Below are 57,671 nucleotides of genomic sequence, written 5' to 3'. Positions count from 1 at the left end.
GCACAATCCTCCCGTGAGAAGATACAATACCCCCATTCCTACATCATTCAAATAAAATCGGTGTATCCCCAAAGAACCTAAAAAAATAGCAAAAAGAGTTGCTGTACTTTTTTCTTTCATAGTTTGATCTGTTTATTTTTCTAACCTGTTTTTTCCGACTAAATGCCCTCTTCCAATAGGGATAGCACTATTTTTTCTCGAACAAGGGTGCCACAGCAGCCTCTATAGTCTCTTGACCAAGATCACGTGCCACTATAGTGCCATCGGGGGCTACCAACATTATTTGAGGGATACCTGCTATACCATAAAGCTCGGTAGCTATATCCTGACTATCTATAAGCTGAGGCCAAGAAATTCCCAGTTCTTCGACCGCTTTTAGATGGTCTTCCAGCTTTTTCTCCCAAACGCTTACACCCAAAACAGCAAGCCCTTTGTTGCGATACTTATCATACACTTTCTTCAGGAAAGGAATCTCTCGTCTACAAGGGCGACACCAAGAAGCCCAAAAATCTACTAATACATATTGTCCCTGTGCCAAGTACTCTCCTATCGATATTTTATTGCCCTCCTTATCGGTGCCTTCAAAATCGATAAACTTCTTTCCTGGTTGAGTCTTTTCCAAATTGTCCAGTGTTTTTTTGATGCGCGCCATACGGGGAAGTGCTAAGATAACAGGTGAAGCCTGTTGTAATAATTCATGGAATGGGGTTACCTCCTCCGTAAAAGAGAGCGCAAACTCCAAGCCTATCCCCCCCACCTGGGTATCTTTATGAGCTAAGAAAAACTCTTTCGACTGTGCAAACAACTCCTTATGCTCTGCTCCCCCTTTGAGCGAAGAAAGAATACCCTGTATGAATGCAGTTATACTTTCGTTAAGCGGAGTGCCTGTAACAACCCCCAACTCATGGTTGTAAAGCAATACGCCTTTCTCGGGAACGAAGTAAGTTCTCTGATTGCCCACAAGAATCTGTAACAGACGCACCTCCTTTTCGGGAGTAAAAGGCATCTCAAAAGAGGTTTCTTCTACAATTAGACTATCTATCTTACTATCATTTTGAACGTCGTAAATATAAACAATCGAACCGATAAGTTCTTGCGGAAATGTCGCTTTTATAACATTCTTATTACGACATGAGATAATAAAAAGGGCTACCGATAAAAGTAGCAAAGAGAAAATGGATATCTTTTTCATGTTTACACTATGTATAATTGGTACTATTCTATCTTTTGGGGGCTGTTGCCTTGATGTATATCGGATGGTAGGTCAGCGCAAGTCTTCCATCGGGATGCCCATAACGCTCCCTATAAAGAGACTCTAAACGCAGTAAACCCTCACGTGTTTTCAGAACGGAAGGTGTAGAGTTATCTAAAAGTTGGGTTACTCCTGTTGCTTTCAAATGGCGGAAGAGAGTTAGCAAATCTGGAAACGAGAGGACAATACGCTCCTCAAAGAGTGTAACATCTTGGAAGTGTCTATTTAGAAACTCCCCGATTTCATCCATAGAGAGATATTTCAAGCCCCGTCCTGTCAACATTCTCAATTCGTAGAGATTATCTGCCCCAAAGGTAGAAAAAAGTAAAGTCCCAACATCTTTTAACGTAGGTATAGTTTTAGAAAGGTACTCCAAAGGATTTGAAAACCACTGTAAAGTAGAGGCAGAAGCTATAAGATCAAATGTTTTTACTCTATGATAAGGAGTAACTTCCAAGGCATCGCCGACCAAAAGCTGGGGAGACTTATCTCTCAATGGAGGTAAGCTATCTATCATAGCCTGGCTTAAATCATTGATACTCCAATGCTCTACTTGACAACGCTCTTCCAAAGCTCGCGTCAATAGCCCCGTACCACAGCCAAATTCGTACACCTCTTGCAGGCAAACATTCTCAGGAAGTAGAGAAGCCAGGCGTTTGGCTACCTCTTTCTGCACAATAGCAGACTGTTCGTAACTCGATGCCGCAGCACTAAAAGCTCTATTAATACGCTTTTTTGTTTCCATCGCAACGCAAGGTTAAACCAGTTCTACCCAAGATTTAATCTTATGAAATAAATAGTGGTCGTCGGTTGGATGAGTTTCTACCGCCACCCCCACCCTATTCCAATAGGCTAATTGATTTTTAGGAGGTACAATCCTATCCTTGAGGGGCACGTGTGCTTTCGTCCAGAGTGTTGCCTTTTCTCCCTCAGTAGGCAAAGTAATTTGAGACGCCCCCTGCACTCGAGCCAACTCTTCCCTTATCTCCTCGGTAGAGCGTTGAGCAAGAGCCTCGAAAAGATGCACAAGCCTTTTCCCTCCACACATTCTACGATTAAAACGCGCTCTATTCTCTTCGTTCAAACTTTCCAAAGTGGCATCGAATGTGGCATTGGGTATCCCATACTCATCATTTCTCTGTAAAGGAGTGCCAGCTATAGCTACCGCCTTCGCTACGATAGGTAATTTTTGCAGAGAAGAGAGTCGCTGTGTAGCCCATACTCCCATAGACCAGGCTACAAGTAGCACCTCTTGATAGGGAGAAAAATCGAAAGAAAAATCATCATTTCTATAATCTTCGACAGAGAGAAGGTCGTAACCCTCGGGAATGGCGATATGCTCTACCGAAGCGGGGGTCATAGCCCAACCATTAAAGAAAAGGATAAGTCGAGATGCCGATATTTCAGAGGAAGATGTAAACAATGTAGTACGCATAAAAACAGTATTTATCTATTGCGCAGTAGATCTATTAAAGGGAGTAAATCTTTTTCTGTCATACTTGCCGTTAGAGATAAACGAATGCGTGCCTCTCCCTTAGGTACTGTCGGATAACGAATAGGACGTACTTCAAAACCTGCACTTTGCATCCGCAGAGCCATCTGATAACAAGCCTCATTACTCCCTAAGAGTAAGGGAACGATATAACTGTCTCCGCACGTTCGATACTCCGAAGAGGCTATGCCGCTGTGCACCCAAGAGGAGAGAGCTCTAAGTTGTGCTCGCTCTACTGTAAACGAGGGCAATAAATTAAAGAGGAAACGACTCCATGCAATAGTAGCCTCGGGCAACATAGTAGAGAATATAAGAGGACGAGCCTTATTGATCAAAAAACGTTTGAGGAGCGTACTCGTAGCCACATAAGCCCCCATACTATTCAAGGCTTTACCAAAAGTACCTACCAATATATCTATCTCCTGTAAAACGCCCTGCTCCTCTGCCACGCCATAGCCATTACTCCCGATGGCTCCTATAGCATGCGCCTCATCTACATACAAAATAAGCTCTGGGAATCTCTTTTTTAAGGCAACTAAAGCCTTAAGATTGGTTATATCCCCATCCATACTGTAAAGGCTCTCTACCACCACAATAGGTATTTTAGCACTCTCCAAGCGCGAGAGCAATCTTTCTAAATGGTTGAAATCGTTGTGCCGAAAACGCTCAAAAGAGGCCTGCGAAAGCCTTATCCCATCTATTATACTTGCATGAACCAGTTTGTCGGCCAATATATGTACTCCTTCCAAAGAGGAAAGAGCTGGTAAAATGGCGGTATTGGCATGATAACCACTATTAAAAAGCAACGCAGCCTCTTGCTTCAGGGCTTGAGCTATTTCCCCCTCAAAGGCAGAGGCTAAAGAGTAATTGCCCAACAGTAATCGAGAGGAGGTACTCCCATGAGGTACAGCATAGTCGGGGTAGAGAGACAAAAAAGCTCTTCGCAAATCTTCTCTCTCTGAAAGTCCCAAATAATCATTGCCCGAGAGATTGAGCAGTGTGCTCGATCCCACCCAACAATACTTACCATAGCGACCGTAGCTTCGCTCCAAAGAACGGGCACTTTGGGTACTATCCAAAAGCTCCAATTCTCGGGAAATACGTAACTGTAAGGAGTTGTTATGCTCTTTCATAAGTAGCGCAAAAGTACACTCTTTCTGTAAAATTCCTGCCAAAAGAGAATGAAAAACAAAAGAAGTCGCGGAGCTTTTGCATAAGAAAAATAGTCTTTACAACGAACAAAACTCCCCCCTGTATCTGTTCTTTCGATAGACTACACAGAACAAATTACAAACAACATGAACAATATAAGCTATAACACAACCGAAGAAACCGCCCTTAAACTTGTAGAACGGATAACAAAAGAGGTACAGAAATCCGAAATATATCACTTAGCTTTTTCGGGAGGCATCGATGCCGTTCCCATCTACAAGGCTCTTACGATAGCTCCTATACAATGGGAAAAGGTGCATATCTACCTTACTTACGAATTTGTTCAAGGACCGAAAAAAGGCTTCAACCACACACTCTTAGAAGGACACTTACTGAACCATATCAATATCCCCAAAGAAAATGTCCACCGAATTGATACGACGGCAGAACCAAGTCAAGAAGCCACTCGATATGTAAAAGAAGAATTATCTCATTTGCCTCGGATTGATGGCAAGCCTCGTTTTGACTTTGCCCTTATTGAAATGGGCGAAAAAGGACACACAGTGGGTATATACCCAGGACAGGAAGAGCTTTTCTGGACAGAAGAGTTTTATGTACACAACCAAATTCCCAACAGTGAAGATGTCGTTGTAACGACCACTTTTGCTACCCTTGAGTCCTCAAAAACAGTTGCCTTCTATGCATTTGGTGGTAAAAGTCGCTTTATTATCGGCAATATCGTAAATCTCATGCCCGAAGCTAAAGAATATCCTGCCAACTACTTATCGGCCCTTTGTCCTTGGATGTATCTTTATGCAGATGCCGAGTCTATGAGCGAAAAGAGCTATTCCATCTACTAATCAAGCTTTATGTAAGCGTTTACAATCGACGCTCCTCCAATAATTTGACAAAAAAAAGAGGTTCTTTCTTTCAAGAACCTCTTTTTTCTTTGTAATGTAAATCACTCTCCTAAATTACTTCTCTGCAGTCGCAGCAGGAGCTAACTCAAGAATATAGCAATTTTCCATCTCGAAACGCTTTCCCTCTTCGTTCAGCAAATATAACTTACCATCAGCGTATTCAAAAACGAATTCTTCTACGAAGATTTTCCCATTTTCAAAAGTGTAAGGAACATCTTTACGATCTTCTTTTAGACCCAAAAGATCGCACTTATTTTCTTCCTTTAGAGTAAGAGAGAACTCTTGCTCCGTTTCTCCCTTTTCATTAGAACTTGCCAAAGGAGTTACACCTTTCCATACTCCCAAAGCAGGAGCTGGCTGTACAGTTTCCTCTGCTTGCAATTCTACGGGCAAAGTTTCAGTCGCTGTTTCTTCGTTAGAAGATGAAGTACAAGCAGCAAAAGAAAAGGCTAATAGCAATATTCCAAAATACTTCTTCATAATAATCTAATCACACTAAAATTAACAGTTAACCTCAAATAAACGAACAAAGAAAGAGAAAAAATCTTTCGATATTTTCCCCTTCTTTGTTGATTTGTAGTGTGTTTTTCCGCTAAGGAAAAAACTTTATTAGTTTGCAGGAGTAGCCTCTTCAGCAGGAGCAGCTTCTTCAGCAGGAGCGGTCTCTTCAGCAGGAGCAACTTCTTCAGCAGGAGCAGCTTCTTCAGCAGGAGCTACAACTTCAACAGCAGGTACTTCTTCTGTAGTCTCGTTAGACTTTTCTGAATTACAAGCGAAAAGCGCCACAGAAAGAAGGGCGATTCCAAAAATTTTCTTCATCATAATTTAAAAACTTTATAGTTAATATCTTGTTCTTACAATATAATTTAGCATTGCTTACGAACCTGAGAGAACCTCACACCCTCTCAAAACGTTGCAAAGGTAGTATAATTTTCTTGATTTGAAAGTGTCCTACGATTTTTTTCTATACTTTTTGTTGTGATTAAGGCACAATCATCTATTTATCAAATGATTAAATCAAGAGAAGGGCCTAACAAAAAATTGCGCTATTTAGTTTTTCCCACCAATCCTCTCCATTTGTCACGTGGATACTTTCTATCCCTACCTTTCTTGCCGCCTCTACATTGGCAATCCCATCATCTAAGAACAATGTCTTATCGGGGTCCATATCTCCGCGCCTCATCATCTCTTTATAAAACTCAAGATCGGGCTTTAGCAAGTTCATCTCGCACGAAGCATAAATGTGATCCACCCAAGAAGAAAGAGAAGTATTTTTGTGAAACGAAGGGCTATCCACTATCTCCAAAATATAGGGATTGGTATTACTAAGAACGCTAATCCTAAACTCTCCTCTAAGTTTCTTGATGTACTCAAACTTATAGGAGGGCACACCTTTTATAAAACCTCCTATAGCCCACAATAGCTCTTCGTGCGTGAAATCTTTTTGGTAAGTTTTTCTAAGCTCCTGCTCAAATTCGTCGACCGTTAAGGTTCCATCTTCTAAAAGCTTGAATATACCACGCTGCAAATAGGGGTCCAACAGCGTGTCTGCATCATGCACTCCTAATGTAACTAAGCGACGAATCGCCTCCTCGGGAGCAAGGTCTACAAGTACCCCGCCAAAATCAAATACTATATCTCTTATCATTGTACCACACTCTGTATTAAAAAGGTGAGAAGTTGAGAGAGCTATTCCATAAGATTATACAGAAATCGCTCTCAAAGCCATCTATCACCACGAGACAAAGTTAGCTCTTTATTCCGATGCAAGTTTGAAAATCGGTTAATTGCAATCGCCCTACTCGCTCTACAATGATGTCGAAAGCCTTGCTTATCCCCCTTCTTAGAAGCTTTCAAAAGGAGTCAGTTGCACAACCTCAAGTGAAACTTTTATTCTTCTCTTTCTAAAAAAACAAAAGATAGTCACTAATACTGTTTTTCACTCGAACAAATCTCTATATTCAATCTGAATATATATATACTTAGATTGAATATACATATTTATAGATTGAATATATATATATTCAGATTGCAAATAGAGTTTCACTCTCTACCGAATAAATTATAGGAAGGAACTAACTGAAAAAGAGGATAGAAGTATTCTATTTATCTCATATTACAAACTTCATGGGCATAAAACACTAGGGAAAGGACTAAGCCCAATAAAAAGCCTCTTGAGAGGCTTATGGCACCCTCAAGAGGAAAAGCAAAATAGGCTTACATTTCCTTGTTAACTACGAAACAAAAACTTAGAGCCACAAAAAAAACGATGTTGGTAAAATCGGATCTCCTCTTTCGAGAGCCCCTCTTACCAACATCGGAGGATTGTCAGAGGGTTGGGTAAAAACGCCCTCTCCTTGCTTTATAAAGATTATTCTTCAGAGCGGAACATTGGATCCCAAGGTGGCAACAACGTAGCCTTTTGATCCAAAAGACCTTTGGCTGTATCATTAAGATACTTCTTTTCCACAACGATACGGAAAGTATAGGCATCGAACCACTCATCGGTTATGATCAAGTGTCCTTGATGGCCAGAGGTGCTGCCCCAACTATTCTCTACCAACCATTTTACGGGTTTTCCCTGAGCATCCAAATCAACCGCAACAAGTGTCATAGCATGCGTAGAACCACTATCCCCAGACTGGATACGCTCCTTTTTATTCATTGTCAAAGGGACTCCCAGCAAAGACTCATAGTCATTATACTTCAAACTCAAGATACCATTTTTGCTATCCAACTCTTTGCCTACATCACAAGAATAATACATCATGGTGTTATCCTTAATCGAGGCGATAGCCATAGCCTTCAAATCTTCTATAGGGAGGTTGATGTACGTCCAGTTTTTCCCGTCGTACATATGGCGATCGTACTCTATTTGGTAGGTTTGATAGAAAGGACGAGAAGGGTCGTTCATAAGCATCACATACTCCTCTCTAAGATCTCTACCCACAAACTCCTTGTAGAAACTTTGAGGGGTGTACTCTTTTGTACTAATCGCATTACCCTCGGCATCTCGCAATGTATAAGAGAATTGCGTAGGAGGTTCTCCCAAATTCAAAACCAAAAGACGGTAAATAGACTGTAAAGCCTCTATCTTTTGTTTCTCTAACTGCTTTTCAGAAGCCCCTTTTGCAGCAGCCTCTCTAATACGAATACCCGTCTGACGCAACAGCGTAGCGATTGCACCTGAGAGTTTGTTCGTATTGTTGCTATTGATAGTTTCGGGCATAATCTCGGCAGGGACAACTCCATACTTCACGAGATTATCTGAAACTCCCGTAAACTGACCACCGTCACTTATAGGGTGTGCAAAAAGCCATGCTACAGTACGGTCGTCAATAGGTTTACGACGGGTATCGATAATCCCCTGCAAAAAGAGATTTGATTTCTCTAACTGATCCCAAAAGAATGAATAGTTGTGAGAAAAGAAAAATTCGCCCGTTTTATGTTGGTTGATAAGATCTGCACGAAGCACATTCAATCCCGTAAAAAGCCAGCAACGACCACTTTTCTGCTGGTCGGTTACACCCTTACTCTTTACTCGATGTGAAAAACGTCCGTCGGGTTTAACCGTATTACTTCCATCTGTAAAAGTCATACCATTGGCCAAGATTGCATTACGCAAAGCTCTTTCCGCAGGAGTGTTTTGAAATCCTTGACGGATTGTTTTCAGGGCTTCTGTATCTAAGCCCCCCTTGCCCACTTGTGCCCACAAAGAAGTTGTTGCCATTGAAGAGAAAAAAGCCAAGGCAATAGCTATCGTTTGTTTCTTCATAAAAAAATAGTTTATAATAAAAAGTTCGTGTTGTTACTCTATCACTGCGAAGCGTACCAGTTCGCTGTTTTGGGATTTCGGGTCATAAACCATTACCACATACACTCCCGAGGAAAATCGCTCTCCTGAGGCACGGCGTGCGGCAAAAGAGACCTCTGTACCTGTAGCGGTAGATGTATATAGCAAGTTCCCATAAGTATCTGTCACCTTTATTTCCATTCCCACGGCAAGCCCTGTTATGGTAACCTTATCGGTGTCTTCGGGGCGAACAGGGTTGGGATATACATGGATTTCAGTCATGCTCTCTTTGGTAGACTCTTGATTTCCCGTCTGGTAGGTCATGAGCCCCACAGGGGTTGTAATATAAAGTAGTCCCGAGTTAGGGTCCAAACTAAGGGTGCGTATCTGATCTGATAGAAGGGGGCTATTGCTGGTAGTAAAGTGCTGCAATATCTCGGTTCCATCGGCACTTAAGAGATAAAGACCATCTCCATCTGTTCCCACCCATTTATTATTGATATTATCCACCTCGATAGCAACAATAGGTATATTGTCCAAAACATAGAAGAGGTTAGGTTCTTTCCCTCCCACGGGACGAGAAGCTATGGGAGCATTATTCAGATTGCGCAATACTCCCAAAGGATTGGCTACCACCAGTGGCCCCTTATCGGTACCCAACCACAACTGCCCGTTTTTGTCCTGCACGAGTGTAAAAATAGACTGAGTAGCAATGCTTTTCCCTGCCCTATCAATGAACTGAGGGATATAGAGCATTTTATCATCTGCTGTATTGTCCAACGTACCTCCATTGTTAAGCACCAATACTCCTTTCTGAGCATCTCCACGTCGCGCAATGGTAATCCAAACATCGCCATTACTCATTGGGAGCGTTATTCCGAAAGAGTTTACATCAATAAGTGTTGGGTGGTAATACTTATACCAGTCTCCCTCCTTGGTGCGATAGAGGATATTCTCGCGTACAGAGCCTTGTGCCATCCAAAGCCCGCCTTTCTTATCAAAAGCCAAACTACTCACACGTACGTAATGGTCTGCATAGTCTTCATCGGGTAAGGCAGAGAGAAGAGGAGTGTTATGAGAAGAGTAATGCGCGACATAGGCATCGTTTCTAAACTCAAACATACCCTCCCCCCATGAAGAGACGATATAATGATTCTTATCGGTAGGGTCAATTGCAATAGAAACAATATCGTTGAAATAGGAGTTGCTGGCAGGAGTAACTTCTTCGGGTGTGATATTGGTCCAGCGGTTGTTCTCAAAGATTTTAATCGTACCAGGCAACCAACGTCTGTCAGAGCCACGCCCTCCCCCCACGGCGTAGAAACGGCCATTGGTAAAAAGCGAGTAGTAGTAATTATTATCCCATGGGGCATTCTTATCTAAATGGAAGCTTTGAATAACACTTGTCTCTTCATCGACTGAAGAGAGAGCACTAACACTGTAGGATGTGTTGTACCACAAGTGCTCTCTTACCGTATTATTGGAGACACTCCATATCGTGGATGGAGCCACCGTTAAGAGGCGTTCTTTTTGCTCTTTGTTTCTTAGTGCAAGCTCTTTGTCTGCGACTATTAAGATGCCATCTTGTGAAGTCCTAAGAGCTGTCACCTGCTCTTTTATAAGTCTAAGCGAAAGAGTTTCCCCCTCTAAATCTGCAACAGGAGTTGTGTAAAGACGCCCTTTGTTATCGAGTATAAGGAACTCTTCTCCATTCAAAGCGAGAGAAGTTGCCTCTGCTCCTGCGATGGGTAAACTGATTAACTTCCAGTTAGACGGGTCTTGCAGATTATTCTTTTCACTCCCAAGATAAAGTTTGTTTTGAGGCAAAAGAGCATAGAGTAGCTCTTCTTTGTAAGAGAGACTTAGTACCTTCTTTCCGATAAAATAGGTTGCATTGATTACCCCTCGCTTTAAGTCCATTGTAGATATCCCAAAGCCCCCCACCATATAGGCTTTATCGCCATTGGGGATAATACGGGCTATCGTTTTATCGGTCAGACGGAGATTTTCATAAATAGCAGGCACGTTCAAAACCTCTCCCTCCATAGTAAGAATATCAATATTACCCGATTGATAATAGATAATAAGGGAGCTTGTTGCACTACTATAACGAATAGCAACTATCTGACTGTCTGAAAGCCCCATCTTTCTATCTAACAGCAGAGAGGAGACCTCAGCGATCTCTGCTCCCTTATTAGGGAAGTCTTTCTTATTTACAAAAAATAAAGAGCCATCACTTACGATAAAAACACCTTCATGCGCATCTTCAACTTGTGTATAGCTACCCTTAGAAAGAATGGAGTGCCACAAATAATTCTGCCCGTTGATAGAGCAAACGGCCAAGAGGGAAAGCAGAAACAGTACTAAAAAACTTTTTTTCATACCGTGGGTACAGCGTTTGAATCTAAAAACTCTTTGAGAGCAAGAACAGCCCTGTAGCGGTGACTTATGCAATTCTTTTCCTCTTCGTTCATCTCTGCAAACGTGCGGGTTTCCCCCTCTGGAATAAAAATAGAGTCGTAACCAAACCCCATAGTTCCTCTCTCTTCTTCGATAATCTCACCTTTTACAACACCCTCGAATAGGTGCTCTCTACCCATAGAATCTATATAAGCAATCACTGTACGGAAACGAGCCTTATGAGGCATCGGATAGGCAGAGAGCTCTCTTAGAAGAAGGCTTCTATTCGCCTTATCATCATGTTCTGGAGAGGCGTATCGAGCCGAACGTACCCCAGGAGCTCCGTTTAGCAACTCTACCTCAAGTCCCGTATCGTCTGCAAAGCAAGGAGCCTTTACAATCTGATAGAGTGCACGCACCTTTATAAGCGCGTTGCCCTCCAGTGTGTCTGCACTCTCTTCTGGATCACTGACTACACCTATTTCTTTGGGTGATAAAATAACGTATGGAGTAGAAAGAATATTTTTTACTTCCTCTATTTTATGACTATTATTGGAAGCCAAGATGAGTTTTTTCATTACTTTTGCTATAATTGGATAGTGAGACGCTCCTGCAAATTTAGCAAGATGACAGATATAATCCAAGTTCGAGAGTTTTGTCTCTCCCTACCAGAGACTACCGAGAGTTTTCCCTTTGACGACAAAACTCTTGTATTCAAGGTAATGGATAAAATATTTGCTATTATACCCCTGGACGAAGAAGAAGAGCAAATAGGATTAAAAAGTACGGAAGAAATAACACAGCAACTTCGAAGTCTGTATGGCAGTGTAGGACCCATGCCCTATATGAGTAAAAAGTACTGGAATAGAATCTTTTTACAAAAAGAACTACCCTCGCTCCTCATAGAGCGACTGATCAGACACTCTTACTACTGTGTAGTGAGGAAGTTACCTAAATACCTCCTTAAAAAACACCCTCAACTATTATCCATAGATGATGAAACCGTTGATTTTTAGACCCATCGCTCCCCCCTCCAATTCTATAGAGAGTACATACACGTACCTATTCTCTTTGGCAGAAAGGGAGCCCACTACCCCCTCGGGTAGCATTATAGAAACAGACTATCAAACCCAAGGCAGAGGACAGCGAGGTAATACATGGTATTCCTCTAAGGGGTTAAATCTAATTCCCTCTATCTTGATGCGTTATCCCTATCTCAAACCAGGTAACGAGTTCCGTATTTCTGTACTCACAACCTTAGCGATTGTGGATACAATCCGCAAGTTCATCCCCGATACGACCTCTATTCTGGTCAAATGGCCTAACGATATTTATTGCGACGACAAGAAGGTGGCAGGCATTCTCATTGGACACTCCGTTGAAGGAGGATATATCCTCTTCTCTGTTATTGGTATAGGGCTTAATGTTAACGAGTACATGTTTCCCTTGGATATACCCAATCCGACCTCTCTAAAACTTATTAATGGAGCGGAAATCAACCTGTCGGAAGTAAGAGAAGAACTACTGAAAAATCTCTCTCTAAGGCTACCTTATGCGGCAGATACCTATTGGAAGCCCGAACTACACGACGAATATTGTGCCCTCTTATACAGAAAAGATACTTGGCACCCCTATAAAAATCTGCGAACAGGAGAAGATTTTGTAGGTAAAATAGAAACCGTATCAGAGTCTGGATTGTTAGAAATAAGAACCGAACAAGGAGAATTATTATCCTTTGGATTCAAAGAAATAGCCTACACTATTTAACCTCTTCCCCTCTATAGATTTACCCCGATTGCGTTCTCGTTGCACTTTTTTCTCCTCAAAAAAGCTATTTTCTTTCTAGAAGAGCGGTAAAAACTCCGAAAAACACAGAACTCTCTATTTTTCTTTAGAGAAAAAATCGTACCTTTGCAAGCGGATTTGGAAATCTTGGTCAGGTAGCTCAGCTGGATAGAGCAACTGCCTTCTAAGCAGTCGGTCTCGGGTTCGAATCCCGACCTGATCACTTCTTTTGAAATACAATGCCTCTATTTACTTCTTTTCAAAGCTTTAGACTCTCTTAAAATTGTTTTTTTGGGGATTCTTTTTTGCATCCTTTCCCTTACTATTTCGCTCCAAAGACAGAGGCTGTATAGGTCTAAGAGGTATAAGAGTCGAGATTCAAAAGGGACGCAACAGACGAGTCGTATAGGAAGCTCTATATCTATTCCTCTCTCCCAAAGTCTCCCAAAATAAAGCTCCACTGCAAAAGACCAACCTTTGCAATGGAGCTTTCAAAGTCTTATAAGAGTCACAGAGATTGTACTCTTCTACTTCTTTTAGGCCAAGCAATCAACGTTTGAAAGCTCTATCCATAGATCGCTTATCTTCTCGTTCCTTGATAGAAGCTCGTTTGTCATACAATTTCTTTCCCTTAGCCACACCAATCTCCAGCTTGGCATACCCTCTATCATTGATAAAGAGTTTGATGGGAATAATTGTTATTCCTGGAGTTTTCACGGCACTTTGCAACTTCGAAAGTTCTTTTTTAGAGAGTAATAGCTTGCGGTCTCTGCGCTCCTTATGGTTATTATACGTTGCGTAGAAATACTCTGCAATATACATCCCCTTAATCCAAAGCTCTCCATTTATAAAGAAGCAATAGCTATCTGCTAACCCCGCTTTACCCAAACGAACGGACTTTATCTCGGAGCCAACCAAAACCAAACCTGCCGTATAGCGATCGATTATTTCATAATCAAAAGTCGCTCTACGGTTCTTTATCGAAACGTTGCGCTCTAACTTTTGCTTCTTGCTTGCCATACTTTCAACGGATTATGTCAAAGCCAGTATAGGGATGCAAAACCTCTGGTACGACAATACCCTCTGGCGTCTGATAATTTTCTAAAATCGTTGCTACAATACGGGGCAATGCTAAGGCACTACCATTCAGAGTATGACACAACTGCGTGCCTTTGTCCTTACGATAACGACACTTGAGGCGGTTAGCTTGGAAACTTTCAAAGTTTGAAACAGAGCTAACCTCCAACCATCGCTCCTGTGCAGCAGAAAAGACTTCAAAGTCAAATGTCAAGGCAGAAGTAAAGCTAATATCCCCACCACACAAACGCAATATACGCCAAGGCAATCCCAAAGCCGTAACAAGACCCTCAACATAGTCGACCATCGTCTGCAGAGTTTGATAGGAATGCTCTGGTGTATCGATACAAACAATTTCTACTTTATTAAACTGGTGTAGACGATTTAAGCCTCGTACATCCTTGCCATAAGAGCCTGCCTCACGACGGAAACAAGCCGAGTAAGCAACATTCTTGATGGGAAGTTCAGACTCTTCCAAAATTACCCCCCGATACATATTAGTTACTGGCACTTCTGCGGTAGGAATAAGATACAAGTTGTCGGCAGGCGCAAAATACATCTGTCCCTCTTTATCGGGCAACTGTCCCGTACCATAGCCAGAGTCCTCATTGACCACATAGGGAGGTTCTACCTCCACAAAACCAGCTTCAATAGCTTTGTCTAAAAAGAAGTTGATTAAAGCTCTCTGCAATCGAGCCCCTTTTCCCTTATAAACGGGAAACCCTGCACCTGTAATTTTTACCCCCAACTCAAAATCTATAAGATTATACTTTTGAGCCAAGTCCCAATGAGGGAGCTTGTTTTCACCCTCGAGATTGGGGAGCATTCCTCCCGTTTTTATACATACATTATCCTCTGCCCCATTACCTTCGGGGACAGATTCATGAGGGGTGTTGGGGATTGTCAGGAGTAATTCTCGCAAAGAGAGCTCTACCTCTCTCTCTTTTTCCTCCTCCTTTTTACTCTGCTCCTTTAGCTCTGCCACCTCGAGACGTAAGGTCTCTGCCTGCTCTTTAGCCCCCATTTTCATCAGGTCTCCTATTTGCTTTGCTCGGATTTTTTGCTCACTGAGCAAAGTATCTTTTGCCTGTTGTGCACGTTTACGTTCAGAGTCCAAAGCAATTACTTGTGCAACAACTTCTCGAGCGTTGAAATGCTTTATGGCTAACCTTTTTATGATCTCTTCTGGAGACTCTACTATATTCTTTATGGTGAGCATACCTTTCTAATTCAATCTAAAATACGTTTTTATGGGAGGAAATATACCTTTATCTATATAAAAACAAAGAGATACAATTTCTACTATGAGGTAGCCCCCAAGGCAAGAAACCGTATCTCTTGATTATTATCCTATATCCTTTCTATAAATCTTATAGAGATAAGGATTGTAAATCTTATGCCCGCTCCACCCCCAAGAGAGAGCGGACAAATGTAGTTTTATTATGCTTCAGCTTCAACAGAAACAAAAGAGCGATTCTCTCCTTTGCGTGTGAAAACCACCTTGCCATCTACCAAAGCGTAGAGTGTATGATCTTTACCCATACCCACGTTTACGCCGGGATGATGCTGAGTACCGCGCTGACGCACTAATATATTACCTGCCTTTGCAAATTCACCTCCATAGATTTTCACTCCGAGGCGTTTGCTTTCTGATTCGCGTCCGTTCTTCGAACTACCTACACCTTTTTTATGTGCCATTTTCTTTCCTTTCTATGTTAGTGTTATGCTACAACTTCTTTTACAAGCACTTCAGAGAATTGCTGACGGTGACCGTTCAGTTTTCTGTATCCCTTTCTGCGCTTTTTGTGGAAAATAAGAATCTTATCTCCCTTCACAAGAGGAGAAACCACTTCACAAACTACCTTAGCTCCCTCTACAAAAGGAGTTCCTACCTTAACAGCTCCATCGTTGTCTACGAGCATCACTCGGTCAAAAGCCACTTCTGCCCCAAGTTCTGCATCTTTGATGTGGTGAACGAACAATTTACGTCCTTTTTCAACCTTAAACTGCTGTCCTTGAATTTCTACGATTACGTACATTTTCTACGTTCTTAATTACTAAAAATTTAGTCCCATAAGGTGCCTCCCAGCTATGTTGATTGGGAGTTCTTACCCGACCTTATATAGGAAAATCTCCGCAAAGATACTACATTCCCCGAAAACTGCAAAAAACAGCACAATAAAAAAGACTAACTTCTTTTCCTATTAAGAGACAATCGCAAAAAATAAACTATTCCTGGGAAAAGAAAAAGCACAAAAGACAGAGACTCCCCCCTAAAATTCGCTTCTATGCCTCCTTTTCTCCTATTGTAATAAGGAATTCTTCTTCCGAAACAAGAGGTATTCCCAAAGAGCGTGCTTTCTCTTTTTTGCTCGGTCCCATCTCTGCACCAGCCAATATAAAAGAGGTTTTAGAAGATATTGAAGAAAGTTTTTTACCCCCCAAACGCTCTATGATAATGGCATACTCCTCTCGAGAATGATGCTGAAAAGTACCACTAATAACGATAGATTGCCCAGCAAGAGGCAAAGAGTCAATAGAGGGGGCTTCCTGCACCTCTTCAGCAAAAGGTATGCCTGCCGCTTTCAGAGCATTGATGGTATCCCTATTACGCTGATCGGCAAAAAAAGAGACCACGCTTTGAGCAATTTTGGGACCAATATCATCGATGGTCGTTAGCTCCTCTTCAGACGCTGCACTCAATAAATCTATCGAAGGAAAATGCCTAACCAATGTTTTGGCAACTGTCTCTCCCACCCAACGAATCCCCAAGGCAAAAAGCAGAGCCGAGTAGGGTCGTTGCTTGGAATGTTCTATACTAAGAAGAAGGTTATTCGTAGCTCTCTCCTTGAAACCCTCTAATTGCATCAACTGGAGGTAATTCAGCGTATAAAAATCTTCTATTTTATGCAACCAGCCTCTATCGTAGAGAGCAGCTATAGTCTCGGAACCTATGTTTATATCTGCTGCCTTACGCGTACAATAATGCTCCAAACGCCCTTTAATCTGCATAGGACACTCAAGCGAATTAGGACAGTAATAGGCAACCTCTCCCTCTTTCTTTTCTAAAACGGCACCACAATCAGGACAACGTTTAGGGAAAACAATATTGGCTTCTATAGAGCGACGCACCTCCTTATCCACAGATATTATCTTAGGAATAATCTCCCCACCTTTCTCGACAAAGACATAGTCATTCTCTCTCAAATCAAGAGAGGCTACAAAGTCGGCATTGTGTAGCGTGGCTCTACGTACTACAGTACCCGATAGAAGTACAGGCTCCAACTCTGCTACAGGTACTACCACTCCTGTACGCCCAACTTGATACGTGACGCCTTTCAACAGAGTCCGCGCTCGCTCGGGTTGGTATTTATAGGCAATAGCCCAACGAGGGCTTTTATTAGTTGCCCCTAAAATACTCTGCTCTCTGTAAGAATTTAGCTTTAACACTACCCCATCTGTTGCACAGGGTAGCTCTTTTCGAGCTACATCCCAATACTCCAAATAACGGTAGACCTCGCTCAAAGAAGTTACCAAAGAGCTATGCATCGATATCTTTATGCCCCAAGAGTGACAAAGAGCCAAGCGTTCGTTTTGCCCGTCGGGTAGAGGGCTATCGCTGTATAAATGGTAGAAGTAGCAATCTAACTTTCTTTGGGATACGATGCCCGTATCTAAAAGTTTCAGGGTACCCGAAGCAGCATTACGAGGATTGGCAAAAGGCTCCTCCCCAGCTTCCACTCTTTCCTTATTAAGTCTTTCAAACTCCACAAAAGGCAAGATCACCTCTCCTCTCAACTCTATTCTGGAGGGGATATTACTGCCCTTCAAACGGAGAGGGATAGAACGTATGGTGCGTATATTTTGTGTCACATCATCTCCTATAAGCCCATCGCCCCTTGTTATAGCTTGATGCAAAACTCCATCTACGTATATAACAGATATAGATAATCCATCAAACTTCAACTCACAATGCACCGAGGGAGATTCTGTGCGGAATGTCTCCGTAAGGCGTGTCCAAAAAGCACGCACCTCATCATAATTGTAACTATTGCTCAAAGACAACATAGGGTGCGAGTGCTCTACTGGAGCGAAACGTTCGGAGCGATCACTCCCCACCCTCTGAGTGGGCGAATTGGGGTCGTAATACTCGGGATGCTCGCGCTCCAAAAGCTCCAATTTCTGCATCAAAGCATCGAAAGCGATATCGTCGATACTGGGCTCTGAAAGGACATAGTAACGATAATTATGCTCCTCAATCTCCTTTCGAAGCTCTTTTATGGTTTGTTCTACACCAGACATAGTTGGTAGATGATTAAATCTTGATAATCCCCCTGGTCCCAATACCAATGAGGAAGTGTGGCCACAGGAATAAACGGAGTGGCATCAAAAAAGGATTTCCCCAGAAGGTTATTCGCTACCACCTCGGCATACAATATATTAAGTCGAAGGTCTTTGGCATGGGCTACCATCAAATCAAGCATACGACGGGCGTATCCCTTGCCTCGATAAGCAGGCAGTAACATAACCCCTACGGCCACTCTACGGTGATAAAAATCGTAGTTGTAAAGCTCTATATAGCCTATCGGGACAAGCTCATCTCCCCGCCTTACAGAAGCAATGAAAAGCACAAAGCCATTGGAAGCCAAATGAGAATGCCCCAAATCGACCCATTGCTGAGCTTGGTAGCGTGCCATTGGTTCTACCAACGTATTACTTGTAGCGATAGCAGGATCGCTTTCCCAAGATTGAAGAAGAGAAGCATCGGAGGGCTCTACTGGCCTAAGCAGCAACTCTCCATCTTGAAAATGGCTCAAACGCATAGAAAGGCTCCCTTAAGATTGAAAACTCTGTGAAAAGTCACTGCGATCCCTAATAGCACGAGCCAGTGTTACATCGTCTGTGTACTCGAGTTCATCCCCCATCGCAACACCGCGGGATAGAAGGGATATCTTTATATTGAAAGGGGACAAGCGACGGTAGATATAAAAGTTGGTCGTATCTCCCTCCATGGTTGGACTTATGGCAAGAATAACCTCTTGTATATTTTCTGCGGGTATTCGCTCCACAAGAGAGTCTATCTCTAAATCATTAGGACTGATACCATCTATCGGAGAAATTATTCCCCCCAATACATGGTACAGTCCTTTATATTGTGCCGTCCGTTCTATAGCCATGACATCCCTGATAGACTCCACCACACAAACGACCGAGGAATCTCTTTGAGGACTGCTACATATCGGACAGAGCTCCGTATCACTTATATTATGACACCTGCGACAATAGATGATATTGTCTTTCAGTTCTTTTATAGAGGTACCCAATAGATGGGCAAAAGAATCGGGCTTACGTAAAATGTATAGTGCAAGGCGAAGTGCTGTCTTCCTCCCTATGCCTGGCAAAAGAGATAGCTGATCTACCGCTTTTTCAAGCCATTTTGAAGAATACTTCGACTCCATTATCAGAAACGGGTAAGATCCAACTCTTCGTTGTCTTCGTCAAAAAACTTGTATTCCAAGAAAGCCATGCTCTGATCTTCTTGCAACTTAAGCCCTTTGGAATATGTTTTTTTCCACTTTGCAAAAATGGAAGAGGTAAAAAGTGTCCTCCTCTGCAAATAAGAAGCTACATAAGGGTGTACCCTTAGGATACACTTCTTTATGTTATGATTGTCCACTACATCTGCCACACTGCGCTCAATCTGTTCCGAAAAGAGTATAGAAGGCTGCATCTTACCCTTACCTCTGCAAGTAGGGCAAACCTCTTCTGTTTTTTCAGAGATCGCCTGACGAACACGCTGGCGCGTTATCTGCATCAAACCAAACTTACTCAGCGGGAGTATATTGTGCCTTGCTCGGTCGTTACGCATCACCTTTCTCATGTGTTCATACAACTGCTGGCGATGCTCCGTATCGTTCATGTCGATGAAGTCCACCACGATAATGCCCCCTAAGTCTCTGAGGCGCATCTGACGAGCAATTTCCTCCGCAGCCGAAAGATTGACATCCAAAGCAGTCTCTTCCTGTGCATTGGAGCGTCGAGATCGGTTTCCGCTGTTCACATCGATAACGTGCATAGCCTCTGTTTGCTCTATGACCAAATAGGCACCACCCTTGTAGGTAACAGTCTTTCCAAAAAGAGACTTGAGTTGCCGAGTAATATCAAAATGGTCGAATATAGGTTTGTCTTTGTCGTAAAACTGTACTATATCGAGACACTCAGGGGCTATCACAGAGATATAACGATGGATATCTTCGTACATCTCCCTATCGTTTACCGTTATTGCAGAGAAAGAGGCATTAAAAGAGTCTCTAAGAAGGCTCAATGTTCTATTGCTCTCTGCATACAAAAGGGCAGGAACTCGAGGGGCATCGGCTATTTTTATAAGGCTGTCATTCCACCTCTTTTGCAGGTCTACCAGCTCTTCATCAAGCTCAATGGCTCCCTTACCCAAAGCAGATGTACGGATTACCACTCCGAAACCCGCAGGTACCATCGGAGCTACAATCTCTTTGAGACGTTTTCTTTCTTCCTTGGAACTGATTTTTTGCGATACAGAAACCCCTTTTCCGAAGGGAACTAAAACCATCGAGCGACCTGCTACAGAAAGCTCTGCCGAGAGGCGAGGTCCCTTGGTAGAAATGGGTTCCTTGACTACCTGGACAAGTATTTTCTGCCCTGCTTTCAGAACGTCCTCGATCTTTCCATCTCGCAGGAGTTTCTCCCCAGAGGGTAACTCCGTCAAAGGAGGGATCATTCTGTTGGCAGCAATTCTTTCCAACAACGTTTGAGTTGCTCCAAAAACTTTTCCCAAATCATGATAATGCAAGAAAGCATCTTTCTTGGAGCCGACATCTACAAAGGCAGCGTTCAAACCTGGCATAACCTTCTTTATTTTCCCTAAGTAAATGTCTCCTACAAGGAAAGATAGAGTCTGCTTTTCCCTCTGAAATTCAACAAGTTTACGATCCTCTAACAGGCACATTGCGACCTCCTCGGGACGCACATCTATAACCAGTTGGCTTTCCATTATCAATCCAATCTTAAAAGAAGATTTTTAGTAATTCTATTAAACACAAGGAGGAGCGCTTCTGTCTTAAAGACGAACATCTCCTCCCAATGGTAAATTATCGGAGAAAAAGAAGATTTTAACAAGAGGCCTTGCCCTAAGAAAATATCCTTTGCTATATCTCCGACCCAAAAAACGTATCGTCTTACTTATTTCTTCTTATGACGATTTTTCTTTAGACGTTTCTTACGTTTGTGGGTAGCCATCTTGTGTCTCTTTCTTTTTTTACCGCTTGGCATATTCTATCAAATTAAAGGGTTAAACTTAAGTCTAAACTATATCTGTTACTCCCCCGATAAAAGGGGGATATATCCATCAAAAGATTATTTCTCTTCAAACATGCCCACAAAAGCTTTCGAGGGCTTGAAGCTGGGCACTCTGCGCTTGGGGATTATAATCGACTCTTTCTTTGAAATGTTTCGAGCGACCTTTTGAGCTCGCTCACGCACAACAAAACTGCCAAAACCTCTGAGGTATATATTGCTGCCCTCTCCCTTTGCCATTTCATCTTTAACCGTTTCCATAAAAGATTCTATCACACGGAGAACCTCGTCTCTATCAAGGCCTGTTTTTTTTGCAATCTCGACTACTAAATCCGCCTTTGTCATTATGCTTCTATTGTTTAATTAGTTGATTTTCTTTGTTTTCGGATTGCAAATATACACATTTATTTAATACGCTAACCGATAAATCCGACATCAATCGCCAAAGTTCCTCAAAAAAACCTCTCAGCAACCCCCGCAAGAAGCGTGTAAAGGGTATATCAAGAAGCCTACTGCAAGGGAAGAATGGGCTATCGAAAAAAGGAAGAAACAAACGCCCTTTTCCCTCTTTTTCAACGAAATAAAAGCTCTTTTTCGCCACACATCGCTTTTGGGAAGGATAGAAAGAGTTTTTACTGTGCAGAATGGGGCAAAAATATCAAGTCTAAAAAAACACCTCAACAAAGCACCTAATCTCCAACATCAATAAAAACCTAAGGGGGGGGCGGTGTGCCTGCGTCTTATAGCAGGCACTTCTTTCTCTACTCTCTCTTTCTTTGAAGAGTTTCCTTTCTTTTTATTTCTTTTATTTTATATAGGGGATAATTCAGCACATAATTCCGAACGAATTATCTCGAATTATTTCATAATTATGGTGGAATTATCTCCTCGAATTATCGCGAATTATCGATTTTACTGGGCTCTCTCCACTTTTGACCTGCCAAGAAAAATGTGGGGCATCTTGCATCCACAAAAAGCACCTTGCCACCTTCCCTTCGTGGGAACTTATTTCACCAACTTTCCTTCCCAATTTACACCCTATGAAAACCTAAAAAGCACTCGTATCAACTTCTAAAACCTCTCGTGTAAACGTTCAAAACCACCCGTGTAAACGCCCCCTCTTCTTTGCGGAACAAATCCCCCTCGCGACAACGCTTTCACCCCTCCCCTCAAAAGTCTACCAAAACCGAGTTTATATCTCCCCTGCTCCGCTCACATTCTTCTTAGTTTAATTACCTTTGCACTAATTAGTCTCGACATAGACAGTGCTCAAATGAAACAGTATTTACATCTTTTACAACGCATCTTGGACGAAGGTATAGAGCGTTCGGACCGCACGGGTACAGGTACGCTCAGCGTTTTTGGGCACCAAATGCGTTTCAACATGGAGGATGGATTTCCCTTGCTCACCACGAAAAAGCTCCATTTACGTAGTATTATCTACGAGTTACTCTGGTTCCTAAAGGGCTCTACCAACATCAAATACCTCCAAGACAATGGGGTTTCTATTTGGGACGAATGGGCAGACGAAAATGGAGATTTAGGTCCTGTGTATGGAGCGCAGTGGCGTTCTTGGCCCGACTATACTGGAGGGCATATCGACCAGATAAAAAATGTTGTGGAGGAGATAAAACAAAATCCTACAAGCCGCAGGCTCATGGTTAGTGCTTGGAATGTGGCTCAGGTCGATAGTATGAAGCTCCCTCCCTGTCACTGTCTGATGCAGTTTTACGTGGCCAACGACCGCCTGAGCCTGCAACTCTACCAGAGATCGGGCGATGTGTTCTTAGGAGTACCCTTCAACATAGCCTCTTACGCCCTCTTACTGCAGATGGTGGCTCAGGTTACTGGCCTAAAAGCGGGAGACTTTGTACACACGTTGGGAGATGCGCACCTGTACAAAAATCATTTAGAGCAGGCACGACTACAACTAACTCGCGCCCCCAAATCGCTGCCCCGTATGATACTTAACGAACAGGTCAGGGATATATTTGCATTTGATTATCCCGATTTCCAACTCGAGGGGTATGAGGCGCACCCCCACATAGCTGCGGCAGTCTCTGTATAATTCTTACTTTGCACTATGAAACTATCCATAATAGTAGCCGTTGCGGCAGACAATGCCATCGGCAAGGAGAATGACCTGCTCTGGCATCTTCCTGCAGATCTGAAACGCTTTAAGGAGACCACAACGGGGCATACAATCATCATGGGGCGAAATACATTTTATTCCCTCCCTAAAGGGGCTCTTCCCAACCGTCGCAATATCATCATATCGACCACTCTCAAAGAGGTTCCCAATGCGGAGTGCTATGCCTCTATTGAGCAGGCACTCTATGCCCTCACAGAGGAAGAGGAGGTCTTTGTTATCGGGGGAGCCCAGCTCTACCGCACCACGCTCCCATGGGCAGACCGTCTCTACTTCACACGTGTTTCCGCCTCTTTCGACGAGGCAGACACTTTCTTTCCCGAGGTAGATTTTACCGAGTGGAAACCTGTTTTCACCCAGCACTTCGAGGCAGACGAACGCAACGCCTACGCAACGACCCTAACGATATACGACAGAATACCCTACTTCAAAAAGCTTCTTACAAAATGAGTAAACCGTCCATTCCCAAAGGAACACGAGATTTTGGAGCTGTAGAGATGCAGCGCCGCAACTATATATTCGACACTATCCGCTCTGTATACCGACTACATGGGTATAGGCAGATAGAAACACCCTCCATGGAACTCCTTAGCACCCTTATGGGAAAATATGGCGAGGAGGGAGATCGTCTCCTTTTCAAAATACTCGACTCAGGAGATTTCCTCTCCGATATAACGCAGGAGGATCTCAGCGAGCGCAATTTGCCCCGTATTGCAAGTAAATTGTGTGAGAAGGGTTTGCGCTACGATCTCACGGTGCCATTTGCTCGCTACGTGGTACAGCATCGCAACGACTTGACCTTTCCCTTCAAAAGATTTCAGATACAACCCGTATGGCGTGCCGACCGTCCTCAAAAGGGGCGTTATAGAGAGTTTTACCAGTGCGATGCCGATGTGGTGGGTACCGACTCGCTCCTTTGCGAGGTAGAGCTTATCGAGATTATTGACGAAGTTTTCAGACGCCTCAATATAGGCTGCTGCCTCCATATCAACAACAGAAAAATATTGGCAGGTATTGCCGAGGTGGTAGGCCTTTCAGATCAATTGACCGACTTAACAGTTGCCATGGACAAGTTGGACAAAGTGGGGCTGGAGGGAGTACTCAAAGAGTTACGAGAAAAGGGTATCTCCGAGTCCTCTATCGAGAGGATACAACCCTTCATCCTCTTAGAAGGCAGTAATGAAGAGCGTCTTGCATCCCTTGAGGCTCTTTTGGTCAGCTCAACCATTGGCACCAAGGGGGTGGAAGAGCTTCGCTATATTTTGCATCATGTAGATACCCAAGCTCTTACTTGCCAACTTCTATTTGACCCCTCCTTAGCTCGTGGCTTAGGTTACTATACGGGGGCCATTATGGAAGTTAAGGCAACAGAGGTAGAGATTGGGAGCATCACAGGCGGTGGGCGTTATGATAACCTCACAGGTATTTTCGGGTTACAAGGTATCTCGGGCGTCGGTATATCTTTCGGAGCCGATCGTATATACGACGTACTCCAGCAGTTGGAGCGTTTCCCCGAAGAGACTACAGCCTCTACCCAAATACTCTTTATCAATTTTGGAGAAAAGGAAGCCTCGCTACTACAACCCGTCATCCGCCAAATGCGCAAAAATAATGTGGCGGTGGAGCTATACCCCGACAATGCAAAGCTGAAAAAGCAGATGGGATATGCAGATAGTCTCTCTATCCCCTACGTTGTTTTGGCAGGGAGCGATGAGATTAAAAACGGCTCATACACGCTCAAGAATATGCTCTCTGGAGAGCAAAAGGTACTCTCAAAAGAGGAACTTCTCGAGCATTTTATCTAAGTTTACACTTGCACTAATTTAGCCTGATTGACAATGGCAACACCCTATCCTCTACTCAATAGCATCAATCAACCCAGTGATCTAAGGGCACTCTCGAAAGAACAGCTACTCGAAGTGTGTAGAGAGTTACGCTCCTACGAATTGGACGTACTCTCTCAGATCCCAGGGCACTTGGGCTCAAGTTTAGGAGCGGTAGAGCTATCAGTAGCCCTGCACTATGTTTACTGCACCCCCTACGATCGCATCGTGTGGGATGTAGGACACCAAGCCTATGCACATAAAATACTGACGGGCAGAAGAGATGCTTTCGAGACCTTGAGGCAATGGGGCGGTATTGCAGGTTTTCCTTCGCCCGACGAAAGCGAGTATGATACCTTTCCCGCAGGTCACGCCTCCAACTCTATCTCTGCCGCTTTGGGTATATCGGTTGCCGCTGGGCTCAACAAGGAGCCCAGACACGTGGTAGCAGTTATTGGTGACGGTTCGATGACGGGGGGGTTGGCTTTCGAGGGGTTAAACAACGCCTCTTCTTTCCCCAACAACATGCTCGTGATACTCAATGACAACAATATGTCTATCGATGCTAACGTCGGGGGATTGAATAAATACTTTGTCGATGTATCCACGAGTCCCTCTTACAACTCTGTGCGCTACAACGTTTACAAAGGTTTGAAGAAGATACACCTCATAGACGAGGCCAACAGACGCAACATACTGCGTATAAACAACAGTATCAAAAGTCTGATATCAAACAGTCATAGTAGTTTTTTTGATGGTCTTAGCATTCGCTCTTTTGGACCTATCGACGGCAACAACGTATTGCGCCTGATAGAGGTGCTCCAGAAGATCAAAAGTTTACAAGGTCCTAAGTTGCTCCACATACGTACCGTTAAGGGCAAGGGCTATCCTTGGGCAGAAAAAAATCCTACTATATGGCACGCTCCAGGACGCTTTAACATCGTCACAGGGGAGCGTTTGGACAAAAAGAAAGAAAACGCCCCCCCCAAATATCAAGACGTTTTTGGGAAAACATTGGTAGAGTTTGCCGATGAAGATGAGCGCATCGTGGGAATTACCCCCGCCATGCCATCGGGGTGTTCCTTGACACACTTGATGCAGGCATACCCCAAGCGTAGTTTTGATGTAGGCATCGCCGAGGGGCATGCCGTTACTTTTGCGGCAGGTTTGGCAAGAGAGGGGCTCATCCCCTTCTGTAATATATACTCTTCGTTTGCCCAAAGGTCGTATGACCAAATCATTCACGACGTCTGTCTGCCTCGCTATCATGTTATATTCTGCTTCGACCGTGCAGGCTTGGTCGGCGAAGATGGGGCGACGCATCAGGGAGCTTTTGACTTGGCTTATCTCAACTGCATCCCCAACATGATCATAGCTTCCCCTCGCAATGAGCATCAGTTACGCAACCTTATGTTAACGGCTTACAAGGGGCAAGAGGGACCCATGACTATACGTTACCCGAGAGGCAAAGGAGTACTCTCTGAATGGCGCAATAAGCCCGAAATACTCCCCATAGGAAAGGGGGAACTACTGCACAAAGGCTCACGGGTTGCCATTATCAGCATCGGCCCGATAGCCAAAGAGGTAGAGACGGTTATCCAACGATTGGAAAAAGAGGGAAAACCCACTCCATCTCACTACGATATGATATTTCTGAAACCTTTAGATACAGAGCTTCTCAAAAAAATCGGACAGGAGTACGAAGCTATTATTACCGTTGAAGATGGCACTATTCACGGGGGCTTGGGTTCTGCGGCACTGGAGTTTTTGTCCGAAGAAGGTCTTACAGTCAAGACCAAGCGTATCGGTATTCCCGATCGATTCATACCTCACGGCTCTCTCGATGAGCAGTACAGGTATTGCCAAATGGACGCAGAAAGCATTTACGAAGTCTTTTCTCAAATAGTTGGATAAAGATGAAAATTGTTATAGCAGGAGCTGGAGAAGTAGGTACCCATCTTGCCCTAAAACTCTCACGGGAGGATATGCAGGATATAACGTTAATAGACCCAGATGCCAAACTTCTGGAGCGTTTCGCTCATGCCGAATTACTCACAATAGCGGGCGATCCGTTAGATGCACAGACACTGAAGTCTCTGTCTATCGCAGAAACAGACCTTTTCATAAGTGTGATGCCCGACGAACTTGCCAATATATTTTCATGTACATTGGCCTCCTCGCTGGGTGCAAAAGAAACCATTGCTCGCATAAACAACCATCGCTATTTTAGCAGCGAGTATGCCCGGTTTCTCGAAACACTTGGGGTAAAGTCTATTATCTACCCCGAAGAACTTGCGGCAGAAGAAATAAACACCACCATCAACAACCCCTGGGCGAGACTTTATATTGAGCTTTTCAATGGCAACATCGTTCTCGTCGGTGTAAAGGTGCGCAATGGGGCTCCGATTTTAGGGAAAAAACTGGTCGATTTACCTCAAAAAAAGGATAAACGCTTTCACATCGTAGCCATAAAAAGAGGTGACGAAACCCTTATCCCTACGGGGCAAACAACTATCGAACATGGAGATATCGTATTTTTCACCGCCCTGGGAAATGATGTTGAAGAGATACGTCAACTCGCAGGAAAAGAGAATGTCGAGGTAAAGCACGTTGTCATCATGGGGGCAAGCAGTATAGCTATGCGTACGGTGGAAAAATCCTCTCCTCATATCAAATTTACCATTGTCGAACGGGAGAAAAAACGTATTGCAGAAATTAGCGACCGCCTCCCCTCCAATGTCAAACTCTTTCATGGAGACGGTAGAGACCCCTCGCTACTACTCGAGGCGGGGTTGGACAATGCGCAAGTATTCATCGCTCTCACCGAAAACTCCGAGACAAACGTCCTCGCCTGTTTGGCTGCCAAGAGGTATAATGTATTCAAAACGATTGCCAAAGAGGAAAATATCGACTACATTCCCTTGGCAGAGCGGTTAGATATCGGCACTATCATAAACAAAAAACTGATTGCTGCAGGGCACATCTACCGAGCTCTCCTTGGCAAAGATACAAGTACACTCAAATGTCTAACGATAGCCAATGCCGATGTGGCAGAAATTGTAGCTCGTAGTGGCTCCCCCATCATAGGGAAAGCGGTAAAGGATCTCAACCTCCCGAAAGGAATTACTCTCGGGGGTATGGTGCGTAATGGAGTTCCCCAGATGATTGATGGAAATACGGTCATCGAAGCGTACGATTTGGTCGTTGTTTTCTGTAACAACATTGCCATGAGCCGCATAAAAGCCCTTTTTGAAGAATAAAGACACCTCAAGGTATGGCACTTAGTCACCTACAAAATATACAAAAACGCCCCCTAATCAACTATCCTTTTGTAGCACTTGTCGTTGGGAACATGTGCTTGTTGGAGGCCTTTTTTCTTGCCGTTTGCAGCATTGTCTCTCTCTCTTTTCAAGAAAACGATACACTCCCTTTCGTTTACACCACTCTGATTATGCTCGCTTGTGGAGCAGGACTTGTCGTTTATGGAAAACAACAACGGTCAAAACAGGGAGGCAATTTGAGAGAAGGGATGCTGGCTGTTACGGCTACTTGGGTGGTTCTCTCTCTCATAGGAATGCTTCCTTTCATATTCGGGGGATACACAAAAACCGTTGTCGACGCTTTTTTCGAGACTGTTTCTGGATACACTACCACAGGTGCTACCATCTTTTCTTCGGTAGAGCAATTACCACATGCTATTTTACTCTGGCGCAGTCTTATTCAGTGGCAAGGCGGCATCGGAATTGTTGTATTTAGCTTGGCTTTACTACCTATTATGGGAAAAGGAGGAGGGCTACTCTACAATGCGGAGACAACTGGCATTAAACATGAGCGATTTCTGCCTCGCATAACGCAGGTAGCCAAACGTCTATTCCTCGTCTACATTACCCTAACGCTTTCCCTTGCGGGGCTTCTCGTTCTCGGCGACATGAACTTTTTCGAGGCCTTGTGCCACTCTTTCACGTGTGTATCTACAGGGGGGTATTCTACACGCGATGCTGGTATTTTGGCCTATAACTCCCCTTACATAGAGTATGTTATTACTTTCTTTATGTTTGTGGGCAGTCTCAACATGTCTCTACTTTACTTTGCCTTTTCGGGATTTCCCAAAAAACTTTTTAAGGACGAAGAGTTTAAATGGTTTGCCATCTTTGTTTCCGTTTTTATCCTTGTAACCTTTGTTTGGATCTATAGCCAAGGGTTATACGATAACATCGAGGGCAATTTCAGACACGCTATTTTCCAAGTCGTATCGCTAATAAGTACAACAGGGTACATTACGGCAGATATGAACGAATGGCACCCCTTCTTCTTCTGCATCGGGATTATGATGATGACCGTATGTGGATGCGCGGGGTCTACCACTGGAGGACTTAAGATGAGCCGATTCATGGTATTGATAAAGAACCTCAACAATGAGTTCAAGAAGAGAGTACACCCCAATATGGTAGCTCTTGTACGCATCAATGGGCATTCATTAGCCAGCGATTTAGTAGTACAAGTGATGGCTTTCATATCTCTGTACACAGTTGTTATTCTCATCGGGATTATAGCCTTAACTTTAGCCGAAAATAGTTTTATCACGGCGGCCTCTGCGACATTTACCTGCATTAGTAACGTGGGTCCCTCTTTTGGAAAGTATTCCATGACCTTTGCCGAGGCTACGGGCTTTGAAAAGGGGATATTAAGCATGATTATGCTCGCGGGACGTTTGGAAGTATTCACTGTGATAAGTCTATTACACCCTGTTTTCTGGAAGCGATAAGAGCTATTCTATTTGTCGAAAAAATGTATTTTCACTCTTCTTCGAAATCAATCTTTGCCTTAAAATAGTCTTGCATTCAATATAGTATTATCTTTGTCTTCTGTTATACAGAGATAGACTACGGTCAAATAATATTCAATAACCAATAGAATTACAATGAAAAAAGTTTTTTTAATCAGCAGTGCACTCGTTCTATTATTCGGGGTGCTTCTATCTTCTTGTGGTGAAAAAGAGAAACAACCTAAGCAAGAAGCCATAGAGCTATCGGTAACTCCTACGGAGATCACTATGTCTGTTCAAGAGACTCTAAAATTTGCTCTTGAGAATAACGAGTCTGCCGATATAAAAGTGAAATTGAAGCCCACAACCCAAAGCTACTCTCTCTCTTCCTCCGACGAAAGAATCGTAAAAGTAGAGGGTAAAAGCATCACAGCTGTAGCAAAAGGGAAAGCAGTGATTACTGTTACAGCAGGTGAAAAAAAAGCAGAAGTAAAAGTCAACGTAAACCAAGAAATAAAATACGATACATCTCTTTTCAAAGGAGATATATATGTGCCCAAGGATTTTGCCAACATGAAAAAAGCTAAGGCAGAAATCACCGCTGCCATGCTTTCTCAAAAATGGAAGTACATACCTTTCTACGAAGAAGGTCTAAATGAAAGCATCTCCTATCAGTTCTCTGAAAAAGAAGGAGAAACTGCATTCACGGGAGGAGTAGCCTATCACCACAGCCAAAGTAACAAAACAAACTTCGTAAGAGCTTTAGGTACCTTTAAACCTGGTACCTTTGACGACATCAATAAAAAAGACTTCTTCAATGACTATGGTTTCCCTATGGTAGATGCAGAAGAATACAAAGTTGGTGGAAAAGAGGCGTACCGTGCTACGGATCCTGCTCGTAATCTTGAAGCATATTTTATCCTCTTTGGTGTAATCAAGCCAGAAAATCTGGAGATATTGGAGCTTCGTATTCTTGAAATGAAAAAGTAGTAAGAAACCTCTCTACAAAAAATTATTTTTAAGTCAGTAGAGGTCTCTTCAAAGGTACATATCCCGCTTTCATGGGTATGTACCTTTCTTTTTGCCCCCCCTTTCTCATCTGCGTTCTCCCTTTTTGCCTATAATAAAAAGGGTATTACAGAACTAATCTCTCGACAAAGTCGTTTTTCAGTAAAGAGTTATATGGGGACTATTCCATTTTGGCTATCTTTGCATTGATTTTATTTTGCGCACCACCTATTTAGATTGGTACATTTTTTGTATTTCATGTAATAGATTTTTTCTACAAACACAGAAATATAAGGAGATATAACAGTATCAGATTCGATGAAAACGGATAAAAACAGTAACAACAAAGAGAAAACTTCGCAAGAAGAGACTACGGTAGAGCACGAACGTACAACTACCCATACAGAAAACGGCAACGAGATGCCTGCAGAAGACTCTTCCGAAGAGCAAGACACTCCTCCAGCCAATACTCCAGAGCAAGATTTAGCCCTACTGCAAGATAAACACCTTCGTTTGGTAGCAGAGTATGACAACTATCGTAAACGTACGATGAAAGAAAAAGCAGATTTGCTGCTTAACGGAGGGGAAAGAGTACTTGGAGACCTTCTGCCCGTGATCGACGATATAGAACTTGCCCTCAAAAACATTCAAACAGCAAGCGATGTAACCTCTTTACGAGAGGGAGTAGAGCTTATATACAGCAAATTTATCGACTACCTACAAAAACATGGAGTAAAACCGATAGAAGCAATAGGAGCACCTTTCAACGGAGAGGAACAACAAGCTATAGCGGTAGTTCCTGCACCTACACCCGAGCAGAAGGGACAGGTCATAGATTGTGTAAAAACAGGTTATACACTCAATGGTAAAGTACTTCGCTTTGCCGATGTTGTTGTTGGTGAATAACATATGGCGACAAAGAGAGATTACTACGAAGTATTAGGAGTTTCCAAGGGAGCTACCGAAGAGGATTTGAAAAAGGCCTATCGTAAGATGGCCATTAAATACCACCCCGATAAAAATCCAGGAGATAAAGAAGCCGAAGAAAAATTTAAAGAGGTCGCTGAGGCCTACGATGTTCTCAGCGATGCCGACAAGCGTGCTCGTTATGACCGCTTCGGACACGCTGGAATAGATGGTATGGGAGGCGGTGGTTACGCTGCTGGAGGCATGAGTATGGAAGATATATTCAGCCGCTTTGGAGATATATTCGGGGGCTCTGGATTCGGAGGTTTTGGTGGATTCGGCAACTTTGCTGGTGAAGATACCGTACCCCGTGGAGCCGATATGCGAGTAACTATAAAGCTTTCTCTAAAGGAGATTGCCAAGGGGACTGAGAAAAAAATCAAGGTCAAGAAGATGGTGCATTGTTCCGTTTGTCATGGCGAAGGTACCACGGCTCCTGACGGTAAATCTACCTGCTCCGTTTGCCATGGTAGCGGCGTGGTTACGCAAGTAATGAGAACTCCGTTTGGTCAAATGCGTTCCCAAACTACTTGCCATAATTGCAACGGGCTGGGCACAGTTATTACCAAACCCTGTAATCATTGCCATGGAAAGGGCATCGAACATGGAGAAGAAGTGGTCTCCTTCAATATCCCAGCAGGTGTTGGAGAGGGTGTACAAATCCCCCTAAGAGGTAAAGGCAACGCAGCCCCTCATGGAGGAGAAAACGGAGATCTCTACGTTCAGTTTACAGAAATCGAAGACCCCAACTTGATACGCAACGGGAATGACCTGATCTATAACCTACTCATACCGATAAAAACGGCTATTGAAGGGGGGAAGGTAGAAATTCCAACAGTTGAGGGGGTAGCTCGAGTAACAATCGAACCAGGAACTCAACCAGGGAAAATACTCCGTTTAAAGGATAAAGGTCTTCCCAGTGTACGAGGATTTGGCAATGGAGATTTATTGATTAACGTAAATGTATTTATCCCGACACACCTCTCTAAAGAAGAGCTTGCCATAGTTTCCGAAATGGGCGACAAGCCTGGGTTTATACCCCGAGAAGAGGATCGTCAGGCTGTTGATAAGAAATACAGGGAAATGTTATCAAGATAGTTTTTCCTCCTATACAGAGATGAGAATCGATATTCTATTGAAAAAGGAAGGAATACTCCATTTACTATCATTTGGAGTATTTCTTTCTTTGTTATTTCCTTTTAGAGTTGCTGCTCAAAAGATAGTACCAGATAGCTCCTCTAAAAGCTCTTTGGAAAGAGATGCTCCTCTCATCAGCTTCATATTCAACACTCCCGTAGAAAGAGAGGTTTATTCTATCTACGGGCACTTGGGCGTACGTGTGCAGGGTAAAGATGGAGCTGACTTTACTTATAACTATGGAGTATTTGATTTTGATGCCCCCAATTTCACTATAAACTTTATTACGGGGTGTATGGATGATTTTCGCCTCGATAAAGTTCCTTCTCACCTCTACATGAGAGGCTATATCTACGACGCCGATCTATACGAATTGGAGTTGAACCTCTTACCCGAGGAAGCCAAAAAGATGGAGGCTTATCTCGAGGATAACCTCCAACCCGAAAAAGCCTTTTACAGATACAATTTCCTTTTTGACAACTGCTCTACGCGTCCTTATGACGTGGTAAAAGAGATTCTTTCTGGGAGGATAGAGTTGGATGCCAATGCTCCTATGCTCTCGCGCCGAGAGATGTTAGACCATTGCAATACCAAAAGAGCTTGGTATAAACTGGGTACCGACCTCTCTTTGGGTAGTCAAACCGACAAAACAGTCTCACCCGAAGAGCAGGTTTTCCTTCCAGTCTACTTGATTGATATAATGCGGGGGGCACAGATTGTTTCTGCTGAAGGGGAGAAGAGACCTTTGGTAAAAGAGGAGCACTTTTATCCTCAACAGCCCTTTCCTTATGCCGATCCCTATTTCAATGCAGCTCCTGTCGCTCCTACTCCCATGTGGCTTTCTCCCACCTTTGTATTTGCATTTATAGCGAGTCTTATCTTACTATTTTTGCTACTAATACGTAAAAGAAATAACCTCTATTGGCACAGTAGTCGTACCCTATTGATTATACTCTTTTTGATACAAGGGATAGCGGGTTCAGTTATCTTCTTCCTAACATTTTTCTCATTACATCCATTGGTGTCTCCCAATTGGAACCTACTATTCCTAAACCCATTACATCTTCTTGTAGGCGTTCCATCTCTTCTATTTTTATCTAAGACAAAACTTTTGGAATATGTAATGGGACTCAATATAGTGGGGCAAATAAGCTATATACTTCTATTGGGGATTATAGGCATACAAACTTCTCACCCTGCGCTAATAATTCTTGCGGCAACTTCTCTGTTGCTCTCCTTTACTATAATTCAGTGTAAGACCCAACGAACATATGAACAAAAAAAATAGGCTTACACAGTTACTCTCATCGTTAATCGTCTTATCGGCACTCTCATCGCAACCGACAAAGGCACAAGAAGTACCTAAATTACTCTTGTATATCCATCTTACAGGTGTCGATGTAGATATTCTGGAGAGTTATCAGCACTATTTTGGCGATCAGGGCATCAATCGTCTTATAAAAGAGGGTACTCTTTTTCGTAATGCCGACTACGAATATCCTATAACCCACCCGACCCAAGCACTGGCAACGCTTATGACAGGGGCTTACCCCACTCATCATCTAATAGGGCTGGGTACAGATTACAAAACTCTTTTACAGAGTAAAAAACATCGAGGGATCAATACTTCCGAAAAAATATCTCCCGAGCATCTGACCTACGAAACAGTAGGCAACGTACTCTTAGATCTTACCCAAAACAAGAGCAGAGTATATTCTATTGCCGCCAATGCTCAAGAAGCCCTCATTACGAGCGGTTCGAGTGCCTCTGGAGCATTTTGGATTGACGATATTAGTGGACTTTGGGCCTCCTCCTCATGGTATACCTTTTTTCCAAAAAGTTTTTCAAACATCAACAACGGCAAGGAGGCTCTTCGAGAACGTATCCATGCCCTAAAATGGTCTGGCGAAGCTCCTACTCGTTTCTATCTGCCCTATTCTCGAGAGGACAAAGAGACATCTTTTAGTTATTCCTTTACAGGAGGACATCTCTATAAGTCTTTCAAAAAAACGCCCTTAGTCAATGAGGAGATCACCCGATTTACAAAGAAAATTTTATCTGACTTATCTCAATCGGAAAAAGATTTTCCATCGGTTGTAAATGTCATTTACAATCTTAGTTCTTTCAAGGGAAGTTCTCCCCTCTCTGTCTACAGTATCGAAGCGATTGATAGCTATTTTAGAACAGATAAAACCATTGGCGAGCTACTACGCTCTGCAGAAACTTTTTTTGGTCAAGAAAACTGCATCGTCTTCCTTTCTACAGTTCCCAACACCTCCCCCCGTACAGAAGGGAGTAGTGCTCCAAAAACAATTTACAGCTTCTCCACACAACGCTGTCAGGCTCTAACGAATCTCTACCTTTCTGCCCTCTATGGTAAAGCAGATTGGGTACTCCGAGTTACTCCCGATGCTCTCTATTTAGACAGAGCCTTAATCGAGCGCAAAGGTTTATCTCTAAGAGAAGTACAGAGAAAAGCAGCCTCTTTTGTAAAAGATTTCGAGGGAGTAGATTATACCTATGCGACTCGTACAACAGAAGAGGAGACACAAGAAGTTATAGCCCGACGTCTGCATCATCTTTTACCACGTTCTACTAATATAGATGTATTAATAGGTCTTCACTACGCAACGAAGCTTATAGATCAGGGCGAGCAACGCGTGTCTACCTACCCTGTTACAATTCCTCCCGCCTATTCATGGCTCATAGCAACACGGTTGGGAGGAAAAGGAAGAGAGATTCGCACTCCCGTTCGCATGGTTTCGATTGCCTCTACACTCTCTTATATACTCAGGATAAGACCTCCCACTCAAGCAATAGGTGCTCCCATACAGGAGATACTGCAAATGAGCAAATAAAAAGAGACGAATAACAGAACTATCAAGCAAAAATAAACAATCGATCATATGGGATTGAACGACATATTATCAAAATTATTTGGGAATAAATCTCAGCGAGATTTGAAAGAGGTAGAGCCTTATATTGCAAAAATAAAGGAAATCTATCCGAGCATCGAGGCACTATCAAACGACGAACTAAGACTTCGCACCCAAAAGTTAAGAGAGAAGATACAAGAGTCTACCCAAGAAGAGCGGGGAGAAATAGAGTCTTTGAAAAGCTCTATTGAGAATTTAGACTTAGACCAGCGAGAAGAACTTTGGGCAAAAGTAGACAAGTTGGAAAAAGTAATCCTTGAAAAAATAGAGGGTGTACTTGACGAAATACTACCAGAAGCCTTCTCCATCATAAAGGATACAGCACGCCGTTTTCGTGAAAACAGCGAAGTCGTGGTTACCGCCACAGAGATGGATAAGACCTTGGCAACAAAATCGGACTTTGTTCGCATCGAAGGCGATAAAGCAATTTATCAAAATCATTGGGTAGCAGGAGGGAATGAAATCACTTGGGACATGGTACACTACGATGTACAGCTTATCGGAGGTGTCGTGCTTCACAAAGGAAAGATTGCCGAAATGGCGACAGGAGAAGGTAAGACACTCGTGGCTACTCTACCCGTTTTCTTAAACGCCCTTACAGGTAACGGGGTACACGTCGTGACGGTCAACGATTACCTCTCCAAACGAGACTCTGAGTGGATGGGGCCAATGTACCAATTCCACGGATTAACGGTAGACTGTATCGACAAGCATAAACCCAACTCCGTAGGACGTAGAGAGGCCTACAACGCCGACATTACATTCGGAACAAACAACGAGTTTGGCTTTGACTACTTGAGAGATAATATGGCCACCTCTCCCTCTGACCTCGTACAACGCAAGCATAACTATGCGATAGTCGATGAGGTAGACTCCGTACTTATTGACGACGCTCGTACCCCCCTTATCATTTCGGGTCCAACACCTAAGGGAGAAGACCAACTTTTCGAAGAGTACCTCCCCAACGTACAGAAGGTAGTAGAGGCGCAACGCAAGCTCTGTAACCAACTCCTATTGGATGCTAAGCAAAAAATTAAAAGCGAAGACAAGAAAGAGCAGGAAGAGGGATACGTTATACTATTCCGCACTTTCAAGGGACTTCCCAAATCAAAGGCCTTAATCAAGTTCCTCAGTGAGCCTGGTGTTAAGGCTTCTATGCTAAAAACCGAGGAGACCTACATGCAAGAGAATATGCGTCAGATGCATATCATTACCGACCCGCTCTACTTCGTCATCGACGAAAAGATGCATAGTATAGAGCTTACCGATAAGGGTATCGACCTCCTCACACAAGGCACTGGAGACCCAACGTTCTTCGTACTACCCGATATTGCGAGCGAGTTAGCACAATTAGACACCATGGCTCTATCTCCCGAGGAAAGAGTCTCTAAGCGAGACGATTTGGTAACCAATTACTCCATCAAGAGCGAAAGAGTACATACCGTAAACCAGCTCCTAAAAGCCTATACTCTGTTTGAGAAAGATGATCAATACGTTGTAATGGACAACAAGGTCATGATTGTAGACGAGCAAACAGGACGTATCATGGACGGCCGTCGCTACTCAGACGGTTTGCACCAAGCTATCGAAGCCAAGGAGCGCGTTAAAGTAGAAGCTGCCACGCAAACATTCGCCACTATTACCCTGCAGAACTACTTCCGTATGTACCACAAGCTCTCAGGTATGACAGGTACAGCAGAGACCGAAGCAGGCGAGTTGTGGGACATCTACAAATTGGACGTAGTCGTTATCCCCACGAACAAACCTATCCAACGCAAAGACCTCAACGACCGTATCTATAAAACAGCTCGAGAGAAATACAATGCCGTAATCGAAGAAATCGAATCTTTGGTAGCACAGGGACGTCCCGTACTGGTCGGTACAACTTCGGTTGAGATCAGCGAACTTTTGAGCCGAATGCTATCGCTACGCAAAATAGAACACAACGTTCTTAATGCTAAACTGCACCAGCGTGAAGCAGACATCGTAGCTCAAGCAGGGCGAAAAGGAACCGTTACCATAGCCACCAATATGGCAGGTCGTGGTACCGACATCAAATTAACGCCAGAGGTTAAGGAGGCAGGAGGACTTGCCATTATAGGTACAGAGCGTCACGAGTCTCGTCGTGTAGACCGCCAGCTGAGAGGACGTTCGGGACGTCAGGGTGACCCAGGTTCTTCGGTATTCTTCATCTCTTTGGAAGACCATTTGATGCGCCTTTTTGCAAGTGACCGCATCGCCGCTATGATGGACCGCATGGGCTTTAAGGAGGGAGAAGTGCTTGAGAATAGAATGCTCTCCAACTCGGTAGAAAAGGCACAAAAGAAAGTTGAAGAAAACAACTTTGGCATCCGTAAACGTCTTTTGGAATACGATGACGTAATGAACTCACAGCGTGAAGTTATCTATACACGCCGTAGACACGCACTCATGGGCGAACGTATCGGCATGGACGTACTCAACACTCTATACGATGTAACCTCTTCTATAGTTATTAAAAACAAAGAGGTGGAAGACTTCGCTGAGTTTAAGAATGAGCTTATTGCAACTTTGGCTGTAGAGCCTCCGATGGATGAAGAGACTTTCAGAAAGGAAAAGGCACAAACATTGATTGATACCACATTCGACGAAGTCTACAAAACATTCAAGCGCAAAGCCGAGGCTATAGCCAATATCGCTTATCCCGTTATCCACAACGTACGTGAACAACATGGCGAGAACTTCGAACGCATAGTAGTACCTATCACAGACGGACGTCGTACCTACAATGTCGTAACCAATCTGTCAGAAGCCGATGCAACCGAAGGTAAAAGTGTGGTAAAAGAGTTTGAAAAGAGCATCACGCTTTACACCATCGACGAGGCTTGGAAAGAGCATCTTCGCGAGATGGACGAACTGCGCAACTCTGTTCAAAATGCCAGTTATGAAAATAAAGATCCTTTGCTCATCTATAAGTTAGAGAGCTTCGATCTCTTCAAAAACATGGTAGACAATATGAACCGCAAAAATGCAGCCGTACTGATGCGCGCTCACATACCCGTAGCTCCCGAAGAAAACCAAAATGATCCTGAGCGCAAGGTAGAGGTAAAACAGGCTATGCCCGAGCGCAAGCAGGATATGAGCCGTTATCGTACTCAAAAGGACGATATACAGGAGCAGCAGGCGGTACAGCGTCAGGTAGCCTCTTCGGTCAATCAAAAGGCATCCAAACCCGAACCCGTTAGAGCCGAACCTCGTATAGGACGCAACGACCCATGCCCCTGTGGTAGTGGCAAGAAGTATAAAAACTGCCATGGCAAAGAAGCCCTATAAATAGTAATTCTATAACTCCCCTCGTACTCCTCCGACACTCATAAAAAGGAGTACGAGGGTTATTTTTTGTACCCACCGATCTCGCAGATAAAGTATAGTATATGTTACTCTCTATGACGGGCTTCGGAAAGAGCGAAGCCATTATAAAAGACCACCAAGTGAGCGTATTGATACGCACTCTCAATAGTAAACAGCTGGAACTATCCCTTCGTATTCCCCCTCTTTTCAAAGAATCGGAACCTCTAATCCGTAATGTTATTTCCAGTCATTTGGTTAGAGGTAAAGCAGAGGTTACTATCACAGCAACTCCCATTAGTAGCGAAGTTACCCTACCCTCTTCCAACATTTTTGATCACACTCGCATTGCTCTTTTCTACGAAGAGATAAAAGAGATCGCTCACAAAATCGGTGTAGCCTGCCCCGACGATATCCTCACGCGTCTTCTTTCTCTCCCAGGCTCTCTACTACCTGCACAAGAGCTACCCACATCGATTGAGGAAGCAGACTGGGCACAATTAGAGGCCTCTTTACTCGAGGCAATAGAGGGGCTACGAGCTTTCCGCACACAAGAGGGGGCGATGGTAGAGCAGATTTTCACCGACAAGCTCAACAACATCTCGCTTTTCCTCACTCAAATTACCCCTTTTGAAGAGGAACGTATCAGAAATATACGTCAAAAGTTTTCCGAGGAGCTCTCTAAATTGGAGGGGATAACCATTGACCAAAACCGACTCGAACAGGAAATCATCTACTATATTGAAAAGCTGGATATTAATGAAGAGAAGCACCGCCTCTCCAACCACCTCCGCTACTTTATGACCACTATGAACGAGGGTAACGAGGGGGGTATCGGAAAGAAACTCGGCTTCATAGCCCAGGAAATAGGGCGAGAGATTAACACCCTTGGATCCAAAAGCAATAATGCCGACATGCAGAGGCTCGTAGTACAAATGAAAGACGAGTTGGAACAAATCAAAGAGCAAGTACTCAACATACTGTAATCCCACACATATACTATATGTCTCGCATAATAATCATATCAGGACCCTCTGGAACGGGTAAAGGAACTGTTATAGAACATCTTATGAAAGAAGAGTCTCTTCATCTATCCTTTTCCATTTCGGCGACTAACAGAGATCCGAGAGGATCCGAGCAACACGGTGTAGAATACTATTTTCTTTCGAAGGAGGAGTTTGCGCGCAACATAGATCAAAATCTCTTTATTGAGTATGTAGAAGTATACCCTGGCCGCTACTACGGCACCCTAAAGAGCGAACTGAAAAGGATCGACACTTTAGGCCGTAACCTACTCTTAGACATTGATGTAGAAGGGGCTTTACAAGTAAAAAAACTCTATGGAGAGCAAGTATTGTCCATCTTTCTGCAACCGCCCTCGATGGCAATTTTGAGAGAGCGACTGGAAAAGCGAGGTACCGAAACAGCCGATGTAATTGCCAGTCGCTTGGAGCGTGCCGCCTACGAACTCTCCTTTGCCGATAAGTTTGACCGCACCTTTGTCAATGATAATCTCTACCAATGCGTAGAGGAAGTTAAGAAGGCTATCCTCAACTTTCTTAGCAAAAAATAAAGCATATCCCTAGCTCTCGTGTAAATACTATTTACAATGGGAGCTACTTCCACCTACCACAGGTGCCAACTTGAGTTATCATACGAGCAAACTTCAGTTAGCATAGGAGCAAACGTCGGTTGTCATACGTGTAAACTTTGCTTATCTCAGGTCTCAACTTTCCACTTATTTCCTTCTTTGTTTTAGGGTATTATAGAAATCCATGAGAGAGTACCCCCTACAAGCAAAGTTGTGCCTCACACCACGATCTTTTTATAGATACTAAGCTACTGTAACATTCTATAACTATCAAGGAACGAGAAGATTATTAAATAGAGATTACCTTTGCGGTATGGAAATAAAAAGAAATAGAAGTCTCTCTCTTCAAGACTTTGAGCTTATGGCACCAGCTGGTTCTTACGAATCGCTCATGGCTGCTATAAATGCAGGGGCTAACAGCATATACTTCGGGGTGGAAGGGCTCAATATGCGCTCCAAATCGTCGTACAACTTTACCGAAAAAGATTTATTCCAGATAGCCAACATCTGCCGTGAAAGAGGCGTAAAAAGCTATCTCACTATCAATACCATTATTTACGATGGCGATATCGAGTATATGCAACAGCTCATCAGATCCGCTGCCGAAGCCAAAGTATCTGCCATCATAGCAGCAGATGTGGCGGCAATGAGCTATGCCCGCTCCTTGGGAGTAGAGGTGCATCTCTCGACCCAACTCAACATCTCCAACACCGCAGCTTTGGAGTTTTACGCACAGTTTGCCGACGTGGTAGTACTCGCTCGAGAGCTCAACTTGGAGCAAGTCAGTGCCATACACCGAGCCATCGAAGAGCAACCCATCGTGGGTCCTGCAGGCAAGCCTATTCGCATCGAAATGTTTGTGCACGGCGCACTCTGTATGGCAGTATCGGGCAAGTGTTACCTCTCTCTGCACGAATTGAACAAATCTGCCAATCGAGGCTCTTGTAGTCAGATATGTCGACGTTCCTACCAAGTATTCGACACAACAAGTAACATAGAACTTGAGGTGGAGAATGCCAACATCATGTCGCCCAAAGATCTTAAAACGATTCACTTCTTCAATAAAATGGTCGATGCTGGAGTACGTGTTTTCAAGATCGAGGGGCGTGCTCGAGGACCCGAATACGTTGATACCGTAGTACGTTGCTATCGCGAAGCTCTCGAAGCAGTATTGGACGGAACTTTCGACGAAGAGCGTATCAAAGATTGGGATCAACGCTTGGCAACAGTCTTTAATCGAGGGTTCTGGGATGGCTACTACTTAGGGAAACGCCTGGGTGAGTGGACGCCTATTTACGGCTCGGCTGCCACGCAACAGAAGATATATAAAGCGAAAGTGACCAATTACTTTAGCAAACTGGGAGTAGCCGAGTTGGAGTTAGAGGCGGGAAGCATAAAAGTCGGCGACGAACTTCTTATCACAGGGCCGACAACAGGCTTGGTGCGCACCGTAATCGACGAAATAAGATACGACCTCAAACCAGTAGAAATTGGCGAAAAAGGTTGGCGAGTTTCGGTAGTAGTACCCTCTCGCGTGCGCAATGGAGATAAAGTCTACGTGTTTGAAACAAGAAAAGATATCCAAGAAACATTCTAAAACAAAAGAGATATAATGAAAGACAAGAAGTACCTATTTACCTTAGAGGAAAAAGTCCGAGATTATGAGTGCGATTTGCAGGGCGTAGTAAACAATGCCAACTACCAACACTACATGGAGCATACTCGCCATGAATTCTTGGAGTCTTTAGGCGACAATTTCGGGAAAATGCACGAAGAGGGGCTAGATGCCTTTGTACGGAAAATAGAAATCACCTATAAGAAACCACTCCGTAGTGGAGACAAATTCGTTACAGCTCTCAATTGCTACAAAGAAGGTGTTAAACTCATCTTTGATCAGTATATCCTATTCCCCGACGGAAGCCCTGCTGCCATCGGACGTGTAGAATCTGTCATCGTCAAGAACGGTGTTATCACCCGAGGAGAGTACTTCGACGAACTGTTGGAATCATTAAAACAAAAAAATCAAGAATAATATACTTATCGTTTTTACGCGCTCTATAAAAACCTATAAGTAACTGAAAAGACAGGACATAACCATAGCATTATGAGTTATCATAGAGCATAAAAACAGAAAAAACAGTCGGGGTAAAGATTTTTTTCTTTACCCCGTGCAGTATTTCCATCTTTCCTGCATTTACCTAATGTACAACACAAAATTAGGAAGCATATTACAATGAGTAGCCCAACACAACAACACATGAAACTTTTTAAATCTTTGTTCTTACTTCTGTTTGTGATTGTGATTAGTGGTTGTTCGAAAATGGGTCCCAGATTTCATGATATTATTTGGGATTATAGAAGTACTTCTTTTGAAATTAGTATAGTATCTCCAAAGGAACAATCACTAATCGACCCAACAACTCAGGAAGGGTACGAGTTAATCCGAGATATCAAAGTCTCTTACGATGGGCAGACATTCGACTGTCAAGATAGACCCAGTAGAGAACTTCGTGCCCAACCCGAGTTTTACAAAGCTCTTTACGTGGAACGTATCAAGGGAAGTTATCGTATCGTATTCGGAGAGTTTCAGCCCGACTACAGCACTTTAACTAGCTTCACACTACACCTTCCGGGCGGAGAGAAACACGAAATCAAGTTTATCCATACAGCCGACAATGGTAAGTTCCATACTAAAGTTTGGGTAAACGATATACCGCATCTATCCAATACCCCTTTCAACATAACCTTAACCACAACCAATCCTGTATGGGATAAGATGCAAAAGGCTCAAACTCTGCGCCCTGTTACGCTTTACATCTTGCCCGTAAATGCTCCGACAAGGATTGTAGAGAGAAAAGAAGTATTGGAAGACCACTTCTACAAAGATTGTTCTTTGATATTCAGAGGAAAGACTTACCCTCTTTTGAAAAAGCAAAGTACCGAAGAGCACTCAACCTTTAGCTTCTATGCAGAAACCTTACAACTATTGCCGAGAGAGGGAATCGGGGAGTTTAGGCCTTTCCTTCTCTTTGGACCAATAGCAGCTGAGGAAAAAATCAATGGAGAAAAACTCGAATTAAGGTATAAGAATAAAGTTTATACCATATATCTCCAGAACCAACTCAGCCAAGACGGAGCAAGTATCTACCGCGCATGGCTCGACGGAGAGGGAGAAAGGAATATCCAGTATTACTTCCACAACGGTCCTCTGGTAAGGGTGCTTATTGAAAAATGAGCGAATGGGAGTTATATAGGGCTTGTAAGAAAGGGAGTAAACTCGCTTTTCAAACCCTGTATGAACGCTATGCTCCTCACTTGCTAAACACAATCCAACGGTACTTAAGCGACATAGAGCACTCCAAAGATCTGCTCCATGATTCTTTTCTAATCATATTCAAAAAGTTTTCATCTTTTACCTATCAGGAAGAGGGTTCCCTCAAGGCCTGGCTTACACGCATCTGTATCAACGAGAGTTTAATGTGGTTGCGCAAGAGCAATCGAATACAAACTTTTTCAATCGACGACAATCGCGATAGCCTACACGAAGAAGACTCCGTCGATGACCTCTACGATATACCCGAGGAGCGAGAGGTAGAAACAATCAGCCAAGAGGTACTCTTACAGATGATACAGCAACTACCCGATGGGTATAGAACTGTATTCAATTTGTATGTTTTTGAGGAGAAATCACACAAGGAAATTGCCCAACTTCTGGGAATAAACGAACGGAGTTCGTCGTCTCAGCTATCAAGAGCAAAGAAAATCCTCGCACGTAGTATAAAAGAGTGGCACACGCACAACACAACAACATGAACCTATGGCTTTAGATAAACACAATCAACATTTAGACCCCTGGCTCAAAACCCTTAAGAATAAGGTTGAGCAAAAACAATCGCCTCAAGAATTGGATATTCAGAAAGGATGGGAAGCTCTATCTAAAGAATTGCCTTCTCGCTCTAAGATTATCCTGTTTAAGCCCTCTCTCGTGCAGATAGGAGCGATAGCTGCTACTTTCTTTTTGGCGATTGGAGTAGGATTTGTGCTTTGGAAAAATCAAACCCAAGAGCAGACTTTGGAGCCAATAGGGGGTAGCCCTATTATTGCCGAGAGTACCTCTACTTCCCGACCAGAAGTGTATGGCTCTCTCGAGACCGCTCGTACAGAGCAAAAAGAGGGCAATTTCACTAATGCCCCTCAACTCCACCCATCCAACGCTTATGCTCCACAAGAAAAGGAGAAAGCCGAGGAGCAACCAGTTCTCCCTACCGAAGAGCATAAAAGCATACAACCAGAGCCAAAACAAGAGGTAGAAAAAGAAGTAAGCAGAGAAGAAGAGCAGAAAGCAGAGAAGAAGACAAGCACGATAAGTGTACCCCTACCCTCACAACCGATAGCCCCTTACGGTTCAAAAGTTGAGAGTTTTTCCTCTGCAAGCAATTTATTGGCCTACGAAAACGCTCTCTCTGTTCAGGCTTATGCCAACACTACCCCCTCGCAAAAGGGAAAGAGCTATATCCCCAACCAGCCTCTTCTGCGTACATCTCAGCCTAAAGAATTAGTCCATGCGCAGAACAACGAATATAGCTACGACAGAGCTACGTTCCGCCATACACAACCCTTTAATATAGGGTTCCGTTTATCTTACGCACTAAACTCTGGACTTTACTTAGAGTCTGGTATTGCTTATACCTATCTGCGCTCCAACGTGTTTAATTTGGGAGCTATTCCTCGAGCACGCCAGCAAATACACTATTTGGGTGTACCTATCGGGGTACGTCTGAAAGTTGCCACAGTCAACAGATTTCAGTTCTATACCGCCAGTAATTTGCAAATAGACAAAATGCTCTTGGCCAAGATAGAAAAAGAGCGATTGGAGACGAGAGCTTGGCAGTTTTCACTACAGGGAAGAGCTGGCGTCTCGTATCAAATAAGCCCTAACTTCAGTCTCTTTACCGAGGCAGGATTGGCCTACTACTTCGACGACAACAGTCGCCTGCATACTTTCTATAAGGAACACCCTCTGACCTTCTCCTGGAGTTCAGGTATTCGAATAGATTATTAAAAACAGATATGAACGAAAAGAGCGAAAGATAGCAATATATCCTTCGCTCTTTTTATATATAGACACAGTCTTTTGTCTAAACTTACTTTCTCTCGACAAGCATTTCCACGGCACTTCTACGCGAGAGCTTCTATCGCTTTGTCTATCCTTCGGAGCGTTTCTTCCAATCCTAAAAGATAAATAATATCGTTGATGTGTGGTCCTTTGGGAGCACCCACCAAAGAAAGACGTAAAGCATTCATAACGCCTCCCATATTATACCCCTGCTCTTGGATAAAAGCATTCAATCTATCGGCGATAGTAGCACTATCAAACGGAGTTAAACTCTGCAACATCTGCGCGACAGCCTGCAACTCTTGAGGTGTTGACTCCTTCCAACGTTTTTTTACCGTTTTCTCGTCATACGCTTCGGGAGCATGAAAAAAGAAAGAAGTTTCATTCCAAAGCTCCGATACCAACTGCACTCTATCTCGCACAGTAGCTATAATATCTTTCAAATTGTCGGGGATAACGATCCCTCTCTTTACGAGGTCTTGACGGAACAACGCTTCTAACGCCTCCAATGGCTCTTGCTGTAAATAGTGATGATTAAACCACTTTCCCTTTTCAAAATCGAACTTTGCCCCCGACTTACTGCACCTCTCCAATGAGAAAGATGCAATCAACTCTTCTCGGCTCATAACCTCTCGATTATCGCCTGGATTCCATCCCAGAAGAGCAAGGAAGTTCACCACAGCATCGGGCAGATACCCCTCTTCTCTATATCCCATAGATACGGCACCTGTCTCTGGGTCCTTCCACTCCAAAGGAAAGACAGGAAACCCCAATCTATCTCCATCACGTTTACTTAGCTTACCATTCCCCTCGGGCTTGAGCAATAGAGCTAAGTGAGCAAACTGGGGCATTGTCTCTTCCCATCCCAAAGCTCTGTACAAAAGTTTATGCAGAGGAGCACTGGGCAACCACTCCTCACCTCGAATCACATGCGTTACTTCCATCAAATGGTCATCTACGATATTGGCCAAGTGATAAGTAGGCAAGTCATCACTACTCTTATAAAGCACTTTGTCGTCAATAATAGAGGAGTTTATTGTTATTTCTCCTCGGATTAAATCTTTGACCACTATCTCCTCGCCTGGCTCTATTTTTATACGTACCACAAAGGGCGTATGGGCTGCCTCTAAAGCCTCGATTGCCTCAAGAGAGAGGGATAATGTATTTTTCATCTTTCCGCGAGTAGAGGCATCGTACTGAAAGTTGGGAGAAGAGGCACGCATAGCCTCCAACTCTTCTGCCGTATCATAGGCTTTGTACGCCTTGCCTTCCGAAAGCAACTGCTCTACATAACGTCGGTAAATATCTCTACGCTCACTCTGGCGATAGGGTCCATAGTTTCCTCCATAGCCCACCCCTTCATCTATCTCTATACCCAACCACTTCAGAGACTCTATAATATACTCTTCGGCTCCAGCTACAAATCGTTTACTGTCGGTATCTTCTATACGAAGTATCATCTGCCCTCCAAAATGGCGAGCAAAGAAGTAATTGTAAAGTGCTGTACGCACTCCCCCTATGTGTAGAGGTCCTGTAGGACTTGGAGCAAAGCGCACTCGAGGTTTTTGAATAGTCATATCTATTGCTGTTTATTTCTAAGTTTTCTTCAAAACATTTTTACCTTAAGCCTTCTCTTTAGGTCGCATAAAAGTAACAAAATCTTCTATAGAAGATGCAGAATATAATCTACAATCGGGATAAGAATAGAGGTAAAAAGCCCCATTATACCAATGGCCAATCCCCCCAAAGCTCCCTCAACGGCTCCTAATTGAATAGCCGTTAGCGTGCCCATACCGTGTGCAGAAGCTCCCAAAGCCAAACCCTTGGCAACTTTATCCTCTATTTTCAGAACACGAAATACGATAGGACTAACCAGTCCGCCAAAGATACCTGCAATCACAACCACAACAGCCGTCAAGGCAGGAATACCTCCCGAACCCTCAGATAGTGCCATTGCAATGGGCGTAGTTACCGACTTAGGAGCCATCGATGCCACTATAATCTTATCAGCGCCGAACAGAGCAGCGATAAGCATCACACTAACAATCCCCACCACTGCTCCAATAAAAACAGAGGTTAATATGGAAATCAATCTTCCCTTTAGATACTCGCTCTTTTGGTATAGCAAATAACCTACGGCAACCACAGAAGGCCCCAGCAAAAAATCCAGCAAATTACTTCCCTTACGATACTCTTCATAGGGGATATCAACCACTTTTAGGAGCACAATCAAGATAATTATCGTTACCACAAGGGGTTGGAAAAGAGGAAAATGTACTTTGTGATACAACTTTTGAGCAAGAATATAAATCCCCAATGTAAAGGGGATAGCAAAATAGGGATTGGTCAATAGTTCTGCAACAATCTTCATAGCCTCTTTTTATGTTTAAGCGAATGAGCCTCCATCTTCTGTTGCGCCCATGCTACAACAGCGAGCACAAGAATCGTACTCAACACCATCGAAAGGGTTATGGCTAACCAATACTGACGCAGTAAATCGAGTTGCGTAATCAACCCCACGCCTGCAGGCACGAAAAAAACACCCATATTGGTCGTTAGAAAGGAAGAGACTCCCTCTACTTGTTGGGGCTTGACGATCTTTAGTCTTAGGGCAATAAAAAGAAAGAGCATTCCCAATACACTACCAGGGATAAAACGAGCGATAAGAACACTTAGCAACTCGCCAAAAGCATAAAAAAGGAAGATGAAAAAAACTTGCTCTATACTCCTCATATCTCTCTTATCGAAAAACAGACGCTACGCTTTATTTCCCTACTGTTGCTCTTTTTTTGCCTCTTCTAATAGTCGGGCAGCCTCTTCTATTTCCGCAAAAAAAGCCTCGCCAAAAGCCCTTACAATGGGTTCTTTCAGTGCCTTATAGAGCGGAATACCAAGTTTTTTGCCCAAGCTCAAAGCAGGTTTACAGATATCCCACTGGTCATAGTTTAGGGCTATCGAGTATTTATAACGGTGTACGCGTATCGGATAGAGGTGGCAACTTATCGGTTTGGGGAAAGAGCTTTTACCCTCTCTGTATATCTTCTCATAGGCACACAGGCATCGACCCTGCTCATCGTAAGTGGTGAATACACAGTCTTTTCCATGGACTAACTGTGTAACTTCTTCGCCCGACTGATCTATGTAACTAATCCCCTTCTCTCGTATCACGGCAAGTGCCTCTTCGCTCAAGAGAGGGGTTACCAGAGGAAGCAAACGACGCATAATCATCGGTTCTTGAGAGGATAAGGGAGCTCCACTATCCCCCTCGACGCAACAAGCACCGCGACAGATATCGTAATCGCAAACGAAATAGCGTTCAAAAACGTCTCGGCTTATTATCTTGTCGTCTATCTGTATCATAACAAACTATCCTGCTCAAAACTCCTGCAAAAGTAATCAGAATATGACGTTCTACAGCACTGTAAACAAAGAGAAAAAGGTACAGTGGGTGCATTTTTTTGCTCAACAAAATCGACAATAGTTCCTTAGAGCGTGTTACAAAAAGAGATTGGAAGAGAAGGCTCCCCCTCTTGACAGATAGCTACACTCTAAAAAGCGGATAAAAAAATCCGCCTAAGGATTCCTTAGACGGACTTTTCAGTAACATTGTGACCCCGGAGAGGCTCGAACTCTCGACCCACTGATTAAGAGTCAGTTGCTCTACCAACTGAGCTACGGAGTCGTACAAACGCAGGGAGAAAGGAGCTTCTACAAACCTCGTTTTTCTCAAACGCGATGCAAAGGTACAACTTTATTTGTAATACACAAGTCTTCTCGCATAAAAAGGTTTCAACAAAACGGTAATGTTATAGGGAAAGCCCCCCTAATTCACTCGTAAAAAAGAAGATGCCATACACCCCCAATATCCCCCTGTTAAAATCAAAAAAGAATGAGCACAACAAAATCACCAGAAAGAAGCCCTGCACAAGATGCTAAAGCTATTGTACTACTTCGTGCACGTAGACTTTGTAGGATAACAGTAATTGCAAAAAGAGCATAATTCCCAAGGCTATAACGGTACAATCGGTACACTTCTGAACCCGAATAACGAGGACTTACACTGCAAACACTCTATAACGCCCCGAAGTCTACTCCGAGCGACTTATCTCTATAAAAAACTCTACAAGAGAGGATTAAAATCGTTAACAAACTAACAAATAATGATTTACACCCATTATAAACTTGTAATACTAACGAGGAAAAGTCTATTTTTAGATTGTAAATATATATACGCAGATTGAATATACATATTTGCAACTTGAATATATATATTTGCAATCTAAAAATAGAGAATTACTCATAAGAAAAAGAATTTTCATCAAGGAGGCATCAAACTTTTGATCAGTAGCATTGAAGGTTTGCTAAAGAAGACACCCCTCCCTGTGGTACAAACAAATCGAGAAAGCACCGAGACAAAACTCCATTTTAAGCGGGATACAAAGCCACAAATCCTATAACAAGCTTCATTTTCCCTCAAAAGATTTTTATATTTTTGCAAGGAAACTCTTTTACTCCCAAGGGGTAAAAATCAAAAAAACATTATGAATGTAGTAGTTGTTGGGGTCGGTTACGTAGGACTTGTAAGCGGAGCCTGTTTTGCAGAAATGGGGGTACAAGTAACTTGTGTAGATATAGATCAAACAAAAATAGATACCCTGAATACTGGTCGTATACCTATATACGAACCAGGGTTACAAGAGATTGTTGCCCGTAATAAAAAGGCAGGCAGACTTCTATTTACCACAAGCATAGCCCCCCACCTTGCTACGGCCGATATCGTCTTTAGTGCTGTTGGAACGCCCCCTAAAGAGGATGGTAGTGCAGACATCTCTGCCGTATTGGAAACAGCTCGGCTCGTCGGGAACTCAATAGAGCATTACACCGTTTTTGTAACGAAAAGTACCGTACCCGTAGGGACCACTCTATCGGTGAAAAAGATAATCCAAGAGTGTTTAGACAAAAGAGGGGTTGCCACTCCTTTTGATGTCGTTTCCAATCCTGAGTTCTTGAAAGAGGGCAATGCTGTCAACGACTTTATGCACCCCGATAGAATCGTTATCGGCTCCGACAGCGAGCGGGCACGTTCTCTCATGACCACTCTATACAAACCGTTTATGGTCTCTAACGAGCGTTTCCTTTTTACAGACCCCAACTCTGCAGAGATGGTCAAGTATGCCTCAAATGCTATGTTGGCAACTCGCATAAGTTTTATGAACGATATCGCCAATCTGTGTGAACTGCTCAATGCAGACGTTACAGCCGTGCGAAAAGGCATCGGAGCCGACTCTCGCATCGGCTCTAAATTTTTATATCCGGGTTGTGGTTACGGGGGCAGCTGTTTTCCCAAAGACATCAGAGCACTGTTGGCAACAGCCGAAGAGAACGGATACACGCTGGAGATACTCGAAGCCGTTCAAAAAGTAAATGAGAAACAAAAGATGATTTTGGCAAAAAAATACCAGCAAAATCATCAGGGCGAAGAGCTGAAAGGGAAAAAGATTGCGATATGGGGCACTGCTTTCAAACCCGAAACCGACGACATGAGAGATGCCCCCTCTATAAAGACGATCGAAGCACTCCTCCAGTTGGGCTGTCAGGTAACAGTATTCGACCCCATAGCCATGGAGGAGGCTAAGCGTTATTTTGGTACCCTCATAGAGTATGCCCCCAATCAGTATGATGCGCTGCAAGACGCCGATGCCCTCTTTCTGATAACCGAGTGGAAACAGTTTCGCCTACCCAACTGGAGCTTGGTAAAGCAACTCATGAGGGGTAACGAGATATACGATGGGAGAAATATATTCAACAAAGAGTCTGTCATAAAGGAAGGCCTTCTCTACTTCTCTATAGGAGGTCGATAGCATAAAAAAGATTTTTAGATTGTCCACTCAAATACAACTTTCGTTTTACGGTAAGAACAAAGTCGTTTAGAACGTGCCTCAATCCTTGATTGGAGCTCACGCTCCCCTAAAAAAAGCTATTTTTCTACAAAACATCATCAAATAAAAAAGTTATGGACCACTCAAAGACTGCTCCCCAACTACCCGAAAATGCTTACAGGGAACTACATCCGGGAGAAACGTACCAACCTATCATGCCTGCGAGTATAAAGCCCAAAGAGATTACCCCCTACTCGATCATCATGGGGGTAGTTATGGCGATTCTCTTTTCTGCAGCTACGGCTTATCTGGGATTGAAAGTAGGACAGGTTTTCGAGGCTGCAATCCCCATTGCCATACTGGCGGTTGGCATCGGCTCTCTTTCTGGGAAAAAGAATATGCTCGGACAGAACGTAATTATACAATCTATCGGGGCTTCTTCGGGAGTAATCGTAGCAGGGGCTATATTCACGCTCCCCGCTCTTTATATCTTACATCTCGAAGCAGGCTTTTGGCAAATCTTTTTGTCCTCTTTTGTAGGGGGCTGTCTTGGGATACTGCTATTGATTCCCTTCCGTCGTTACTTTGTACAAGAGATGCACGGTAAATATCCCTTTCCCGAGGCTACTGCCACTACCGAAGTACTGGTAACAGGAGAAAGTGCTGGCAAACAAACCAAACTATTGGCTCTAAGTGGACTAATTGGAGGTTTGTACGATTTTATAATCAGTACATTTGGCTGGTGGAAAGATGAGCTTACTACCCGCTTTTTGGACTGGGGCGTTGCTCTCTCCGACAAATACAAAATGCTCTTCAAGATAAATACAGGAGCAGCCGTTTTGGGGTTAGGCTACATCATCGGACTTCCTTATGTTTCCATTATATGTGCAGGGTCTTTCCTTGTTTGGTTCGTACTCATTCCCCTTGTTGGCTACTTTGCCCCAGGCATGACACAGAGTGTAGGTGAGGGGGTAACGAATGTAATCGGACAGATGTCGCCCGAAGAAATCTTCTCTCACTATGCCCGTCCTTTAGGTATTGGAGGTATTGCTATGGCGGGTATCATCGGTATTATCAAATCTTCTGGTATCATCGGTAGAGCCATCAAATTGGCAACGCAAGAGTTAGGTAACAAACGCTCTCTTGTCGGGGAGAGTGTGCGTACAGAAAAGGATCTTTCTATGAAATTTATCCTTGCTGGGATAGTGGCCGCTCTGATAACAACGCTTGTCTTCTTCCAATTCGGAGTAATACATCATTGGGGACAAACAGCCATTGCGTTACTAATCGTTTTTGTGATCGCCTTTCTTTTTACTACGGTTGCGGCTAATGCTATTGCCATCGTGGGTAGCAACCCTGTTTCGGGTATGACGCTCATGACGCTTATCCTCACCTCTGTTGTATTGGTTAGCGTAGGTATTGACGGAGAAAGAGGTATGATGGCTGCCATGATTATAGGAGGCGTAGTATGTACCGCCCTTTCAATGGCTGGAGGTTTCATCACCGACTTGAAGATTGGATATTGGTTGGGTACTACTCCCAAGACACAGGAGAAGTGGAAGTTCTTAGGCACATTCGTTTCTGCTCTGACAGTAGCGGGGGTTATGATTGTACTTAGTAAAACTTATGGCTTCGAGGGAGAAGGTTCGCTTGTTGCCCCCCAAGCCAACGCTATGGCAGCTGTTATTAAACCTCTTATGGAGGGAGGCGAAACGCCTTGGATTCTCTACGCTATTGGAGCTATCTTGGCACTGATTCTCAACTTTATCAAAGTGCCCGCCCTCCCCTTTGCTTTGGGGATGTTCATTCCCTTACAACTCAATACGCCTCTGTTGGTAGGAGGGCTTATCAGCCATTTCGTAGGTTCTCGCCATAAGAGTGAAGCGATCAACAAGATGCGTAGAGATAGAGGTACCCTCATCGCCTCTGGATTCATTGCAGGAGGAGCACTCATGGGAGTAGTAAGTGCCATACTCAAGTTCTACAACGTCGATTTATTTGCCTCGGGCTGGTACGCATCTTTAGGTTCTCAATGGTTATCGCTCATTATGTACCTTCTTATCATCGTCTACTTTGTAGTAGATGCTATGAAAATATCCTCTTCCAAAAAATAAATTCACTTAATACGAAAAACAAAAAATGGAACTCAAAGATAGATTTTTACACTACGTAAGTTTCGATACGCAAAGCGACGAAAACTCCACCACATACCCCTCTACCGAGAAACAACTCGTACTCCTCAAAGCCCTCAAAGAAGAGATGATTGCTTTGGGTTTAACGGAGGTAAGCATGGACCAATATGGATATGTAATGGGCTCTATACCTGCCACACCAGGGATGGAAGATAAACCTATTATTGGTTTTATATCTCATGTAGATACCAGCCCCGATATGAGTGGTGCAAACGTGAAGCCTCAAATCATAGAGAACTACGATGGGAAAGATATCCCCCTCAATAAGGAGCTTACGATGTATGTAAAGGACTTCCCCGAACTCTCTTTCTATAAAGGGCATACGCTCATCACCACAGACGGTACTACCCTGCTCGGTGCAGATGACAAGGCAGGAGTGGCAGAGATTATGACCATGGCGGAGTACTTTATGAAGAATCCGCAAATAGCTCATGGCAAGATACGCATAGGCTTTACGCCCGACGAGGAGATTGGTCGTGGAGTGGACTTTTTCGACGTAAAGGCTTTCGGGGCTAAGTTTGCTTACACGATGGACGGAGGCTTTGAGGGCGAACTCGAATACGAGAACTTCAATGCCGCCTCTGCCAAACTCTCCATACAAGGGCGCAACATACACCCAGGTTCGGCCAAGGGTAAGATGATAAACGCCCTCCAAGTAGCTTGTGATTTACACGAGATGCTCCCCGTGGGAATGCGCCCCGAGCTTACAGAGGGGTACGAAGGATTCTTCCACCTTATCCATCTCTCGGGTAGTGTAGAGCAAGCAGAGATGGCGTACATCATAAGAGACCATGATAAAACTCTCTTTGAAGAGAAGAAGCATATCATTACCCAAGCGGTGGAGTATATGAACAAAAAAATAGGTCAAGAGGTTGTAACGCTACATCTCAAAGACCAGTACTACAATATGAAAGAGCAGGTAACCCCCTATCCCGAGCTTATCACACGAGCGCAAGAGGCTATGAAGATGGCAGGAGTTACACCCATCATCAAGCCCATACGTGGGGGAACGGACGGCTCTCGCCTCTCCTATATGGGACTTCCCTGCCCCAACCTATTTACGGGCGGTATGAACTTCCACGGGAAATATGAGTACTGCTCTCTTACTACGATGAACAAAGCCCTGCAAACGATGATACACCTCGCCTCTCTTTGGGCAAGCTAACCTTAAAAGAGGCGATTTGTTACCATAACAATAGTGCCTTATCGTGAACATTGTTTCTGCAGAATTACAACCTATTGTGTAATCAACTCTTTATCGTATCTTTGCGACGACAGAATAACAACACTAATATTAATTATTTAATCAATTAAGCATGAAAAAGTTATTGTTGGCACTCGGTGCCTTGGCAACTCTTGCTATGGTTGCCCCAAGCTGTAAAGGGAAAGATCCTAAGCAAAAGCAAAAAGAAGAAGTAAAAGAATTGTCCGTTAACCCTACTTCTTTTGAACTTTACAAGGGTGATAAAATTAGGTTCGCTCTTACAGGTGCAGATGTAAATGTTACTTTGGTTCCCAACTCTGTATCTTACACTCTCGAGTCAAGCGATGCAAACGTTGCTAAAGTAGACGGTAAGGTTGTAACTGCTATGAACGAAGGTAATGCTACCATCACTGTTAAGGCAGGCGATAAAACGGCTACGGTTGCTTTGACGGTGAAAGGCAAGGCAGCTATTGACGAAACTCGTTTCATAGGAGAAGACCTATACATCCCTGTATTCGATGGAAACATGAAAGCAAAAAAAGCCGAAATCGAAACTGCTCTGTTTAGTAAAGATTGGGAAGAGACCCAAAAGGTAGACCCTAAGAATCAAAAGATTGGATTCTTCTTTAATAAGAAGAAAGGCTCTCAACTCTCTAGTTTCGGAATGGTCACCTACATTCATACCCCCCAAAAAGGAAGTCAATTCATATCATGCATGGTAGGGACCAATGGGACAGGAACTTGGGCTCAAGGTTTAGGAAGAGAGATTATGAAACGCTTGGGATATGAAGCAAGTGAAATCGAAGAAAGAAATGTCGACAAATTAGGGCCTGTACTTTTTGGGAGAAAAGCAGGTAGAGAGTATACTGTTGCTGTTTACCACCAAGAAGAAAAAATAGGAGATGAACAATTGGATGTATACTATGCCGAGATTTTTAAGCCTAGCGAACAAAGCGGAGAAGTTTTCACTCCCCTATCTAAGAACTTGAATGTATTCAGTCCTATTCAAGTAATCTCTAAGTTCTAAACTGAAAGGTTCTCTCGAAGAACATTTCAATAAATAACTTCAAAACCCCGCTGTACAAAAGTACAGTGGGGTTTTATTTTTTGTTAATTGGTGTCCAACAAAAGCTTTTGAGTTCTATTGAATCTTTTTGCGAGTAGACAATCAACCTGCCATTCTAACCATGACTATACCACCAAGGCATCTCTAAGTCCCTATTTATTTCTCACTAGAGGACGTCAAAAACATTAATGATTCAAAAAAAAGAACCCAATGCATTTTGGAAATACAACAAAATACACTAAATTAGCGGCATTAATAACAATAAATACAAATAAAATTATGAAGAAACATTTCATTTTACCACTCATTGCATTGCTCAGTACTGTGAGCTACAACGGTTTTTCTCAGTTGAAGGTAACTACTGACGGACAAGTAAAAGTAGATGCAGGTAGAGGATTGCCCCATCAAAGTGCCACGATTGAAATCAACGACACTGGTGACTCATATGATTCGGGAACAGCATTAACATTACTGAACAAGAACACAAAGAAAAGGAATCACTTAAGTATAGACTTTTCAAGCGTAATAACAGGGCAAACAGCTCCCCAAAAGTTTGCAGATATGCGTGTAAGTTTCTTAGACCGAAACAAAGCAACATTAACATCCTATTTTTCTTTAGGAACTTATACACGAGGAAAATATAGGGCTATCATTTCTTCCTATCCTTCTTCTAAAGAGAGTAACCGACCTGCTGTTTGTGTTGGAGCAGGGATATCTGGGTACTATCGCCTCGATATTATTACGGAGCCTCTCTATCCGATAGGACATACAACAACATCTATACCTCCAGCGGAGCTACTATACGAAGAAGGAGTTTGTTTTGACGATTCTGGAGAAGGACAAGCTACCATACGCCCACAGAGTTCTGGTTACGGCTATATAGGAACTGCTGATAAGAAGTGGAATAAGTTGTACGTAAACTATGCTCACTTCAAAGACCACCCAACTATTACTTCAGACGAGAGGGCAAAAGACAACATCGAACCTATTGCCAACAGTGTAATCAACAAGTTGGAAAGTTTGCGACCTGTAAGTTATAACCTAAAAGCCTCTACCTCTGAAACGAATACTCCTAAGACAATGAGTTCAACCTCTACCGAAGAGGAGCAAGTGATAGCTATGCACATGGCAGAAGAAGCTAAGCGGTCTTCTAAAAAACAATATGGATTTGTAGCGCAAGAGTTTGCCGAAATATTCCCAGAGTTAGTAGACTACAACGAAAAAACAGACGAGTATAGCATCCAATACACAGCTCTTATTCCTCTATTAGTAGAAGGTTTGCAGGAACTAAAGATGGAGAATCAACGCT

General features: G+C 43.4%; 51 protein-coding genes and 2 tRNA genes (2 of these 53 cut by a window edge). 28 read left to right on the top strand and 25 right to left on the bottom strand.

What is annotated here, in order from left to right; translation table 11 throughout:
- The 5 genes from B5D06_RS04015 to B5D06_RS03995 form a co-directional block, all read right to left on the bottom strand.
- Window positions 1-120: the 5' portion of a TM2 domain-containing protein gene (locus B5D06_RS04015; protein ID WP_078736734.1), read on the bottom strand. 90 nt of this gene lie to the left of the window's left edge; 120 of the gene's 210 nt are visible here — the first part of the coding sequence; its start codon is at window positions 118-120; its stop codon lies off the left edge, out of view.
- Between the two features lie 67 nt (window positions 121-187).
- On the bottom strand, window positions 188-1,192 hold the full coding sequence (locus B5D06_RS04010) for a TlpA disulfide reductase family protein (protein WP_078736733.1): 1,005 nt from the start codon (window positions 1,190-1,192) through the stop codon (window positions 188-190).
- Between the two features lie 28 nt (window positions 1,193-1,220).
- Window positions 1,221-1,997 carry a malonyl-ACP O-methyltransferase BioC gene (bioC, locus tag B5D06_RS04005; protein WP_078736732.1) on the bottom strand — a complete coding sequence of 259 codons (777 nt, stop codon included), beginning with the start codon at window positions 1,995-1,997 and terminating at the stop codon, window positions 1,221-1,223.
- A 12-nt stretch (window positions 1,998-2,009) separates the two neighbouring features.
- On the bottom strand, window positions 2,010-2,687 hold the full coding sequence (locus tag B5D06_RS04000; protein ID WP_078736731.1) for a DUF452 family protein: 678 nt from the start codon (window positions 2,685-2,687) through the stop codon (window positions 2,010-2,012).
- A gap of 11 nt (window positions 2,688-2,698) precedes the next feature.
- Window positions 2,699-3,877, bottom strand: coding sequence for an aminotransferase class I/II-fold pyridoxal phosphate-dependent enzyme (locus tag B5D06_RS03995; RefSeq protein ID WP_078736730.1), 1,179 nt, complete (start codon window positions 3,875-3,877; stop codon window positions 2,699-2,701).
- Window positions 3,878-4,042: 165 nt separating this feature from the next.
- Between B5D06_RS03995 and B5D06_RS03990 the strand changes: the two genes are divergently transcribed.
- Window positions 4,043-4,756 (top strand): 6-phosphogluconolactonase, encoded by a 714-nt coding sequence (locus B5D06_RS03990; RefSeq protein ID WP_078736729.1) that lies wholly within the window; start codon window positions 4,043-4,045, stop codon window positions 4,754-4,756.
- Window positions 4,757-4,870: 114 nt separating this feature from the next.
- Here the strand turns inward: B5D06_RS03990 and B5D06_RS03985 are convergent, their stop codons facing one another.
- The 6 genes from B5D06_RS03985 to rdgB all read right to left on the bottom strand — a co-directional run bounded on the left by B5D06_RS03985 (window position 4,871) and on the right by rdgB (window position 11,587).
- A complete protein-coding gene (locus B5D06_RS03985; RefSeq protein WP_078736728.1) occupies window positions 4,871-5,296 on the bottom strand; it encodes a hypothetical protein in 426 nt (141 codons plus the stop codon).
- Between the two features lie 129 nt (window positions 5,297-5,425).
- Window positions 5,426-5,638: a hypothetical protein gene (locus B5D06_RS03980; RefSeq protein WP_078736727.1), complete on the bottom strand. Its 213-nt coding sequence runs from the start codon at window positions 5,636-5,638 to the stop codon at window positions 5,426-5,428.
- A 208-nt stretch (window positions 5,639-5,846) separates the two neighbouring features.
- Window positions 5,847-6,464 carry an HAD family hydrolase gene (locus B5D06_RS03975; protein WP_078736726.1) on the bottom strand — a complete coding sequence of 206 codons (618 nt, stop codon included), beginning with the start codon at window positions 6,462-6,464 and terminating at the stop codon, window positions 5,847-5,849.
- 723 nt (window positions 6,465-7,187) lie between these two features.
- A complete protein-coding gene (locus B5D06_RS03970) occupies window positions 7,188-8,591 on the bottom strand; it encodes a C1 family peptidase (RefSeq protein WP_078736725.1) in 1,404 nt (467 codons plus the stop codon).
- A gap of 33 nt (window positions 8,592-8,624) precedes the next feature.
- Window positions 8,625-10,991: a type IX secretion system anionic LPS delivery protein PorZ gene (gene porZ / locus B5D06_RS03965; RefSeq protein ID WP_078736724.1), complete on the bottom strand. Its 2,367-nt coding sequence runs from the start codon at window positions 10,989-10,991 to the stop codon at window positions 8,625-8,627.
- A complete protein-coding gene (gene rdgB, locus B5D06_RS03960; protein ID WP_078736723.1) occupies window positions 10,988-11,587 on the bottom strand; it encodes an RdgB/HAM1 family non-canonical purine NTP pyrophosphatase in 600 nt (199 codons plus the stop codon). Before rdgB ends, porZ begins: the two co-directional genes overlap by 4 nt.
- Before the next feature lie 48 nt (window positions 11,588-11,635).
- Between rdgB and B5D06_RS03955 the strand changes: the two genes are divergently transcribed.
- The 3 genes from B5D06_RS03955 to B5D06_RS03945 all read left to right on the top strand — a co-directional run bounded on the left by B5D06_RS03955 (window position 11,636) and on the right by B5D06_RS03945 (window position 13,017).
- Window positions 11,636-12,025 carry an MmcQ/YjbR family DNA-binding protein gene (locus tag B5D06_RS03955; RefSeq protein ID WP_078736738.1) on the top strand — a complete coding sequence of 130 codons (390 nt, stop codon included), beginning with the start codon at window positions 11,636-11,638 and terminating at the stop codon, window positions 12,023-12,025.
- A complete protein-coding gene (locus B5D06_RS03950; protein WP_159442688.1) occupies window positions 12,006-12,776 on the top strand; it encodes a biotin--[acetyl-CoA-carboxylase] ligase in 771 nt (256 codons plus the stop codon). The genes B5D06_RS03955 and B5D06_RS03950 overlap by 20 nt, the downstream gene beginning before the upstream one ends.
- A 167-nt stretch (window positions 12,777-12,943) precedes the next feature.
- Window positions 12,944-13,017 (top strand) — tRNA-Arg (locus B5D06_RS03945).
- A 326-nt stretch (window positions 13,018-13,343) separates the two neighbouring features.
- On the opposite strand, the gene smpB is transcribed toward B5D06_RS03945, so the two are convergent.
- From smpB to B5D06_RS03900, 9 genes are all read right to left on the bottom strand, one after another.
- Window positions 13,344-13,814 (bottom strand): SsrA-binding protein SmpB, encoded by a 471-nt coding sequence (smpB, locus tag B5D06_RS03940; RefSeq protein ID WP_078736721.1) that lies wholly within the window; start codon window positions 13,812-13,814, stop codon window positions 13,344-13,346.
- 4 nt (window positions 13,815-13,818) lie between these two features.
- Window positions 13,819-15,090 carry a serine--tRNA ligase gene (gene serS, locus B5D06_RS03935; RefSeq protein WP_078736720.1) on the bottom strand — a complete coding sequence of 424 codons (1,272 nt, stop codon included), beginning with the start codon at window positions 15,088-15,090 and terminating at the stop codon, window positions 13,819-13,821.
- Between the two features lie 221 nt (window positions 15,091-15,311).
- Window positions 15,312-15,569 carry a 50S ribosomal protein L27 gene (rpmA, locus tag B5D06_RS03930; protein ID WP_078736719.1) on the bottom strand — a complete coding sequence of 86 codons (258 nt, stop codon included), beginning with the start codon at window positions 15,567-15,569 and terminating at the stop codon, window positions 15,312-15,314.
- A 23-nt stretch (window positions 15,570-15,592) separates the two neighbouring features.
- Window positions 15,593-15,910: a 50S ribosomal protein L21 gene (gene rplU / locus B5D06_RS03925; RefSeq protein ID WP_078736718.1), complete on the bottom strand. Its 318-nt coding sequence runs from the start codon at window positions 15,908-15,910 to the stop codon at window positions 15,593-15,595.
- A gap of 247 nt (window positions 15,911-16,157) precedes the next feature.
- Window positions 16,158-18,173, bottom strand: a complete 2,016-nt coding sequence (ligA, locus tag B5D06_RS03920; RefSeq protein WP_078736717.1) for an NAD-dependent DNA ligase LigA — start codon at window positions 18,171-18,173, stop codon at window positions 16,158-16,160.
- On the bottom strand, window positions 18,161-18,694 hold the full coding sequence (locus B5D06_RS03915) for a GNAT family N-acetyltransferase (RefSeq protein ID WP_078736716.1): 534 nt from the start codon (window positions 18,692-18,694) through the stop codon (window positions 18,161-18,163). The genes ligA and B5D06_RS03915 overlap by 13 nt, the downstream gene beginning before the upstream one ends.
- A gap of 12 nt (window positions 18,695-18,706) precedes the next feature.
- The gene (gene recR / locus B5D06_RS03910; protein ID WP_078736715.1) at window positions 18,707-19,330 is read right to left on the bottom strand and encodes a recombination mediator RecR; all 624 of its coding nucleotides are present in this window, start codon (window positions 19,328-19,330) and stop codon (window positions 18,707-18,709) included.
- Between the two features lie 2 nt (window positions 19,331-19,332).
- Complete coding sequence (locus B5D06_RS03905; protein WP_078736714.1) at window positions 19,333-20,901, bottom strand: Rne/Rng family ribonuclease; 1,569 nt, start codon at window positions 20,899-20,901, stop codon at window positions 19,333-19,335.
- Window positions 20,902-21,263: 362 nt separating this feature from the next.
- Window positions 21,264-21,548 carry an HU family DNA-binding protein gene (locus B5D06_RS03900; RefSeq protein WP_078736713.1) on the bottom strand — a complete coding sequence of 95 codons (285 nt, stop codon included), beginning with the start codon at window positions 21,546-21,548 and terminating at the stop codon, window positions 21,264-21,266.
- A 928-nt stretch (window positions 21,549-22,476) separates the two neighbouring features.
- Between B5D06_RS03900 and B5D06_RS03890 the strand changes: the two genes are divergently transcribed.
- The 19 genes from B5D06_RS03890 to B5D06_RS03800 all read left to right on the top strand — a co-directional run bounded on the left by B5D06_RS03890 (window position 22,477) and on the right by B5D06_RS03800 (window position 45,967).
- Entirely contained in the window at window positions 22,477-23,271 is a 795-nt protein-coding gene (locus tag B5D06_RS03890; protein WP_078736711.1) for a thymidylate synthase, read from the top strand.
- A gap of 15 nt (window positions 23,272-23,286) precedes the next feature.
- The gene (locus B5D06_RS03885) at window positions 23,287-23,802 is read left to right on the top strand and encodes a dihydrofolate reductase (RefSeq protein WP_078736710.1); all 516 of its coding nucleotides are present in this window, start codon (window positions 23,287-23,289) and stop codon (window positions 23,800-23,802) included.
- Window positions 23,799-25,157, top strand: a complete 1,359-nt coding sequence (gene hisS / locus B5D06_RS03880; protein ID WP_078736709.1) for a histidine--tRNA ligase — start codon at window positions 23,799-23,801, stop codon at window positions 25,155-25,157. The genes B5D06_RS03885 and hisS overlap by 4 nt, the downstream gene beginning before the upstream one ends.
- 33 nt (window positions 25,158-25,190) lie before the next feature.
- A complete protein-coding gene (gene dxs / locus B5D06_RS03875) occupies window positions 25,191-27,089 on the top strand; it encodes a 1-deoxy-D-xylulose-5-phosphate synthase (RefSeq protein ID WP_078736708.1) in 1,899 nt (632 codons plus the stop codon).
- 2 nt (window positions 27,090-27,091) lie between these two features.
- Window positions 27,092-28,435: a Trk system potassium transporter TrkA gene (trkA, locus tag B5D06_RS03870; protein WP_078736707.1), complete on the top strand. Its 1,344-nt coding sequence runs from the start codon at window positions 27,092-27,094 to the stop codon at window positions 28,433-28,435.
- Window positions 28,436-28,449: 14 nt separating this feature from the next.
- The gene (locus B5D06_RS03865; protein WP_234989550.1) at window positions 28,450-29,940 is read left to right on the top strand and encodes a TrkH family potassium uptake protein; all 1,491 of its coding nucleotides are present in this window, start codon (window positions 28,450-28,452) and stop codon (window positions 29,938-29,940) included.
- Window positions 29,941-30,096: 156 nt separating this feature from the next.
- A complete protein-coding gene (locus B5D06_RS03860; RefSeq protein WP_078736706.1) occupies window positions 30,097-30,930 on the top strand; it encodes an Ig-like domain-containing protein in 834 nt (277 codons plus the stop codon).
- Window positions 30,931-31,266: 336 nt separating this feature from the next.
- Window positions 31,267-31,854: a nucleotide exchange factor GrpE gene (locus B5D06_RS03855; RefSeq protein ID WP_078736705.1), complete on the top strand. Its 588-nt coding sequence runs from the start codon at window positions 31,267-31,269 to the stop codon at window positions 31,852-31,854.
- A gap of 3 nt (window positions 31,855-31,857) precedes the next feature.
- Window positions 31,858-33,012, top strand: a complete 1,155-nt coding sequence (dnaJ, locus tag B5D06_RS03850; protein WP_078736704.1) for a molecular chaperone DnaJ — start codon at window positions 31,858-31,860, stop codon at window positions 33,010-33,012.
- Between the two features lie 19 nt (window positions 33,013-33,031).
- Window positions 33,032-34,339, top strand: coding sequence for a lipoprotein N-acyltransferase Lnb domain-containing protein (locus tag B5D06_RS03845; protein WP_078736703.1), 1,308 nt, complete (start codon window positions 33,032-33,034; stop codon window positions 34,337-34,339).
- Entirely contained in the window at window positions 34,323-35,909 is a 1,587-nt protein-coding gene (locus tag B5D06_RS03840; protein WP_078736702.1) for an alkaline phosphatase family protein, read from the top strand. Before B5D06_RS03845 ends, B5D06_RS03840 begins: the two co-directional genes overlap by 17 nt.
- Window positions 35,910-35,957: 48 nt before the next feature.
- Complete coding sequence (secA, locus tag B5D06_RS03835) at window positions 35,958-39,299, top strand: preprotein translocase subunit SecA (RefSeq protein ID WP_078736701.1); 3,342 nt, start codon at window positions 35,958-35,960, stop codon at window positions 39,297-39,299.
- A 101-nt stretch (window positions 39,300-39,400) separates the two neighbouring features.
- Window positions 39,401-40,300, top strand: a complete 900-nt coding sequence (locus tag B5D06_RS03830; protein WP_078736700.1) for a YicC/YloC family endoribonuclease — start codon at window positions 39,401-39,403, stop codon at window positions 40,298-40,300.
- 17 nt (window positions 40,301-40,317) lie between these two features.
- The gene (gene gmk / locus B5D06_RS03825; RefSeq protein ID WP_078736699.1) at window positions 40,318-40,887 is read left to right on the top strand and encodes a guanylate kinase; all 570 of its coding nucleotides are present in this window, start codon (window positions 40,318-40,320) and stop codon (window positions 40,885-40,887) included.
- Between the two features lie 331 nt (window positions 40,888-41,218).
- Window positions 41,219-42,502, top strand: coding sequence for a peptidase U32 family protein (locus tag B5D06_RS03820; RefSeq protein WP_234989549.1), 1,284 nt, complete (start codon window positions 41,219-41,221; stop codon window positions 42,500-42,502).
- Between the two features lie 15 nt (window positions 42,503-42,517).
- Entirely contained in the window at window positions 42,518-42,937 is a 420-nt protein-coding gene (locus B5D06_RS03815) for an acyl-CoA thioesterase (protein WP_078736698.1), read from the top strand.
- A gap of 225 nt (window positions 42,938-43,162) precedes the next feature.
- A complete protein-coding gene (locus B5D06_RS03810) occupies window positions 43,163-44,140 on the top strand; it encodes a hypothetical protein (protein ID WP_078736697.1) in 978 nt (325 codons plus the stop codon).
- Complete coding sequence (locus B5D06_RS03805) at window positions 44,137-44,718, top strand: RNA polymerase sigma factor (RefSeq protein ID WP_078736696.1); 582 nt, start codon at window positions 44,137-44,139, stop codon at window positions 44,716-44,718. Before B5D06_RS03810 ends, B5D06_RS03805 begins: the two co-directional genes overlap by 4 nt.
- A 4-nt stretch (window positions 44,719-44,722) precedes the next feature.
- Window positions 44,723-45,967, top strand: a complete 1,245-nt coding sequence (locus B5D06_RS03800) for an outer membrane beta-barrel protein (protein ID WP_078736695.1) — start codon at window positions 44,723-44,725, stop codon at window positions 45,965-45,967.
- A 116-nt stretch (window positions 45,968-46,083) separates the two neighbouring features.
- Here the strand turns inward: B5D06_RS03800 and gltX are convergent, their stop codons facing one another.
- From gltX to B5D06_RS03775, 5 genes are all read right to left on the bottom strand, one after another.
- Window positions 46,084-47,598 (bottom strand): glutamate--tRNA ligase, encoded by a 1,515-nt coding sequence (gltX, locus tag B5D06_RS03795; RefSeq protein WP_078736694.1) that lies wholly within the window; start codon window positions 47,596-47,598, stop codon window positions 46,084-46,086.
- Window positions 47,599-47,684: 86 nt separating this feature from the next.
- Window positions 47,685-48,392: an LrgB family protein gene (locus B5D06_RS03790; protein ID WP_078736693.1), complete on the bottom strand. Its 708-nt coding sequence runs from the start codon at window positions 48,390-48,392 to the stop codon at window positions 47,685-47,687.
- A complete protein-coding gene (locus tag B5D06_RS03785; protein ID WP_078736692.1) occupies window positions 48,389-48,754 on the bottom strand; it encodes a CidA/LrgA family protein in 366 nt (121 codons plus the stop codon). Before B5D06_RS03785 ends, B5D06_RS03790 begins: the two co-directional genes overlap by 4 nt.
- Window positions 48,755-48,793: 39 nt before the next feature.
- Window positions 48,794-49,381 carry a DUF3109 family protein gene (locus B5D06_RS03780; RefSeq protein ID WP_078736691.1) on the bottom strand — a complete coding sequence of 196 codons (588 nt, stop codon included), beginning with the start codon at window positions 49,379-49,381 and terminating at the stop codon, window positions 48,794-48,796.
- Window positions 49,382-49,630: 249 nt separating this feature from the next.
- A tRNA-Lys gene (locus B5D06_RS03775) sits at window positions 49,631-49,703 on the bottom strand.
- A gap of 859 nt (window positions 49,704-50,562) precedes the next feature.
- On the opposite strand from B5D06_RS03775, the gene B5D06_RS03770 reads away from it, so the two are divergent.
- The 5 genes from B5D06_RS03770 to B5D06_RS03750 form a co-directional block, all read left to right on the top strand.
- A complete protein-coding gene (locus B5D06_RS03770; protein ID WP_078736690.1) occupies window positions 50,563-51,882 on the top strand; it encodes a UDP-glucose dehydrogenase family protein in 1,320 nt (439 codons plus the stop codon).
- A 152-nt stretch (window positions 51,883-52,034) separates the two neighbouring features.
- Entirely contained in the window at window positions 52,035-54,014 is a 1,980-nt protein-coding gene (locus B5D06_RS03765; RefSeq protein WP_078736689.1) for an OPT family oligopeptide transporter, read from the top strand.
- 25 nt (window positions 54,015-54,039) lie between these two features.
- Complete coding sequence (pepT, locus tag B5D06_RS03760; RefSeq protein WP_078736688.1) at window positions 54,040-55,257, top strand: peptidase T; 1,218 nt, start codon at window positions 54,040-54,042, stop codon at window positions 55,255-55,257.
- Window positions 55,258-55,408: 151 nt separating this feature from the next.
- On the top strand, window positions 55,409-56,323 hold the full coding sequence (locus B5D06_RS03755; protein ID WP_078736687.1) for an Ig-like domain-containing protein: 915 nt from the start codon (window positions 55,409-55,411) through the stop codon (window positions 56,321-56,323).
- A gap of 318 nt (window positions 56,324-56,641) precedes the next feature.
- Window positions 56,642-57,671: the 5' portion of a tail fiber domain-containing protein gene (locus B5D06_RS03750; RefSeq protein ID WP_159442687.1), read on the top strand. Its footprint extends 344 nt past the window's final position; 1,030 of the gene's 1,374 nt are visible here — the first part of the coding sequence; it begins with the start codon at window positions 56,642-56,644; the stop codon falls past the right edge of the window.

This window comes from Porphyromonas circumdentaria (assembly GCF_900167105.1).
GTDB classification, from domain to species: Bacteria; Bacteroidota; Bacteroidia; order Bacteroidales; family Porphyromonadaceae; genus Porphyromonas; species Porphyromonas circumdentaria.
The sequence above is the reverse complement of the archived record's forward strand: the minus strand, read 5'-3'. Positions and strand labels throughout refer to the sequence as shown.

What these genes read in the sequence shown, in the direction of transcription:
- B5D06_RS04010 (WP_078736733.1), bottom strand. Translation starts at nt 1,192, where the DNA reads ATGAAAAAGATATCCATTTTCTCTTTGCTACTTTTATCGGTAGCCCTT.
- bioC (WP_078736732.1), bottom strand. Translation starts at nt 1,997, where the DNA reads ATGGAAACAAAAAAGCGTATTAATAGAGCTTTTAGTGCTGCGGCATCG.
- B5D06_RS04000 (WP_078736731.1), bottom strand. Translation starts at nt 2,687, where the DNA reads ATGCGTACTACATTGTTTACATCTTCCTCTGAAATATCGGCATCTCGA.
- B5D06_RS03995 (WP_078736730.1), bottom strand. Translation starts at nt 3,877, where the DNA reads ATGAAAGAGCATAACAACTCCTTACAGTTACGTATTTCCCGAGAATTG.
- B5D06_RS03990 (WP_078736729.1), top strand. Translation starts at nt 4,043, where the DNA reads ATGAACAATATAAGCTATAACACAACCGAAGAAACCGCCCTTAAACTT.
- B5D06_RS03985 (WP_078736728.1), bottom strand. Translation starts at nt 5,296, where the DNA reads ATGAAGAAGTATTTTGGAATATTGCTATTAGCCTTTTCTTTTGCTGCT.
- B5D06_RS03980 (WP_078736727.1), bottom strand. Translation starts at nt 5,638, where the DNA reads ATGATGAAGAAAATTTTTGGAATCGCCCTTCTTTCTGTGGCGCTTTTC.
- B5D06_RS03975 (WP_078736726.1), bottom strand. Translation starts at nt 6,464, where the DNA reads ATGATAAGAGATATAGTATTTGATTTTGGCGGGGTACTTGTAGACCTT.
- B5D06_RS03970 (WP_078736725.1), bottom strand. Translation starts at nt 8,591, where the DNA reads ATGAAGAAACAAACGATAGCTATTGCCTTGGCTTTTTTCTCTTCAATG.
- porZ (WP_078736724.1), bottom strand. Translation starts at nt 10,991, where the DNA reads ATGAAAAAAAGTTTTTTAGTACTGTTTCTGCTTTCCCTCTTGGCCGTT.
- rdgB (WP_078736723.1), bottom strand. Translation starts at nt 11,587, where the DNA reads ATGAAAAAACTCATCTTGGCTTCCAATAATAGTCATAAAATAGAGGAA.
- B5D06_RS03955 (WP_078736738.1), top strand. Translation starts at nt 11,636, where the DNA reads ATGACAGATATAATCCAAGTTCGAGAGTTTTGTCTCTCCCTACCAGAG.
- B5D06_RS03950 (WP_159442688.1), top strand. Translation starts at nt 12,006, where the DNA reads ATGAAACCGTTGATTTTTAGACCCATCGCTCCCCCCTCCAATTCTATA.
- smpB (WP_078736721.1), bottom strand. Translation starts at nt 13,814, where the DNA reads ATGGCAAGCAAGAAGCAAAAGTTAGAGCGCAACGTTTCGATAAAGAAC.
- serS (WP_078736720.1), bottom strand. Translation starts at nt 15,090, where the DNA reads ATGCTCACCATAAAGAATATAGTAGAGTCTCCAGAAGAGATCATAAAA.
- rpmA (WP_078736719.1), bottom strand. Translation starts at nt 15,569, where the DNA reads ATGGCACATAAAAAAGGTGTAGGTAGTTCGAAGAACGGACGCGAATCA.
- rplU (WP_078736718.1), bottom strand. Translation starts at nt 15,910, where the DNA reads ATGTACGTAATCGTAGAAATTCAAGGACAGCAGTTTAAGGTTGAAAAA.
- ligA (WP_078736717.1), bottom strand. Translation starts at nt 18,173, where the DNA reads ATGTCTGGTGTAGAACAAACCATAAAAGAGCTTCGAAAGGAGATTGAG.
- B5D06_RS03915 (WP_078736716.1), bottom strand. Translation starts at nt 18,694, where the DNA reads ATGCGTTTGAGCCATTTTCAAGATGGAGAGTTGCTGCTTAGGCCAGTA.
- recR (WP_078736715.1), bottom strand. Translation starts at nt 19,330, where the DNA reads ATGGAGTCGAAGTATTCTTCAAAATGGCTTGAAAAAGCGGTAGATCAG.
- B5D06_RS03905 (WP_078736714.1), bottom strand. Translation starts at nt 20,901, where the DNA reads ATGGAAAGCCAACTGGTTATAGATGTGCGTCCCGAGGAGGTCGCAATG.
- B5D06_RS03900 (WP_078736713.1), bottom strand. Translation starts at nt 21,548, where the DNA reads ATGACAAAGGCGGATTTAGTAGTCGAGATTGCAAAAAAAACAGGCCTT.
- B5D06_RS03890 (WP_078736711.1), top strand. Translation starts at nt 22,477, where the DNA reads ATGAAACAGTATTTACATCTTTTACAACGCATCTTGGACGAAGGTATA.
- B5D06_RS03885 (WP_078736710.1), top strand. Translation starts at nt 23,287, where the DNA reads ATGAAACTATCCATAATAGTAGCCGTTGCGGCAGACAATGCCATCGGC.
- hisS (WP_078736709.1), top strand. Translation starts at nt 23,799, where the DNA reads ATGAGTAAACCGTCCATTCCCAAAGGAACACGAGATTTTGGAGCTGTA.
- dxs (WP_078736708.1), top strand. Translation starts at nt 25,191, where the DNA reads ATGGCAACACCCTATCCTCTACTCAATAGCATCAATCAACCCAGTGAT.
- trkA (WP_078736707.1), top strand. Translation starts at nt 27,092, where the DNA reads ATGAAAATTGTTATAGCAGGAGCTGGAGAAGTAGGTACCCATCTTGCC.
- B5D06_RS03865 (WP_234989550.1), top strand. Translation starts at nt 28,450, where the DNA reads ATGGCACTTAGTCACCTACAAAATATACAAAAACGCCCCCTAATCAAC.
- B5D06_RS03860 (WP_078736706.1), top strand. Translation starts at nt 30,097, where the DNA reads ATGAAAAAAGTTTTTTTAATCAGCAGTGCACTCGTTCTATTATTCGGG.
- B5D06_RS03855 (WP_078736705.1), top strand. Translation starts at nt 31,267, where the DNA reads ATGAAAACGGATAAAAACAGTAACAACAAAGAGAAAACTTCGCAAGAA.
- dnaJ (WP_078736704.1), top strand. Translation starts at nt 31,858, where the DNA reads ATGGCGACAAAGAGAGATTACTACGAAGTATTAGGAGTTTCCAAGGGA.
- B5D06_RS03845 (WP_078736703.1), top strand. Translation starts at nt 33,032, where the DNA reads ATGAGAATCGATATTCTATTGAAAAAGGAAGGAATACTCCATTTACTA.
- B5D06_RS03840 (WP_078736702.1), top strand. Translation starts at nt 34,323, where the DNA reads ATGAACAAAAAAAATAGGCTTACACAGTTACTCTCATCGTTAATCGTC.
- secA (WP_078736701.1), top strand. Translation starts at nt 35,958, where the DNA reads ATGGGATTGAACGACATATTATCAAAATTATTTGGGAATAAATCTCAG.
- B5D06_RS03830 (WP_078736700.1), top strand. Translation starts at nt 39,401, where the DNA reads ATGTTACTCTCTATGACGGGCTTCGGAAAGAGCGAAGCCATTATAAAA.
- gmk (WP_078736699.1), top strand. Translation starts at nt 40,318, where the DNA reads ATGTCTCGCATAATAATCATATCAGGACCCTCTGGAACGGGTAAAGGA.
- B5D06_RS03820 (WP_234989549.1), top strand. Translation starts at nt 41,219, where the DNA reads ATGGAAATAAAAAGAAATAGAAGTCTCTCTCTTCAAGACTTTGAGCTT.
- B5D06_RS03815 (WP_078736698.1), top strand. Translation starts at nt 42,518, where the DNA reads ATGAAAGACAAGAAGTACCTATTTACCTTAGAGGAAAAAGTCCGAGAT.
- B5D06_RS03810 (WP_078736697.1), top strand. Translation starts at nt 43,163, where the DNA reads ATGAAACTTTTTAAATCTTTGTTCTTACTTCTGTTTGTGATTGTGATT.
- B5D06_RS03805 (WP_078736696.1), top strand. Translation starts at nt 44,137, where the DNA reads ATGAGCGAATGGGAGTTATATAGGGCTTGTAAGAAAGGGAGTAAACTC.
- B5D06_RS03800 (WP_078736695.1), top strand. Translation starts at nt 44,723, where the DNA reads ATGGCTTTAGATAAACACAATCAACATTTAGACCCCTGGCTCAAAACC.
- gltX (WP_078736694.1), bottom strand. Translation starts at nt 47,598, where the DNA reads ATGACTATTCAAAAACCTCGAGTGCGCTTTGCTCCAAGTCCTACAGGA.
- B5D06_RS03790 (WP_078736693.1), bottom strand. Translation starts at nt 48,392, where the DNA reads ATGAAGATTGTTGCAGAACTATTGACCAATCCCTATTTTGCTATCCCC.
- B5D06_RS03785 (WP_078736692.1), bottom strand. Translation starts at nt 48,754, where the DNA reads ATGAGGAGTATAGAGCAAGTTTTTTTCATCTTCCTTTTTTATGCTTTT.
- B5D06_RS03780 (WP_078736691.1), bottom strand. Translation starts at nt 49,381, where the DNA reads ATGATACAGATAGACGACAAGATAATAAGCCGAGACGTTTTTGAACGC.
- B5D06_RS03770 (WP_078736690.1), top strand. Translation starts at nt 50,563, where the DNA reads ATGAATGTAGTAGTTGTTGGGGTCGGTTACGTAGGACTTGTAAGCGGA.
- B5D06_RS03765 (WP_078736689.1), top strand. Translation starts at nt 52,035, where the DNA reads ATGGACCACTCAAAGACTGCTCCCCAACTACCCGAAAATGCTTACAGG.
- pepT (WP_078736688.1), top strand. Translation starts at nt 54,040, where the DNA reads ATGGAACTCAAAGATAGATTTTTACACTACGTAAGTTTCGATACGCAA.
- B5D06_RS03755 (WP_078736687.1), top strand. Translation starts at nt 55,409, where the DNA reads ATGAAAAAGTTATTGTTGGCACTCGGTGCCTTGGCAACTCTTGCTATG.